General features: G+C 67.9%; 40 protein-coding genes (1 of these 40 running past the window's edge). 17 read left to right on the top strand and 23 right to left on the bottom strand.

What is annotated here, in order from left to right; genetic code table 11:
* Window positions 1-487 carry the 3' portion of a 16S rRNA (uracil(1498)-N(3))-methyltransferase gene (locus LLH23_22740; protein MCE5241293.1) on the top strand. 266 nt of this gene lie to the left of the window's left edge, so only the last 487 of its 753 coding nucleotides appear in the window; the start codon falls outside the window, past its left edge; the stop codon is at window positions 485-487.
* A 227-nt stretch (window positions 488-714) separates the two neighbouring features.
* Here LLH23_22740 and LLH23_22735 read toward each other — a convergent pair whose 3' ends face one another.
* Both LLH23_22735 and queA read right to left on the bottom strand, forming a co-directional pair.
* A complete protein-coding gene (locus LLH23_22735; protein MCE5241292.1) occupies window positions 715-3,657 on the bottom strand; it encodes a DUF4838 domain-containing protein in 2,943 nt (980 codons plus the stop codon).
* 67 nt (window positions 3,658-3,724) lie between these two features.
* Complete coding sequence (gene queA, locus LLH23_22730) at window positions 3,725-4,771, bottom strand: tRNA preQ1(34) S-adenosylmethionine ribosyltransferase-isomerase QueA (protein MCE5241291.1); 1,047 nt, start codon at window positions 4,769-4,771, stop codon at window positions 3,725-3,727.
* Between the two features lie 84 nt (window positions 4,772-4,855).
* Here queA and LLH23_22725 point away from each other — a divergent pair, with 84 nt between their 5' ends.
* The 8 genes from LLH23_22725 to LLH23_22690 all read left to right on the top strand — a co-directional run bounded on the left by LLH23_22725 (window position 4,856) and on the right by LLH23_22690 (window position 16,037).
* Window positions 4,856-5,785, top strand: a complete 930-nt coding sequence (locus tag LLH23_22725; GenBank protein MCE5241290.1) for a hypothetical protein — start codon at window positions 4,856-4,858, stop codon at window positions 5,783-5,785.
* Window positions 5,786-6,745 (top strand): hypothetical protein, encoded by a 960-nt coding sequence (locus tag LLH23_22720; protein MCE5241289.1) that lies wholly within the window; start codon window positions 5,786-5,788, stop codon window positions 6,743-6,745.
* Window positions 6,742-7,563 (top strand): hypothetical protein, encoded by an 822-nt coding sequence (locus LLH23_22715; protein MCE5241288.1) that lies wholly within the window; start codon window positions 6,742-6,744, stop codon window positions 7,561-7,563. The genes LLH23_22720 and LLH23_22715 overlap by 4 nt, the downstream gene beginning before the upstream one ends.
* A 65-nt stretch (window positions 7,564-7,628) precedes the next feature.
* Window positions 7,629-9,950: a DUF3160 domain-containing protein gene (locus LLH23_22710; GenBank protein ID MCE5241287.1), complete on the top strand. Its 2,322-nt coding sequence runs from the start codon at window positions 7,629-7,631 to the stop codon at window positions 9,948-9,950.
* Window positions 9,944-10,966: a CapA family protein gene (locus tag LLH23_22705; GenBank protein ID MCE5241286.1), complete on the top strand. Its 1,023-nt coding sequence runs from the start codon at window positions 9,944-9,946 to the stop codon at window positions 10,964-10,966. Before LLH23_22710 ends, LLH23_22705 begins: the two co-directional genes overlap by 7 nt.
* A gap of 13 nt (window positions 10,967-10,979) precedes the next feature.
* A complete protein-coding gene (locus LLH23_22700; GenBank protein MCE5241285.1) occupies window positions 10,980-12,059 on the top strand; it encodes a hypothetical protein in 1,080 nt (359 codons plus the stop codon).
* Between the two features lie 46 nt (window positions 12,060-12,105).
* Entirely contained in the window at window positions 12,106-14,349 is a 2,244-nt protein-coding gene (locus tag LLH23_22695; GenBank protein ID MCE5241284.1) for a DUF4091 domain-containing protein, read from the top strand.
* A 17-nt stretch (window positions 14,350-14,366) separates the two neighbouring features.
* A complete protein-coding gene (locus LLH23_22690; GenBank protein MCE5241283.1) occupies window positions 14,367-16,037 on the top strand; it encodes a glycosyl hydrolase family 32 in 1,671 nt (556 codons plus the stop codon).
* Window positions 16,038-16,151: 114 nt separating this feature from the next.
* On the opposite strand, the gene LLH23_22685 is transcribed toward LLH23_22690, so the two are convergent.
* From LLH23_22685 to LLH23_22620, 14 genes are all read right to left on the bottom strand, one after another.
* Complete coding sequence (locus LLH23_22685) at window positions 16,152-18,446, bottom strand: sodium-translocating pyrophosphatase (GenBank protein ID MCE5241282.1); 2,295 nt, start codon at window positions 18,444-18,446, stop codon at window positions 16,152-16,154.
* 200 nt (window positions 18,447-18,646) lie between these two features.
* Entirely contained in the window at window positions 18,647-19,429 is a 783-nt protein-coding gene (locus tag LLH23_22680; protein MCE5241281.1) for an undecaprenyl-diphosphate phosphatase, read from the bottom strand.
* A 30-nt stretch (window positions 19,430-19,459) separates the two neighbouring features.
* On the bottom strand, window positions 19,460-20,611 hold the full coding sequence (gene wecB / locus LLH23_22675; protein MCE5241280.1) for a UDP-N-acetylglucosamine 2-epimerase (non-hydrolyzing): 1,152 nt from the start codon (window positions 20,609-20,611) through the stop codon (window positions 19,460-19,462).
* A complete protein-coding gene (locus LLH23_22670; GenBank protein MCE5241279.1) occupies window positions 20,611-21,564 on the bottom strand; it encodes an undecaprenyl/decaprenyl-phosphate alpha-N-acetylglucosaminyl 1-phosphate transferase in 954 nt (317 codons plus the stop codon). Before LLH23_22670 ends, wecB begins: the two co-directional genes overlap by 1 nt.
* Window positions 21,561-22,085 (bottom strand): cytidine/deoxycytidylate deaminase family protein, encoded by a 525-nt coding sequence (locus LLH23_22665; GenBank protein ID MCE5241278.1) that lies wholly within the window; start codon window positions 22,083-22,085, stop codon window positions 21,561-21,563. Before LLH23_22665 ends, LLH23_22670 begins: the two co-directional genes overlap by 4 nt.
* 46 nt (window positions 22,086-22,131) lie before the next feature.
* Window positions 22,132-22,575 carry a ribose 5-phosphate isomerase B gene (gene rpiB / locus LLH23_22660; protein ID MCE5241277.1) on the bottom strand — a complete coding sequence of 148 codons (444 nt, stop codon included), beginning with the start codon at window positions 22,573-22,575 and terminating at the stop codon, window positions 22,132-22,134.
* 126 nt (window positions 22,576-22,701) lie between these two features.
* A complete protein-coding gene (locus LLH23_22655) occupies window positions 22,702-24,423 on the bottom strand; it encodes a GAF domain-containing protein (GenBank protein MCE5241276.1) in 1,722 nt (573 codons plus the stop codon).
* A gap of 205 nt (window positions 24,424-24,628) precedes the next feature.
* Complete coding sequence (locus LLH23_22650; protein MCE5241275.1) at window positions 24,629-25,054, bottom strand: S1 RNA-binding domain-containing protein; 426 nt, start codon at window positions 25,052-25,054, stop codon at window positions 24,629-24,631.
* A 188-nt stretch (window positions 25,055-25,242) separates the two neighbouring features.
* Window positions 25,243-25,980, bottom strand: a complete 738-nt coding sequence (locus LLH23_22645) for an SIS domain-containing protein (protein MCE5241274.1) — start codon at window positions 25,978-25,980, stop codon at window positions 25,243-25,245.
* Between the two features lie 117 nt (window positions 25,981-26,097).
* Window positions 26,098-26,838: a sugar isomerase domain-containing protein gene (locus LLH23_22640; GenBank protein MCE5241273.1), complete on the bottom strand. Its 741-nt coding sequence runs from the start codon at window positions 26,836-26,838 to the stop codon at window positions 26,098-26,100.
* A gap of 119 nt (window positions 26,839-26,957) precedes the next feature.
* Window positions 26,958-27,914: a hypothetical protein gene (locus LLH23_22635; protein MCE5241272.1), complete on the bottom strand. Its 957-nt coding sequence runs from the start codon at window positions 27,912-27,914 to the stop codon at window positions 26,958-26,960.
* 33 nt (window positions 27,915-27,947) lie between these two features.
* Window positions 27,948-30,926, bottom strand: coding sequence for a glycoside hydrolase family 99-like domain-containing protein (locus tag LLH23_22630; GenBank protein ID MCE5241271.1), 2,979 nt, complete (start codon window positions 30,924-30,926; stop codon window positions 27,948-27,950).
* A gap of 454 nt (window positions 30,927-31,380) precedes the next feature.
* Window positions 31,381-32,682, bottom strand: coding sequence for an aminotransferase class III-fold pyridoxal phosphate-dependent enzyme (locus tag LLH23_22625; GenBank protein MCE5241270.1), 1,302 nt, complete (start codon window positions 32,680-32,682; stop codon window positions 31,381-31,383).
* 124 nt (window positions 32,683-32,806) lie between these two features.
* Complete coding sequence (locus tag LLH23_22620; GenBank protein MCE5241269.1) at window positions 32,807-33,010, bottom strand: hypothetical protein; 204 nt, start codon at window positions 33,008-33,010, stop codon at window positions 32,807-32,809.
* A 249-nt stretch (window positions 33,011-33,259) separates the two neighbouring features.
* Here LLH23_22620 and LLH23_22615 point away from each other — a divergent pair, with 249 nt between their 5' ends.
* The 3 genes from LLH23_22615 to LLH23_22605 all read left to right on the top strand — a co-directional run bounded on the left by LLH23_22615 (window position 33,260) and on the right by LLH23_22605 (window position 38,210).
* The gene (locus tag LLH23_22615; GenBank protein MCE5241268.1) at window positions 33,260-35,740 is read left to right on the top strand and encodes a polysaccharide biosynthesis tyrosine autokinase; all 2,481 of its coding nucleotides are present in this window, start codon (window positions 33,260-33,262) and stop codon (window positions 35,738-35,740) included.
* 128 nt (window positions 35,741-35,868) lie between these two features.
* A complete protein-coding gene (locus LLH23_22610; protein ID MCE5241267.1) occupies window positions 35,869-37,494 on the top strand; it encodes a restriction endonuclease in 1,626 nt (541 codons plus the stop codon).
* Window positions 37,495-37,721: 227 nt separating this feature from the next.
* Entirely contained in the window at window positions 37,722-38,210 is a 489-nt protein-coding gene (locus tag LLH23_22605; GenBank protein MCE5241266.1) for a transposase, read from the top strand.
* A 156-nt stretch (window positions 38,211-38,366) separates the two neighbouring features.
* On the opposite strand, the gene LLH23_22600 is transcribed toward LLH23_22605, so the two are convergent.
* The 6 genes from LLH23_22600 to LLH23_22575 all read right to left on the bottom strand — a co-directional run bounded on the left by LLH23_22600 (window position 38,367) and on the right by LLH23_22575 (window position 46,507).
* Window positions 38,367-41,432: a hypothetical protein gene (locus tag LLH23_22600; GenBank protein ID MCE5241265.1), complete on the bottom strand. Its 3,066-nt coding sequence runs from the start codon at window positions 41,430-41,432 to the stop codon at window positions 38,367-38,369.
* Between the two features lie 102 nt (window positions 41,433-41,534).
* Window positions 41,535-42,197, bottom strand: coding sequence for a DUF1559 domain-containing protein (locus tag LLH23_22595; protein MCE5241264.1), 663 nt, complete (start codon window positions 42,195-42,197; stop codon window positions 41,535-41,537).
* Between the two features lie 100 nt (window positions 42,198-42,297).
* A complete protein-coding gene (locus LLH23_22590) occupies window positions 42,298-44,202 on the bottom strand; it encodes an ABC transporter ATP-binding protein/permease (protein ID MCE5241263.1) in 1,905 nt (634 codons plus the stop codon).
* Between the two features lie 94 nt (window positions 44,203-44,296).
* On the bottom strand, window positions 44,297-44,656 hold the full coding sequence (locus LLH23_22585) for a four helix bundle protein (GenBank protein MCE5241262.1): 360 nt from the start codon (window positions 44,654-44,656) through the stop codon (window positions 44,297-44,299).
* 72 nt (window positions 44,657-44,728) lie between these two features.
* A complete protein-coding gene (locus LLH23_22580; protein MCE5241261.1) occupies window positions 44,729-45,409 on the bottom strand; it encodes a TIGR00266 family protein in 681 nt (226 codons plus the stop codon).
* Between the two features lie 78 nt (window positions 45,410-45,487).
* The gene (locus tag LLH23_22575; GenBank protein ID MCE5241260.1) at window positions 45,488-46,507 is read right to left on the bottom strand and encodes a Gfo/Idh/MocA family oxidoreductase; all 1,020 of its coding nucleotides are present in this window, start codon (window positions 46,505-46,507) and stop codon (window positions 45,488-45,490) included.
* A gap of 164 nt (window positions 46,508-46,671) precedes the next feature.
* On the opposite strand from LLH23_22575, the gene LLH23_22570 reads away from it, so the two are divergent.
* The 4 genes from LLH23_22570 (at window position 46,672) to LLH23_22555 (ending at window position 54,449) form a co-directional block, all read left to right on the top strand.
* On the top strand, window positions 46,672-47,406 hold the full coding sequence (locus LLH23_22570) for a polysaccharide deacetylase family protein (GenBank protein MCE5241259.1): 735 nt from the start codon (window positions 46,672-46,674) through the stop codon (window positions 47,404-47,406).
* 285 nt (window positions 47,407-47,691) lie between these two features.
* Window positions 47,692-52,125 (top strand): DUF4962 domain-containing protein, encoded by a 4,434-nt coding sequence (locus LLH23_22565; protein MCE5241258.1) that lies wholly within the window; start codon window positions 47,692-47,694, stop codon window positions 52,123-52,125.
* Window positions 52,126-52,473: 348 nt separating this feature from the next.
* Window positions 52,474-53,709, top strand: coding sequence for a M20/M25/M40 family metallo-hydrolase (locus tag LLH23_22560; protein MCE5241257.1), 1,236 nt, complete (start codon window positions 52,474-52,476; stop codon window positions 53,707-53,709).
* 47 nt (window positions 53,710-53,756) lie between these two features.
* The gene (locus LLH23_22555) at window positions 53,757-54,449 is read left to right on the top strand and encodes a prepilin-type N-terminal cleavage/methylation domain-containing protein (GenBank protein MCE5241256.1); all 693 of its coding nucleotides are present in this window, start codon (window positions 53,757-53,759) and stop codon (window positions 54,447-54,449) included.
* Window positions 54,450-54,495: 46 nt separating this feature from the next.
* Here LLH23_22555 and mutL read toward each other — a convergent pair whose 3' ends face one another.
* Window positions 54,496-56,301, bottom strand: a complete 1,806-nt coding sequence (mutL, locus tag LLH23_22550) for a DNA mismatch repair endonuclease MutL (GenBank protein MCE5241255.1) — start codon at window positions 56,299-56,301, stop codon at window positions 54,496-54,498.
* A 265-nt stretch (window positions 56,302-56,566) separates the two neighbouring features.
* On the opposite strand from mutL, the gene LLH23_22545 reads away from it, so the two are divergent.
* Window positions 56,567-57,595, top strand: a complete 1,029-nt coding sequence (locus LLH23_22545; protein MCE5241254.1) for a GHMP kinase — start codon at window positions 56,567-56,569, stop codon at window positions 57,593-57,595.
* The last annotated feature ends 76 nt before the right edge of the window (window positions 57,596-57,671 follow it).

Below are 57,671 nucleotides of genomic sequence, written 5' to 3'. Positions count from 1 at the left end.
GCTCCCGCTCATCATCCAGAAGATCACCGAACTGGGGGCGGCGCGGCTCGTCCCGGTGCAGACGGCCCGGGCGACGGTGCGCCTGGAGGGTCGGGAGGCCGAGGCCAAGCGCTGGCGGTGGCAGAAGATCGCCGCCGAGGCCGCTGAGCAGAGCCACGGCCTGCGGCCGCTCGAAGTCGCCCCGGTCATGACGTGGGAACAAGCGCTGGCCGACTGGCGACAATCGGGCCGGCCGGGGCTGATGCCGGATGAGGCGCTGGCCGGAGAGTCGGGGCACGGGCTGCGCGACGCCCTGGCGGATCTGGGCCACCCGGATGAGCTGGCTGTCTTCATAGGCCCGGAAGGGGGTCTGGCGCCGGCCGAGGCTGCCGCCGGACGCGAAGCCGGGCTGCTGCCGATCTCCCTCGGGCCGCGCATCCTCCGCACCGAAACCGCCGCAGTCGTCGTCTGCGCGCTCCTGCTGTATGAGGCGGGGGATCTGGGGTAGGCTACAGCGTCGCCGCAGCGCAACGGCGTGTCGGGCTGCGCCCGACGGCCTGACGGCACCCGCTTGCTCCTCACCCCTCCCCTCTCCCTCGCTTCGCTCCGGAGAGGGGAGGGAGGATGTCGCTCTGTGGCTTCGAAGCCACAAAGTGGGCGAGCACCTCCCCTCTCCGGAGCGCTCGGCCCTATCGAGCGCGAGGGAGAGGGGCAGGGGTGAGGACGCCGTTGTCCTCACTCCACCAGCACCGCACACTCCGCCAGCATGAACCACCCCTGGTCGAAGGCCTTCGAGGGCTGGGTCGTGACGATGCGGATCTCGTTGTCCCCCGCTTTCAGCACCCCTGCCGGAACCGCGATCTCCTGCGCCGACCAGTTGTGCTCCGCGCACGTGTTGGGCCCCTCGAACACCGTCTGCCCGTTCACCGTCACGCGGATCGCCACGGTCCCCGGCTTGTCGTCATCCTGGGCGGTCAGCACCAGCCGCGCCGGCTTCTGGGGCGCGGCGTCCAGGTGCAGCACCGTCCACATGGCCGGGTTGGCGCTACCGACGCCATAGATCCAGATGGCACGGCGCGAAGGGCACTCCTGCGCGTAGTCCTGCGGGCCCACCGGACCCCGGAAGCCCTCCAACTCCAGCCGCCAGCCGCCCTGGATGGCCGTCTGGGCGTACTTCTGCTGCTCCCTGGCGAGCGTCCCCGCCGGGTCCCTGATGAGGCGCTCCATGACCGGGTCGGCGTACCAGGGGGAGCGCGTCACGCGGAGGCGCGCGATCTTGTACAGCCACTCCTCGCCGGTTACGCGCCGGATGAACTGCGAGAGGCGCTGGCTACGCCCGATGGCGGCGAACTCCGCCAGCCGCTGTGCGAACGCCGCCTCGCCGATCGCCAGCTTGCCGTTGACCGGATTCCGGGCGTTGAGGTCGCCGAACAGAACGCAGAGCTTCTCGGCCTGGACGCGGTAGAGGCAGGCGCGGTCATTGCGCACGACGTCCTCGGCCTGTGTCAGCATCGCCAGAGCCTTGTCGGCATACTCGGCGGTCACCGTGTGCGGGCTGGCTGCCTCGCACTGTTGATGGATGGGCCGCTCGTCCACTTCCTTCGACAGGAAGTCGAAGTACTGGCGCACGGACGGCGCCGCCGCTCCGTAGTAGGCCTGCATGAAGTCCGCGATCAGCGGCTCGACGGGCGTGTTCGGGTGCCACAGCAGCTCGCTCTGCACGTAGATGAACAGGTTGCGGAAGTTCTGCGGCGTGCCGCAGTAGAAGATCCCCTGTACGCCATTCCTGGCGTACAGATCCAGCTTGCGCTTCATCGCCCAGAAGCTGCCGAACGGCTCATACCAGTTCTGGTAGCCGGTCGGGTAGTCGAAGATGTAGATGTTCCTGGGGCACTTGGCGAACCAGGCCATGACATCGGCTTGGCCCTGCTTGTTCTTCTCGCAGGTCAGGTCGTGGCTGCTGCAGTCGGTGCGGTGAGGGTATGGGCAGTACTGCACCATGACGTTCGGTTCGGGCATGACCCGCGTTGGCGGCGGGGAGGTGGCGTCGGTGTAGGCCAGGGTCAGGATCCGCTTGTCCGGGTACTTCTTGGCCACCTCGCGGGCAATGTAGTTCACGTAGTCGAGGAGCCGGTCAGTCATCTCCACTCCGGGGATGGCGTCCAGCGCCTTGCACTGGTCGCACTGGCACCAGGCGAAGCCGTCGCCCTGGGAGACGCCGAAGAACCTGCGGTCCGACTGCTTGTCCATGAGCGCCAGCATCCGCTCGGCGCTGATGCGGCGGACCTCCGGGTTGGAGAGGCACAGGTGGACATTGAGGTCCGGGCCGTGGAACTCGCGGCTGAGCCGCCGCCCGTCCTTCTGCAGCGCGAAGTACTCCGGGTGCTCCTGGTGGTACTTGTCGTAGGGCAGCAGGTAGGCGGAGGAGTGGACGATGTTCCCCTCCTCGCCCAACTCGGCGGGAGACATCATGTCGTCCTTCGGCGTGTTGCCCAGCTTCACGTTCGCCGCGAGGTTGCGGAACTCATAGAAGGGCTTGTCCGACAGGGAGCAGTCGGGGATGGTCAGGGCCGTAACGTGGGGCACGACCTCACACGAGGGGGCGTAGAACTTGCAGCCCAGCTTGCGCAGCAGGGCATAGGCCCCGTAGATGGTCCCCACGTCGCGCGCTCCGCAGATGCCGACGCGTCCGCCCTTCACCTTGACCACGTAGCCGTCCGGGGCGACCTTGTCCAGCTCAGACTGCTTGATGAGCCCCGTGGCCAGCGCCTGTGGCCCGATGACAATCGCGCCTGCCGGCGCCGTCTTGCCGGAGGCTTCGGTGCGCTCCAGGCGCTTGCCGGCCATGGTCTCCAGGTAGTTCGCCAACTCATCGGCGGCGAGGGTCTCGCGCTTGGTTGCGCCGGGGGCCAGGAGGATCCCTGAGGCCGGCGTGCTCTTCCCGATGGTGATCTTGCCCGGGACGCGCGGAGGCGTGGGCGGCTCCATGCGCACGGTGTACACGCTGACCGTCTCCTCTCCGGCGCGCATGGCCGGCCCGGCGAAAGCCCAGATGCCCTGACGCGAGCCGTACTTGTCGTGCCGCCCATCAAAGGGGTAGACCGTGCCGAAGTCAGGCGCTTCGAAGATGAGGTTATGCTTGGGGGTCTTGAAGGCCATCACTGGCCCGCCGGGCGCCAGCCCGCCATTGGCGGGCTCCGTCGGGAGAGCGAGGCTCGCCGTGACGCTGCCGGCCACGTTGGCCATCTCGATGACGGCACCGGTGAGGAACTCGGCGGGGACCTGGGCGACGGAGTACTCCACCGGCCCAACCTCCGCCCCCGCCGCGGGCGTGACGCGCAGCGTGATGCGCACACCGGCGTCCTCGAGCGCGGCCTCGTAGACGAGGCGTCCGCCCGGCAGGTCGGCGGTCAGCGTCACCGTCTTCCCATCTGCCGACGCCCGCGCCGTGCCCGGCTTCCAGGCCCCGGCCGTGCCGATCACCGTGCCCTTGTAGCCGGGCGTGAAGACATTCACATAGGAGCCCTTGGAGACCACCTCACCGGCGTAGGATAGCGCCAGGCCACCCGGGCCCATGGTGGCGCTCCAGTCGCCCCGCGTCACCGTCACCGGCGCCTCGGCGGCATACGCCGCCAGCACCATCAGCAGCCCTCCGACACAGCCCAACCATTGTCTCATCAGCCCAGCCTCCTGCTCCGATTCCCGAATCCCGATTCCCGGATCCCGGCTCCCGATTCCCGCCGTCCTACACCATCAGCGTCGCATCGCCATAGCTATAGAAGCGATAGCCCTGCCGGACGGCCTCGACATAGGCCGCCAGGACGCGCTCCCGCCCGGCAAAGGCCGACACCATCACCAGCAGGCTGCTGCGCGGCAGGTGGAAGTTCGTCAACATGCCGTCCACCGCTCGGAACTGGTAGCCGGGGGAGATGAACAGCTCCGTCATGCCGGAGCCGGCGTGGATGACGCCCGTCTCGTCCGCAACCGTCTCCAGCGTGCGCACGACGGTCGTGCCCGCGGCGATGACCCGGCCGCCGCCCTGCCGGGCCGCGTTGATCGTCGCGGCAGCCCCGGGCGACACCTCGTACCACTCGGCGTGCATCCGGTGGTCTTCCAGGCGCTGGACCTGGATGGGGCGGAAGGTGCCCAGTCCGACATGCAGCGTCAGCCGCGCGAGCCGCACGCCGATGGCCTCGATCTGCCGCAGCAGCCCCTTCGTGAAGTGCAGGCCGGCGGTGGGCGCAGCCGCTGCCCCCGGGACGGCGGCGTAGACCGTCTGGTAGCGTGACTTGTCCTCGCTCTCGGGCGCCTCGCGGTGGATGTACGGCGGCAGCGGCATCTGGCCGAGACGGTCGAGGACTTCGAGGAGGGGGCCGTCGTGCTGCAGGCGGACGGTGCGGAGCCCCTCCTCTCCGGCAGCGATGATCTCGGCGGCCAGGTCCGGGCCGAAGGTGACGCACTCGCCGACACGTAGTCGCCGCGCGGGTTTGCCCAGCGCCTCCCAGTCCCTCTCCCCCACCTGGCGCAGGAGCAGCAGCTCTACTTGTCCCCCCGTTGCCCGTCGCCCGACCAGGCGCCCCGGGATGACCCGCGTATCATTGAGCACCAGGCAGTCACCGGCGCGCAGGTACTCCGGCAGGTCGGCGAACACGCGGTGCTGCAGGAGGGGCCGGCCATCCGCCGGCCCGCCGTCCCGGCGGATCACCAGCAGCCGCGACTGCCCACGCTCTGCGGGGGGGTGCTGCGCGATCAGCTCAGGGGGGAGTTCATAATCGAAGTCGGACAACAGCATGTCCGCCAATTCCCCACTCACCTCCGCATTGCCTGCCGCAGGTTGGCCCGCTGCGTGCAGGGAAATGCGTGGCGGAGGCTGACCATGATGCCACGCACTTTCGCCATTGTGCTGCTTCTGCTGCCCCAGCTTGCCTTCTCACAGGAGTCCACCATGCCCCGCAAGCCCAACGTGATCTCCCTGCCCTGGCACCTCTACCGCCACTTCCCCGCTGACTTCTCACGCTGGCGTGAGGCCGCCGTGGGCTTCCGGGGGTGGGACAGTGAGGTGCGGAAGCTGGACCTGTCGAAGACGTGCCTGGCGCTGATGCACTTCCCCGACACGGGCCTGACGCCGGACACCGAGTTCGGCCCGGACTGCCCCAACCCCAACGCGCTGGGCACGATCGAGTGGATCCCGCGCACCATGGATGTCGTGACCTTCCGCATGCCGCCGCTGGTCCAGGCGGCACGGGCGGCGGGGCTGCAGGTGGCGCACGTCGGCGTCGGCGGGGGCATCTACATGCAGGGGCCGATCTGGGAGCAGTGCGTCAAGGAGGCGGGCGACCCGCCGCCCGAAGATCAGGACCGCATCACCAAGGACCCCAAGGTGGCGGCCCAACACATGCGTGATGTCTTCGACCTCCCCCGTCCGCAGCCTGACAAGGTCCCACCGCACGACTTCGCTCTCCCCAGGGAACTGTGGCCGCAGGGGAACGACATCATCGCCCAGTACCCATGGCAACTGCACCGACTGCTCCAGAGCCGGGGCATCACCCACATCATCTACTCGGGCTGGGCCCTGAACTGGTGCCTGTGGTTCTCACCGTGTGGGATGTGCGACATGGACCGCAAGGGCTACCTGTGCTCGGCCGTGCGCGGCGGCTGCGTGGCCATCGAGAACGCCGAGTCGGCCGTGGGCGAGGGGAACCTGGAGTATGCCTACTGGAAGACCTCGACCATGTTCGGCTACATCTTCGACCTGCAGGAGCTGACCCACGCGCTGCGTGAGCAGGCCGCGAAGAAGGCGAAGTAGATGAGGTGGGTTCTCCTCGCCCTGCCGGCCCTGATCCTGCCGCTGTGCGCTGTCGCCCAGGAGGCTGCCATGCCCGTCCGCAGGTCCGCCGCCATCCAGGTGCCATGGCACTGGTACCGCTTCTATCCGTGGGACTACTCGCAGTGGCACAACGCGGCCCGGAGCGTGCAGGGCTGGACGTCCGAGGTGCGACCATTGGACCTGAGCACGACCTGCCTGGCGCTGATGCACCTGCCTGAGCGGGGCCTGACCGCGCAGACGGAGTTCCGGCCCGACTTGCCGAACCCCAACGTCCTCGGGACCGTCGAGGATGTCCCACGCACGATGGACCTGGTGGCCTTCCGGCTGCCGCGGCTGGTGGCGGCGGCGCGAGCGGTGGGGCTGCAGGTAGCGACCATCGGCGTGGGCGAGAGTATGATGAAGAGCGACTTCGGCCGTAGGTACCTCGCAGAGGCGGGGAAGCCGCCGGCCGATGACGAGGCTTCCATCCCCCGCGACATGCAGCGTTGGGCCAAGCACGACAAGGACCTCTACAACCTGCCGCTGCCGGTGGATGACAGGGCGACGGCGGCGGTCGCCCCGACAGGGCAGGAGACGTGGCTACGTGGCATGCCCGAGGTCCTGCGGCCGCAGGGCAACGACCTCGTCGCACAGCACTCGTGGCAACTGGCGCGACTGTTGCGCAACCGGAAGGTTGACCATATCATCTACTGCGGCTACGCCCTGGACGAGTGCCTGTGGTTCGAGCCCTGTGGGATGAGCGACATGAAGCGCCGGGGGTTCATGTGCAGCGCCGTGCGCGGCGGTTGCGTCGCCATCGAGACCCGCGAGTCCTGCGAGGGCGAGAAGAACCTGGAGTACGCGCTGTGGAAGACGAGTAGCGTGTTCGGCTACGTGTTCGAGCTGCACGAGTTGACCAGCGCGCTGCGGGCAGCCGCCCGGCCGTCAGGACAGCGATGACCACGCCCCTGGGTCGTCTCATCTCCTCCCGTGTGCTCGTCAGGCTGCTGGCCCTGCTCGTCATCGGCGGCCTCCTCGTCTGGCGCTTCCTGCCGATGACGCCGACCATCGTGCGGCCGCCGGTTCACGACGGCTGGCAGCGGGATCTCATCATTGACGGCCGCAACCTTGAGACGGTAGGCGCCTTCGGCACATGGCACAGCGAGTACGCGATCCTCCGTGTGGTGAACGCACGACACCCGCGGCGGGGTGTCTCGCTCCTCGCTCTGACGGCCGAGGACCCGCGCCCCCCTCAGCCCCGGCGCAGTCACCTGTACCTGATGCCGTGGGGGAACATCAGCGACGTGCGCCCGTTGTCGCCCGAGCCGGAGTACAACTTCTGGGACGTGAGTGTTGGGGATGTGGACGGCGACGGGACGGAGGAAGTGGCACTGTGCACCTACAGCCAGACCGCTCGCGACCCCAGCTATGCCCGCCGCTTCTTCATCTACGGCTGGGACAAGCAGGGCGACCTGTACCCCATGTGGCGGGGCAGCCAGCTCTGCCGGCCATACGTGACTGCCGCGCTGGCCGACGTCACCGGCGACGACGCGGCGGAGCTGGTGTCGGTGGAGCGAGCGCTCTCCGGCAAGCTCATCGTGGTGGTCTACCGCTGGAACCAGTTCGGCTTCTGGGGCCTGGGGCGGACGGCGGAGTACGACGCCATCGGCACCGTCACGCCGCTACGCACCGAGAGCGGCAGCAAGGGGCTGCGCATCGAGTGCCGCCGCAGCGTCCGCAAGCTCCAGGTGCTCTGGCAGCCACAAGCACAGGAATAGGGCATGTTCGTGTCGAACAGTAGGGCTGTGTCAGCTTCAGTCACGACACCAAAGGGGACTGCGCCATGAGGAACTACCTCCTGCTGCTGTTGGTTGCCGCGCTGTTGACTCTGCTGGTCGGTTGCCGTCAGCAGGCCACGACCTCCGCCGTCCAGACACAGGCGGCGGCAGGCGCTACGCCGGCGGCGGCCGCTGAAGGGACCGGCGGCTACCAGTTCACGAGCGCCAACAGCTTCAGCGTGCCCCTGGGCGACCAGCCTGCCTTCGCCCCGCGGGTGCAGCCCTACACCGTCGAGCCCGGCCTCAAGAACGTCGCCAACCTCGCGCACTTCAAGAGCGACCTGGCGCCGGAGCACATGCAGATGATCGCCAAGAACGGCTTCGTGGTGCTGCCCGCCAACTGGAAGCAGATGGAGTTCGTCTACGAGCTCAACAACTACCCCAAGGAACACCGCCCCAGCTTCGTCACCACCGACTCCGTGCTGCACACCATGCACGTCTTCTATGACTACATGCTGCGCACGATGGAGGTCACGAAGCTGTATGAGCGGGCCGAGAAGCTGTCCGTGGGGCTGCTGCAGGCGACCACCAAGAAACTGTCTGAGAACCTGCCCCCCGAGCTGAAAGAGGCCGCCCGGCTCAATGTCGCCTTCGCGCTCGTGCCGGTGAAGCTCCTGGGCGTCCCGCAGAACCAGTGGGGCGTGACCGTGCCGGAGGACATCGCGCGGATCGCCGAGGGCGAGATGGTGTTGATGGCCCAGCACGAGGGCTTCAAGCGCTCGCCCGTCACGGACTTTGATGTGGACTACTCCCAGTTCGTGCCGCGGGGTCACTACACCCGCAGCGACAAGCTCAAACGCTACTTCAAGGCCCTCATGTGGTACGGCCTCGTCGCTCTCCCGCTATACGACCTGCAGAAGACGCCGAACCTGCAGCCCCGTCAGGCGCGCCAGGCGTACCTGCTGGCCCAGCACATCGTGTACGGCAGCTACGACGGCGAGCCGCTGGGGAAGATCTGGGAGGACATCTACGAGCCCACGGCCTTCATGGTCGGCTTCGCGGATGACAACACCCCTGAGGACTTCATCAAGGCCGGCCAGGGCCTCTGGAGCGACGCCAAGGATGCGGCCAAGCTCATCCCGGAGCAGAACATCGTCGCCCTCGCCCAGAAGCTGCTGGCCCTGCGCCCGGCGGAGATCATTGCCGTCAGTATCACGGGCCTTACGAAGCTCCCGGGTAATCCACAACTGCGCCTGATGGGCCAGCGCTACATCCTCGACTCCTACCTCTTCCAGCAGATGGTGTACCCCTACGTTGGCAAGTCAGACGACCCCAACCACCCGGGGACCCACAACATGCGCACCTTCCCCATGGGCCTGGACGTGATGTCCATTCTCGGGTCGGAGCGGGCCTACGCCATCGCCGACACCGTCTACGGCCAGACCAAGTTCGTGAACTACGACAAGCAGACCAAGGTGCTGCGCGGGAAGGTCGCCGCCTACCAGGACGCGGACTGGAGCAAGACGGTCTACAACGGGTGGCTGCACACGCTCAAGCTGCTGCTTGAGCCCAAGACCGAGGGCTACCCCGCCTTCATGGGCAAGGAGGCGTGGCTGGACAAGCAGCTCAACTGCGCGCTGGCCAGTTGGTCCGAGCTGCGGCATGACACGATCCTGTACGCCAAGCAGTCGGTCGTCGCCGAATGCGGCGGCGAGGGCGGGGAACGCAAGCCGCCGCCGAAGCCCAAGGGCTACGTCGAGCCCGAGGTGCTCACCTACTGGCGCGCGGGGCTGCTGCTCACGCAACTGCGCGACGGCCTCAAGGCCCGCAAGCTGCTGGGCACAGACGAGGATGATACGCTGAGCAACAAGTTCGATGACTTCATCGCCTTGCTCAATAGCCTCCAGGGCATCTCGGTCAAGGAGCTGCAGAACCAGCCGCTGACCCAGGAGGAGTTCAACCTCATCGAGTTCTACGGCGACAACATCGCCCACCTGAACCTGTTCACCACCTTCAGCGAGGAGAGCAGCGAGATCACCTCCTCGGCTGACCAGGACATGGCCGTCGTCGCCGACGTCCACACCGGCCCCATCGGCGCTGAGAGCTATGCGCTGGAGGAAGGCGTGGGGCGCGCGGCGGAGATCTACGTCGTCTACCCGATGCAGGGCAAGCTCATGATCGGTCGTGGCGCTGTCTTCTCTTACTATGAGTTCACAGTGCCCGTCGCGAACCGCATGACCGACGAGGACTGGCAGAAGAAGCTGGACTCCTCGGACAGGCCGAAGGTCCCCGCCTGGGTCAAGAGCTTCCGCAGCAGCCTGGGAGCCAAGGGCAAGCGCGACGTGGAAGAGAAGGGCGTGCCGACCTTCAGCACGGGCGGATGCTGAGGCGGACGGCGGAGATCGGGAAGCGGGAACCGGCCACCGTGCCGTGTCGCGCCGTGCCGTGCCGTAGGAGCGCCAGCTTCCAGCTGGCAGCCATTGTCTTCGTCTTGCTCCTACTGTCCGGCTGCGCCCCCCGCCCCGCGCCGACGGTGACCCTCGCCCTCGCCGGCGATGTGATGCTCGGGCGCGATGTGCGCCGCGTGTGCGCGACGCAGGGCAATGACTACCCCTTCGCGAACGTGGCCCCGGTCTTCCGCCAGGCCGATCTGGGCTTCTGCAATCTCGAGTCCCCCCTGACCGACCGCCCGATCCGCTTCCCTCGCGTCAACGCGCTCGTGGGCACGGGAGGCATGGTAGACGCTCTGGGACAGGCCTGCATCAGCGTCGTCAACCTCGCCAACAACCACGCCGTGGACGCCGAGCGGGTGGGGCTGGCGGACACCTGCCGGCGGCTGGAGGGGCGCGGGTTCGCCGTCTGCGGGGCGGGCCAGACGCTGCAGCAGGCCGAGGCGGGGACGGTCGTGACCCGCCCCGGCGTGCGCGTCGGCTTCATCGGCTACAGCAACTTCCCCTACCTCAACTTCGTGCCCGACCCACAGAGCTGGAGCATCCTGATGCTCAGCGAGGAGAACCTGCGGCGCACGGTCCCCCCGCTGGCGCGGCGGTGTGATGTCGTGGTCGTGTCGTTCCACTGGGGCCAGGAGGGCGTGCGGGAGCCCAGCGACTGGGAGCGGCACATGGCGCACCTGGCCGTGGACCTCGGCGCCACGATCGTCGTCGGCCACCATGCCCACGTACGCGGGCCTATCGACCGCTACGGCAAGGGCCTGATCGCCTACTGCCTGGGCAACCTGATCTTTGATGACAAGAGCTACGGCGGCAACGAGGGATACATACTGACGTGCAGGGCGAGCCGTGGCGGCGTCGAAGACTACGCCCTGACGCCGACCGTCGTGCGTCGATGCCAGGCGATCCAGGGCGGGGTGTCGGCGCAGCCGACAGGGACCCCGCCCCCATGATAGGAGCCCGCCCATGACCTCCCGCGAACGCTTCCACGAGACCTTCCGCTTCGGCAAGCCCGACCGGGTGTTCATGCACCCGCAGTGGACCTTCGGCGAGACGCGCCAGCGCTGGCTGCGCGAGGGGATGCCGCACGACCAGCACTTCAACACCTACTTCGGCTTTGACCGGCTCGAGACCGTCCCCCTCAACGCCGCGCCGTGGCCGCCCTTCGAGAGCAAGGTCGTTGAGCAGGCCGAGCACTGGAGCATCGTCGAGGACGAACTCGGGGGCCGCCTGAAGCGCTGGAGCGACCGCGAGATTGGCATGTCCCAGTGGCTCACCTACCCCATTCGCGGGCGCGAGCAGTGGGAGGCCTTCAAGGAGCGCCTCGACCCCAACGCCGCGGTGCGCTACCCCGAGTACTGGAGCGACCTCAAGCGCGTGTACCGCGACCGCGACTACCCCCTGGGCATCCATGCCGGGTCGTACTATGGCTGGATCCGCAACTGGGTGGGCATGGAGCATTTGGCCCTGTGGTATGCCGACTGCCCCGATCTCATCCACGAGATGACCGAGTACATCGCCGACTTCATGCTCAAGCTCCTGGACCGCGCGCTGGATGAGATCCCCGACTTCGACTACGCCTTGATGTGGGAGGACATGTGCTATAAGGCCGGCCCGCTCATCAGCCCGCGGGCCTTCCGCGACTTCATGCTCGACCCCATGAAGCGCGTCACCACGCGCCTGCACGAGGCCGGCATTGATATCATCATGGTGGACTGCGACGGCAAGATTGACGACCTCCTGCCCCTGTGGCTGGAAGCGGGGGTGAACCTGCACTACCCGCTGGAGGTGGCGTCGGACTGCGACCCGCTCAAGTACCGCCAGCTCTACGGCCGGGACCTCCTGCTCATCGGGGCGATAGACAAGCGCGCCCTGCGCGACTGCTGCACGAAGGCGGACGTGGAACGCGAGGTCATGTCCAAGGTCCCCGAGCTATGGCGACAGGGCGGGTATGCACCCTTCGTGGACCATGCGGTCCCGCCGGACGTGAGCTTCGAGAACTTCAAGTACTACGTGGACCTGGTGAACGAGATCTGCAGGAACTGAACGGCGGGGTTCGGGATCCGGGAACCGGCCGATGGAGAGGTGCGGGATGCGATGTTCGGTGTTGCTGGCCCTGCTCACGATCCTGCCGATGCCGGTCTGGCCCCAGGAGTTGCCCAATCTGCTGACCAACCCCGGCTTCGAGGCCGTGGGTGAGGCAGGCTGGGCCCAGGGCTGGACGGTCTGGCCCACCAAGCTGCCTGAAGCCGAAGCCGTGAGCGTGGACGGCGCCGTGGCGCACGGCGGCCAGCGCTCCCTGCGGTTGCGCCACGCCAGCCTCGGCAGCTACACCCGCGCCCAGCAGGTTCTCACCCTCGAGCCTCACCAGCGCTACGCCTTGACCGTGTGGGTGAAGGCGGAGAACGTCGTGGGCGGTGGGGGGAGCATGGGCGCGCGGCTGTACGTCGAGGGCCTCGGCGGGCGCGACCGGGCTACCGAGGCCGTGTTCGGCACTGCGGACTGGCAACAGCTCCTGGTCGGCCCCTACGACTCCGGCAACGGCGGCCGCATCACGGTCATGTGCTACCTGCACCTGGCCTCCGGCACGGTGTGGTTTGACGACCTCCAGGCCTTCAAGGTGACGCCGGAGTGGGAGCAGCAGATGGAGCAGAGGCGCCTGCAGGCTGGACTGGAGGCGCAAGTGCGGCTGGCCGAGGATACCGCGCGCCGGGCAGCCGACCAGACGGCACTGGCGGAACTGGCCGCACTCCGCGCGAAGGCCGGCGGCGTGAAGCTCGCGGTTCCCACGGACGTCCGCCACGGCCCGCCATACAATGAGTACGACGCCGAGGTCTATGCGATCATGGCGCGCCTCAACGCCCGGCGGCTGGAGCAGCGAGGGGGCGTCGTGGCGTGGGCGGCCGATCCCTTCGCCCCGGTGCCAGCGCTAGGCCTTGTGCCCGAGCGTCGGCAGCTCGCAATCTCGCTCACAGCCGCGGTGGGCGACCGCGAACAGGCAGCACTGAACCTGTGCAACCTGGGCAGCCAGCCGGTGCGGGTGCGTGTCTCCTGTGACGGCCCCGGCGCGACCGGCCCGAAGGTGACGCTGCGCGAGGCCGTGCACGTCGAGACCCAGGGCGGGCGGCTGATTGCCGATCCGTTGCCCCGGCTGCGCGAGGGCCGCATGGACCTGCCCCCAGGCGTCTTCCGCCAGCTCTGGTGCGACTTCTCCACGACCGACTGCCAGGCTGGGACATACCGGTCCCGCGTGCAGGTCAGCATAGCCGGCCAGCCGCCGCTGACCTGCCCGATCACCGTCCGCGTCCTCCGCACACAGCTCCCGGCGACAGCGCCGATCGCTACCTGGAACTACTCCTACCAGAACTGGCCGATCCTGAGGGACCGCTGGGGGCAGGTCCGCGAGGACCTCGTTGCCCACCGCATCAACTCGTACTGCTGGCCTTCGGACACGCTGCCGTGGCCGCAGTTCAACGCGGACGGCACGCTGCAGCCGCTCGACTGGACCAACTTCGACCAGGCGGTCGCCAGCCATGGCCCGATCCAATGGCTGCTGCTATGGCCAGGGTTCGAGTGGCCGAAGAACGTGGCCCTGCGGCAGGAGGGCCTGGAGCCGGGGACGCCGCTCTGGGAGGAGCGGTTCACCACGTGGTTCCGCGCGGTCATCGCCGGCCTGAAGGAGCGCGGGTTCGGCCACGATCGCGTGGCGTGGTACCTGCGTGATGAGCCGACCACGGCCGCATCGGCCCAGATTGTGGCCCTGACGGGGGCCGCCGTACACCAGGCTGATCCCCGGGCACTCGTCGTCGAGAACCCCTACCATGCCGCGACGCAGCCGGTGCTGGACACGATGGCCCCGATCGTGGACATCTGGTGCCCCATGCTGTCGTGGCCGAAGGGCGAGTTGCTGCAGTGGTTCCAGGACCAGTCGCGCAAGTCCGGCCTCCTGTGGACGTACCAAGTGCTCAGCAAGGATGCTGACGCCTTCGCGGCCTATCGTCTCTCGTTCTGGGACTGCTGGCGCAAGGGCATGAGCGGGCAGGGCTTCTGGGACTATGCCGACACGGGCGGCACGACAGACAACTGGACGCCGTACCCGGAGGGGCGCACGTTCTACTCGGTTGTCTACAATGGTGACCCCGAGGAACTGATCCCCAGTCGCCGCTGGGAGGCCTGGCGGGAGGGGACGGAGGACTACACGCTCCTGTGGCTGCTCAAACAGAGCCGGCCACAGAGCCCGCTGCTGGCCGACGAAGTCGAGAAGCTCATGGCCGCACCGTCACCGGAGGCGCTGGCGGCTCTCCGCTCGCGCGTACTCGAGGAACTCGGACGGTAGGAACAGGGAGCGTCCACATGAAGCTCGCACTCGTCCTGATGGGAGTCCTGCCGATGGTCGCCACCGCCCATGCCGGCGAGACGCTCTACAACGGCATCGTGCTGCCAGACCAGTGGCCGCCGAGGGTGCCGCCGCTGACGCTGGAGCCGCTGCCGCCGCCCCCCTATCTCGTCACGCCCCCGGCCGTCATCCCGATTGAGGTCGGCCGCCAGCTCCTCGTGGATGACTTCCTCGTCGAGAGCACCACCCTCACGCGCACCCACCACCTGACCGCCTGGCACCCGGCGACGCCCGTCATCAGCCCCGACCGCGAGTGGGAGAAGGCCACCGGGAAGGGGGAGTGCGAGATCTACAGCGATGGTATCTGGTGGGACCCGCAGGCCCAGCACTTCAAGGCCTGGTACCGGACGCACCACGGGGCGCATTCGCACTTCCAGACGTGCATGGCGATCAGCGAGGATGGTGTGCATTGGGAAAAGCCCAAGTTCGACGTCGTCCCGGGCACCAATGTCGTGCTCGTGGACCAGGAGGACGCCTTCCGCGACTCGTGCACGGTGTGGCTCGACCTGCTCGAGCAGGACCCGGCGCGCCGCTTCAAGATCTTCCGCGTGATGGTCAAGGAGTGGATGGAGGGAGACGTCCGCAGGAGCAACAAGTGGATGCAGCTGCACTGCTCGCCCGATGGCATCCACTGGACCCTCGCCGGCGAGAGCGACCGGTGCGGCGACCGCAGCACCGTCTCGTACAACCCCTTCCGGGCCAAGTGGGTGTACGGCCTGCGCTCGGGCACGCAGGCGGCAGGCCGCACGCGCGACTATTTCGAGCACAGCGATGTCGTACAGGGCCTGCGGTGGGAGCCGGAGGGGCGGAACCTGTTCACGCCGTGGATCGCCGCCGACACCCTCGATCCGCAGCGCCACGACCTGAACCTTGAGGATCCCGTCAAGTCCTGGGACCTCCCCCCGGTGCAGCTCTACAACCTCGACTGCGTCGCGTACGAGAGTCTCACGCTCGGGCTGTTCGCCATCTGGCGGGGCCAGCCGCGCGACCGGGGCAAGCCCAACTCGCTGTGTGTCGGCTACAGCCGCGACGGCTTCCATTGGTCACGCCCGGACCGGCGGCCCTTCATCCCGGTGTCCGAGCACCAGGGCGACTGGAACTGGTGCAACGTGCAGTCGGTCGGCGGCTGCTGCGCCATCGTCGGCGACCAGCTCTACTTCTACTGCAAGGGCTCCGAGGGCGTGCCCGGCACTAAGGCCACGGGGCGGGCCCATGTGGGGTTGGCCGTCCTGCGGCGCGACGGCTTCACCAGCATGGACGCCGGCGCGGAGGCCGGGACGCTGACCACCCGCCCCGTCACCTTCAAGGGCAAGTTCCTCTTCGTGAACGCGAACTGCCCGCAGGGCGAACTGCGCGCCGAGGTGCTCGACGAGGCGGGCCAGCCGATCAAGCCCTTTACGCGTGAGAAGTGCCGGCCGCTCAGGCTCGACAGCACGAAGCAGATGGTCCAGTGGCAGGGCGGCAGCGACCTGGGCAAGCTGGCCGGCAGGCCCGTCCGCTTCCGCTTCCACCTGCGCCAGGGCGAGTTGTACGCCTTCTGGGTCAGCCCGAGCGAGCGGGGCGCCAGCCACGGATACGTGGCTGCCGGGGGCCCGGGGTTCACAGGGCCGGCGGACACGGCGGACTGACCGAAGCGACGGACGGAGCCCACCGGGCGGGAGCCTGTCACGATGGGCGCCACAAACAACAGGGGCGGCCGATCTCTCGGCCGCCCCTGGTCTCGTCTGTGCTACGCGACGGGATTACGCCACGTCGCTCTTGCCCTCGGCGTCGGCGAGGCGCTGCTGTACGGCCAGCGACTCGGCGCTCTCCTTCTTCGACATCATCAGCGCGATCGCCACGATGATGGCCAGCACGACACCGGCAATGGCCAGACCAGGCGTGGGGTTCACGTTCTTGATGCCGGAGGAGTACTTGACGATGACCGGCGCAACCAGCAGACCCACCATGTTCATGACCTTGATGAGCGGGTTGAGGGCCGGACCGGCGGTGTCCTTGAAGGGGTCGCCGACGGTGTCGCCGACGACAGCGGCCTTGTGGGCCTCAGAGCCCTTACCGCCATACAGGCCGTCCTCGATGGACTTCTTGGCATTGTCCCAGGCGCCGCCCGCGTTGCACATGAGCACCGCCATGAGCTGCCCGGTGACGATGATGCCGGCCAGGAAGCCACCCAGGCCTTCCCAGCCGAGCCAGCAACCGACGATGATCGGGGCCAGGACGGACAGGATCCCCGGAGCGATCAGCTCGCGGATGGCCGAGCCGGTGCAGATGTCCACGACCTTGCCGGACTCGGGCATGACGCCCTCTTTGCCTTCCATCAGGCCGGGGATCTCGTGGAACTGCCGGCGCACTTCGTTGATGATGTAGAAGGCGGCGCGGCTGACGGCACGGATCGTCATGGCGGAGAACAGGAACGGCATGGCGCCGCCGATGAGCAGGCCGATGAACACGGCCGGCTTGTCCACCTGGATCCAGTACTCGCGCAGGGCCGCTTCGCTGATGCCCTCACCGGCGTGGCCGCCCGCGATGCCCGCGGCGACCTTCGACAGGTACGAGCCGTACAGCGAGATGGCCGCGATGACGGCGGAGGCGATGGCAATGCCCTTGGTGGCCGCCTTGGTGGTGTTGCCGACGGCGTCCAGGATCTCCACGTTGGGGCCGCCCTCGGCGCCGGACATCTCGGTGATGCCCTGGGCGTTGTCGGCGACCGGGCCGTAGGTGTCCATCGAGATGATGACACCGGTGGTGGTCAGCATCCCCAGACCGCACAGCGACACGCCGTAGAGGATCTCAATGGCGCTGGCTTCACGGCCGAAGACGAGGATCGAGAAGAAGACCGCCGCACAGATCACGAGCACGGCGTACACGGAGCTCTCCAGACCCTCGGCGAAGCCGGTCAGGATCGTGGTCGCGCTACCCGTCTGTGCGGACCGGGCGACGGACTTGACGGGACCGAACTGCGTGGACGTGAAGTACTCGGTGAGCTTGTACATGGCCAGGGCCAGTACCAGACCGGAGATCGTGGCCAGGAACAGCTTGGTCCAGTTCTCGGGGTCGTTGGCGCCCACATAGAACTTCGCGATGATGAAGAAGCCGATGGCCGAGAGGATGGCCGACCAGACGAAGCCGCGAGTGATCGGCTTCATCGGGTGCTCATCATCGGTGCGGGACTTGACCATCGAGATGCCGATCATCGAGGTGATGACACCGATGCCACGGATGAGCAGCGGGAAGATGATCCAGGTGAGGGCCACCTTCTTGTCGGTGTGGGCCAGCGCCAGGATCATGCTGGCCACCAGTGTGACCTCATAGGACTCGAAGATGTCGGCAGCCATCCCGGCGCAGTCACCGACGTTGTCGCCGACCTGGTCGGCGATGACGGCAGCGTTGCGCGGGTCGTCCTCGGGAATGCCCGCCTCGACCTTGCCCACCAGGTCCGCGCCCACGTCAGCGGCCTTGGTGTAGATGCCGCCACCGACCCGCATGAACAGGGCCAGCAGGCTGCCGCCGAAGCCGAAGCCCAGCAAGACTTCCGTCGCGGCTTCCTTGTAATACCAGAAGATGAGGACTGCACCCACGAGACCCATCGTCACGGTGAACATCCCCGCGACCGCGCCCGAGCGGAAAGCCACCCGCATCGAGTCGGCGAGGCTCGTGCGCGCCGCCGCGGCGCAGCGCACATTGCCCTGCACCGCCAGCGTCATCCCCATGTAGCCGGTGAAACCGGAGGCGAAGCAGCCCAGCACGAAGGCAATGGCACGCCCGATGGCGATGCTCCAGTTGCCCCACGCGCTCAGCAGCAGCGCGAAGAACAGCAGGACGATCACGAGGGCAATCGTCCTGAACTGCCGATTCAGGTAGGCGTAAGCGCCCTCCTGGATCTGTGCGGCGATCTGCCGCATCTTGTCCGTCCCCTGGTCCATGCCGAGGGTCTGTTTGCGCAAGTACAGCGCGTAGATCAGACCGATCAGGCCGCAGACCAGGACCGCATAGATCGAGAAGTTCTCGAACGATCCGAACGGCAACGTCGTTGGCATGTTCTACCTCCCTGGCGGAACGATCAAACCCCGGCGGACACCCGCCGGGTCCATCATGGGCCGGATGACAGTCGCAACCCAGATATCCTGTAGCACAGCCCGCGCTGTCCCCCGATGGGTCCAGCGCAGGCGAAAGGGACTTCTTCGCGCCTACGGCTCCGCTAACCTGCCCGCCACGCAACAATCCAGGAAAACGTTCTTCAGGCGCCGCGGACGAACACCCAGACCAGCACCGCCGCGGCGACTACGAGCCGGTAGATCACAAACGGCATGAAACTATGGCGCTGCAGGAAGCGCAGCAGCCAGTGAATGCAGGCGAACCCGGTGACCGCCGCGGCCAGCCACCCGATGCCGAAGACCAGGCCGTCCACCGGCGCCTCGCCCGACACGACATGCCGAGCGCTCCACAGCGTGGCGCCCAGCAGGATCGGCGTCGCCAGCAGGAATGAGAACCGCGCCGCCGCTTCGCGCGTCAGGCCGCGGAACAGGCCCGTCGTCATGGTGATGCCGGCCCGCGACACGCCCGGCATGATCGCCAGGGCCTGCAACATACCAACCCACAGCGTGTCCGCCCAGCCCATCTGCTCGAGCGGACGCTCTCGCCGGCCCCATCGCTCCCCCGCCGCCAGTACGAGCCCCATGGCCGCCAGCAACGCCGCGATCTGGAGCGGGTCGCGGAAGATCGTAGCCGCCTTGTCCTCCAGCACGGCGCCGGCGACTGCGCCGGGCAGGCAGCCCACGACGACATAGGCGACCATCCGGTCGCGCCGCTGCAGGAAGCGCACCCAGTCGCGCCCGAAGTAGGCGAGAATGGCGACCAGCGTGCCAAAGTGCACGGCCACATCGAACATCAGGTCTTCGGCCGGCGTGCTGGTCCACCCGAAGGCCCAGTGAATCAGGGCCAAGTGCGCCGAGCTACTGACCGGCAGGAACTCCGTCAGGCCCTGCACGATTCCCAGAATGAGCGCGGCCAAGGGCGTCAAAACAAGCGTCTCCTGCCTGCCCTACAGCACCTACGCGGGCCAATCAAAGTCAGCGGGCCGGTCGGCGCGGCGGCCCAGGAAGTGGTCCAGAGCGTCACAGATGCGCGCGGCCGCCTGGCCGTCACCATAGGGACAGCCCACTTCGGTCATGCGCGTGTACTCGGCCGGGCTACTCAGCACCCGGTCGGCCTCGGCCACGATGACATCGGTCTCGGTGCCGACCAGCTTCGCCACGCCGGCGTCAATGCCCTCGGGCCGCTCGGTCGTGTCGCGGGTCACCAGCGCGGGCACCCCGAGCGCCGGCGCCTCCTCCTGCACACCGCCGGAGTCGGTGATGACCAGGTCGGCATGGGCCATCAGCGGCACGAAAGACAGGTAGTCCAGCGGCTCAGTCAGCACGACGCGCTCGACGCCGTCAAGCAGCTCGTGGGCAGACTTGGTGACCAGCGGGTTGGGATGCAGCGGCCAGACGACCGTGACGTCCCGGTGGCGCTCCACAATCTCCTGGAGGGCCTGACAGATGCGGCTGAAGGGCACGCCAAGGTTCTCACGACGGTGGGCCGTCACCAGGATCAGGCGCCCCTCGAGCGCCTCGATCCAGCCCAGTTGCTCGGGCAGGGCCGGGTTGCGCTCCACGACCGTGCGCAGGGCATCCACCACCGGGTTGCCGGTCACATAGACCGCTGACGGCGGGACGCCCTCCCCCAGCAGGTTGTGCCGGGCGCGCCGCGTGGCCGCGAAGTACACGTCGCTGATGACGTCCGTCAGGCGGCGGTTGATCTCCTCGGGGAAGGGCGACAGCTTGTCCTGGGTGCGCAGCCCGGCCTCGACATGGGCCACGGGGATGCGCTCGTAGAAAGCCGCCAGGGCTCCGCCGAGGACCGTGGTGGTGTCCCCCTGGACCATCACGATGTCGGGCCGCAGCCGGGCGAAGGTCTCCTGCAGGCCGGTCAGGGCGCGCGAGGTGATCTGCGCCAGCGTCTGGCCCTCCTGCATGATGTTCAGGTCCACGTCGGCAGTCATCTCGAAGACGGCAAGCATCTGGTCCAGCAGGCCACGATGCTGCGCCGTGACGATCACCTGCACCGGGCGGTTGCGGCGTTTGAGCTCCTGGTAGATCGGCGCCAGTTTGATTGCTTCGGGCCGGGTCCCAAAGACCAGGGCCACCGTCGGCTCGGACATTACGCGCCAACCCTCCAACGCCACAAGATCAGTGCGGCCAGACAGAGCATGGCTGTCATGAGATAGATGAACAGGACCGCCTGCCGCACGGTCAGCCCGCGGTCAATCAGGCGGTGATGAATGTGCCCGCGGTCCGGGGCCATGGGTGACTTGCCCGCTGCCAGGCGCCGGATGATCCCCGTCACGGTGTCGAAGATCGGCACGCCCAGCACCAGGAGCGGCACCAGCACCGCGACGGTCGTCGCCATCTTGAAGGGCCCGATGACCGCGATGCAGGCCAGCATGTAGCCCAGGAACATCGCGCCCGTGTCGCCCATGAAGATCTTGGCGGGGTTGAAGTTGTAGGGCAGGAAGCCTAGGCAGCCGCCGGCCAGTGCGCCGGCGGCCACTGCCACCACCGGGATGCCGGTGGTCCCGGCCCCGACCATGATCGTCAGGCCGGCCAGGGCCGCGACGCCCGCTACCAGGCCGTCCAGGCCATCCAGCCAGTTCATGGCATTGGTGATGGCCATGACCCAGATGATGGTCAGCGGCGCCGACCACCACCCCAGCGAGATGTAATGATAGGTGCCCAGGGCGCTCAGCGGGTTGGTCACCCCGTGGACAGCCACGCCGCCGTAGAAGGCGATGGCGGCCACCACAAACTGCCCGACCAGCCGCAACCAGGGCGACAGGTTCTTGATGTCGTCGGCCAGACACATCACCAGCAGCAGTGCCGAACCGATGAGCATGCCCAGATAAGGCGCCTGCAGCGGCCAGTTGAAGACCAGCAACGCAACCCATACGCCGGCGTAGATCGCCAGGCCCCCCGCCTGGGCAGTCGGCTTCTGGTGGATCCGCCGCCCCCCCGGTTGCGCCACGGCCCCGATCCTGAAGGCCAGGCTACGCACCGGCAAGGTCAGCGCCAGTGCCACCACCGCCGCGATCAGCAACGCCAGCAACGCGTGACTCACGAGCCGGTCCGCTCCCCCGGGGCCTGCCAGTGCACCAGCGCCACGCCCGCTTCGGTCAGCATCTCGTGCGCCAACTCATCGGGGTAAGGGTCCCGGTAGACGATTCGCCGCACATTGGCGTTGATGAGCATCTTGGCACACGTGACGCACGGCAGGCCAATGGTATAGCAGGTGACGTCGCCCTGCAGCGCCACGCCATGGACGGCGGCCTGCAAGATGGCGTTCTGCTCGGCGTGGCAGGCGCGGCAGATCTCATGGCGCTGCCCCCGCGGAATGCCCATGCGCGCCCGCAGGCAACCACCGAGGTCCTCGCAGTGCGCCAGGCCCTGGGGCGGCCCGTTGTACCCGGTGGTCAGGATGCGCCGGTCGCGCACCAGCACACAACCCACCTGCCGCGAGAGACAGGTCGAGCGTTTGGCCACCACGTGCGCGATCTCCATGAAGTAGTCATCCCAGGAGGGGCGCTCCGTCTGCTGCAGCACGTCGTGGCGCGGCCGGTTCGCTGGTGGGTGTTCGCTCATGGTGGGGAATCCGTCGGTCTTCTGCGGCGCTGTTGGGAACGGGTGTCTAGCGGCCCTCGAGCGCCCGGATCTGTGCACGCCGCCGCGCGTGGCGCTCTTCGGGGGAGGGCTCGGTCGTCAGGAACGTCCGCACGGCCTCCTTGGCCAACTCCGGGCCGGTCGTGCGGGCCCCGACACACAGAATGTTCGCGCCATTGTGCAGCCGTGCCATGCGCGCGCTGTAGCATTCCTCCGCGCGCGCGGCGTACGCGCCCGGCACCTTGTTCGCCGCGATGCTCATGCCGATGCCGGTGCCGCAGATGAGCACGCCCAGATCGGCCTCGCCGCCGGCCACTGCCCGCGCCACGCCCGCCGCGAAGTCCACGTAGTCTACCGGGTCTTCGCTGCAGGTGCCCACGTCAAGCGTTTCGTGGCCCAGTGCCTCGATGACGCCCCGGATCCCGGGCTTGAGCACGAAGCCACCGTGATCGCAACCGATGGCGATTCTCATCTGTGTGACCGTCCCTGGGAGCGCAAAACGGAACAACAGAAGAACCAGTCCGGGAGTGCCGGCGAAGGTGCCCGCCTCGTCCCTGCCGTTCTTCTGTCTCCCTGTGCTTGTGCGCTTCGGTCTCGTCTAGCCGCCGCCGATGGCGTTGGCTGCCTTCTCATCCACTTTCGGTTGTTTGGGCAGTCGTACGCTGAAGGTCGAGCCCTTGCCGACGTCGGACCGTGCTAGCCACACGTCGCCGCCGTGGGCCTGAGCCAGGTGCTTGACCAGGTACAGGCCGATGCCCGTGCCCTTGACGGCCTTGTGGTCCACGTCGTCGTCCACCATGTGGAAGCGTTGGAAGATCTTGTCGCGGTGGTGCTCGGGCACCCCCAGACCTTCGTCGCTGATGTCTATGCGCACCGTGGTCCCCTCGTCCTCAGCGGCCACAACCACGTTGCCGCCGTCGGGCGAATACTTGACCGCGTTGCCCACGAGATTGTCCAGGATCTGGGTGACCTTGTCCGAGTCAGCGGTGATGTGGGGGAAGTCTTCCGGAATGGTCGTGAAGACCTTGTGCCGGTCTGTGTAGGTCTGCTGGGACCTGGTGACCTGGGTCGCCAACTCGTTCAGGCTCACTTCGGACAGGATGATGTCAATGCCCCGCCCGGACTCGATCCGCGAGATGTTGAGCAGATCGGTGATCAGACGGGTCAGGCGGTCGCACTCCGTGTCAATGATGTTGTAGAACTCCATCCGCGTCTCATCGTCGTAGATGCCGTCGGTGTCGTCAATGAGGGTCGCGATGAAGCCCTTGATGGAGGTCAACGGGGTGCGCAGCTCGTGGGAAACGGTGGAGACGAACGCGGTCTTCATGCGCTCGACTTGCCGGATCTCGGTGATGTCGTTGAAGATGGCCACCACGCTGTGGGTGTCGCCGTTCTCATCGCCCATCATCGACGTCTCGGCCTGGTAGATGTGGCGCCCGCCATCCAGCCCGATCTCGCGGGTCAGTTCCTTGTTACCCCGGAACGTCTCCTGGAACAGCTCCAGGACCGCCTTCTCGGTGACGACGTCCTTGATGTTCTGGCCGGCGTAGGTGCCGTTGTGCAGGCTCAGCATGCTGCACGCGGCCGGGTTGATGAGGCGCACCACCCCACGGGGACTCACCACGATGACACCGGAGTGGATGCTCTCGAAGGTGTCCTCGAGTTCCTGCTTCTTCTCCGTCAGCTCGATGTAGAGTTGAGCGTTGGAGATGACGGCTGCGGCCTGGTCGGCCAGCATCTCCAGCAGGCGCACATCGTCGTCGTTGAAATCCTGCTCATAGCGCTTGTTGAACACATGCATGACGCCAATGACGCGCTCGTCAATGACGCGCTCTTCCTCGTCGCGCTGCTGGATCGCCAGCGGGACGGCAATGCCGTTGCGCACGCGCAGCAGCGAGACTCCATCCTTGTCGGTGCGGGGGTCGGACAGGGCGTCGTTGTAGACGAGGGGCTTGTTGCTGCCGAAGACGATGCCGGTCACGCCTTGGTCAGGGCGCAGAGAGAGACGGGTTGCCTGGTCCTCGGTGATCCCGAGAGCGGGCTGGAGCACTCCCAACTCGCCAATCTCGGCATTGTAGAGCATGAGCACGACTTTCTCGGCCTGCACGATCATCGCGACTTTCTTGATCAGGCGCGAGAGCGTCTGGCGCAGCTCGGGCTGCGTGACGACGACGGCAGGAACCTCCGCCATGGTGGCGGCGGCGCTCAGCTCTTCCTCCAGCTTGCCGATCTTGGACTGCAGGTCCGTGACAACGAGGCGGTACCGCTCCAGCTCCTTGCGGAGCTGGTCGGCATCCTCGGGTGGCGCGACGTCGGGCATGAAGATGCTCCCTCAGACTTGCGGTAGACGGACCGCGGGCGGCAGGTGCTCTTGCCGGGGCCGGTGGCGGCTCGGGAAGCCCGCAGTGGGCTGCCGTCGGGCCGGCGCGCCACACAGCACGCCTCTCGACCAGGTCATCGCGATCGGTTGTCCGTGACCGGCGGCAGGAGGGCCTGTCGCCGGCCGGGGCCGGGCCAACTGGCCACTAGCGGCGCCCACGGCGCCGACCGTCACGATCTCGCTTCAGTTCGTTCTGCTTGCGATTGCTTTCCTTCAGGAAATCGGTCAGGCGCTCCTCAAAGGACTGGTGGCCACCCCCGGAGCGCTCACCCCGGTCGTCCCCAAAGCCGCGGCTGGGGCCGGACGGCCGCTGAGGTGCGCCCTCCAGGGGCTTGCGGGCCTCGGCCTGCTTGGCCGAAAGCTCGTACCGCCCCTCGTCGCGCTTCCCCAGCACCTTGACCTTGACCACGTCATTCTCACGGAAGAAGTCGCTGACGTCGTGCACGTACTGGTCAGCGATCTCGGAGATGTGGATCAGCCCCGACTGATTGTCCGGTAGCGAGACAATCACGCCGTATTTCAGCAGCTTCACTACGGTGCCATCAAGGACAGCCCCGGTCTCTACAGCCATTTGGCAAACCGCCTTGCGATGAGAATTCGTCGAGGAATGCTTGCAGGTACAAGGGGGGCAACCCGGAGGCTGCCCCTGCGGAGATTATAGCCTATCGCGCAGAACGGAGTCAAGCTGACCACCAGTCCCGCTGCAGGCCCCCAGACTGCCCCAGGAGCCGTCTGCGCCACCGGCTACGTCCGCCCCACTCACAGGTAGAACACGCGATCCCGGTTGCGCGCCAGCAGTGCGGCGTTCTGCTCATCCCCACCCGGCAGGTTGGCGCTGACGAACACCGGCGGCGTCTCGCCCCGGGCCACCAGACGCGCCACCACCTCACAAGTCAGCGCATTGACGATCGTGCAACCCAGTACGCTCGACAGCGGGCCGGTCTTCTGGACCAGCCCCGGCACCTCGACCGCGGCATCGCCGTACGGGGCGCACTGGTCAATCACCAGGTCGCATAGCTCGGGCAGCAGCTTGCCCGACGAATGGCGGCTGGTGGACCGGCTGGCATACTCCACCGCCACCAGGCCAATGACGGTCATCCCCCGCTCCCGCGCCGCCAGCGCCATGTCCACCACAATCGGGTTGCGCCCCGACGCCGAGGCGATGATCAGCACATCGCCAGCGCCCGCCGGGGTGGCCTCCAGGAGCTGTCGCCCGACGCCCTCCACCCGCTCGATCTGCGAGGTGAGCGTCAGCGGTCGCACCGATAGGTCCATCCCGTGTGGGTAGATGGGGTTCACCAGCATCAGGCCGCCCGTGCGGTAGATCATCTCCATCGGCAGGATGAAGCTGTGCGTCGCCCCGAAGGCGAAGAGCTTGCGGTCCGAGACAATGGCCTCCACCAGCACATCGGCCGCTTGCTCGATGACCTGAAGCTGCGTCTCTCGCAGCCGCTTCAGGCCGACCTCCACAGCATCGAAGTATGCTTGCGCTGACATGACTCGCTCCCATGGAGGGGCCGGATATCATCCGGCCCGCCGTTCCTGACGGATGCCGCGTTGGGGCTGGAGCAGCCTACAACGGGCCGGGTAATATCCGGCCCCTCCAACGGCCGCTCAGTACCCCACCTTGTTGTACTGCTCCTCAAGCTTCTTGTTGTACTCCGGCCCGCCCTCGCGGTTGGCGCTCATGTAGACCGCCGGGGTGAGGCCTTTGGCCAGCATCTGGTCAATCACCGCGCCGCAGACCATCCAGCAGATCGTGGCCTGCGATATCCCCGACAGGGGCAGCGCCGGAGCCTCCAGGCCCTCCACGTCCAGGGAACCGTCGCCGAACGGCACGCGCATGTCAACGACCAGGTCGGCGACCTCGTTGAGCAGCTTGCCGGAGGGATGGGCGGACGTGACCTGGGCCGCGTAGTCCAGCGCCACTAGGGCGATGACAGTGGCGCCGCACTGCTTGAGCGCCAGGGACAGCGCCACGGCCGACGAGGTGCGCCCCGATACCGAGCCCACCAGCACGCAGTCGCCGGGCCGCAACTCCGACGACTTCACCGCCGCCAGCATCATCTCGTCCTGCAGCACGACCTCCTCCTCGCGCGGGCGGCCCCGGTGGCAGGCGGCCACGTCCTGGGGCACGCTCCAGCTCGGGTTGAAGCCCCGCAGGCACATGAGGCCCCCGCCGCGGTGCAGCAGCTCGGGCATGGTGCCGTGGCCGATAGGGGTGATGAAGAAGGCCCCACCATTGGCCAGGCTGTCGGCGATCATCTGCCCGGCCTGCTCGATCTTGTCGAGTTGTGTCTGCTCGATCTCGTCGAGCATCTGGCGGATGCGGTTGAGGTAGCGTTGGGAAAGCATGCTCATCATCCTTCGCTATTGTAGACAGTTGGGATCGCGTGCGGGCGCTCGTGGGAGCGGTCACCGACCGCGACCCTCCGTAGGGCCGCCTGTACGAGCGGTCACCGACCGCGACGGCCCTACCCCAGCTTCGCCAGGAACGGTCTCTGCGTCTCCACGATCCGCGCCACCAGCTCGGGCGTCCAGCCAATCCCCAGGCGCTTCATCCCCAGCAGCGCCGCGCCGATGACGGGGCGGACCGGGGGGATGATCGGCTCAGCGTGCGGCGCAACGGCCAGCACTCGCTCGCACAGGCGCTCCCACCACAGGCGCGACTTCTGCGCCACGCTCCCGATGGCGATCATCGGGAAGGTCAACTCCTGCATGTGCAACTCGCCGATGACATCGAGGGCCAGGGCGGCCAGTTCGTCCGCCGCGGTGCGCAGACAGCCGACGGCCACCCGGTCTCCCGCCTCCGCCTGCTCATCCACCGTACGGGCAGCCGCGGCAATCTCCCGCCGCGACAGGCCGTCGCCGTACACCCGGTGGAAGACTGCCCGCAGGTCGGACAGCCCGTACACCTTCGGCACTTCCGTCTCCAGCGAGGTGCGACGGGCCTCGGTCCACCGCGAGGAGAACGCCGCTCGCAGGCCGTAGAGACCGATCTGGTAGGCGCTGCCGTAGTCGCCCAGGACCGGACCGACGCCCCCGAAGTGCCGCACTTCGCCGCCCGGCGTACGGCCGTAGACGAACGAACCGGTGCCCGACAGGGTCACCATGCCCCACTCGCGCTGCACGGAGGCAAAAGCGGTGTCCACTTCGTTGCACACCAGGTGCTCGACACGTCTGGCCTGGCGGGCGACGGCGTCCATGGCCGGGCCGTGCGGCGGGCCGCCGGCCACCATGACCTCGCCCACCCGGCGGTCGCCCAGGGCCTGCGTCATGGCCTGCAGGTAGGAGGTGGCGACCTCCTGGGGTGTGCTGTAGAACCCATGCACGGGTCCGCCTCGCCCCCACCCCAGCACGGTTCCGGTCTCATCGAGCAGTACGGCATCTGTCTTCGAGCCGCCGCCGTCAACGGCGAGAATGTGTCTCATCCTGTGAACCCACGAATCTGGTCATTGCGTGCCCTACTCCAACACGATGCTCTTGATCTCCACCACTGCCCCCGCCACGCTCGTCGGGTCGAACCGCAGGCTGGTGATGCACCCGCCCCAGGCCTCGTTCTGGCCGACCTCGAAGACGAGACGGTGGAACTGGCCGTCGGCGGGGGCCTGGGCATGGGCGCTGGCGTGCTCAACCGCGTGAGGGACCGTCGCATTGGTCCAGAAGACCTGCGCGCCGCTCGCCTGGCTCACCCGCATCTCTACGACCAGGCGGGAGAACCTGCTCCCCCGCAGCCGCAGTGCCGGCGATGACAGGGCTGGATCGCTCGTGGCGGCCGTGAACTTCAGCACCCCGTCGGTGACGCTGAAGTCCTTGGTGCCCATCATCCCGGGCCATTGCCGCAGGTCCGCGCCAGTCCAGGAGGACTGCTGCGAGACCTGCTGCGTCACGGCCTGCCGCGCCTCGCGGTACCAGGAGTCGTACGGCCCCAGCCCGACATCTTCGGGCGCCAGGTCGGTGTGCTTCGTCGGGGCCTGCGTGAATACCTCGCGGATCACATCCACGTAGCCAAAGCCATAGCCGCGCGTCGGCTCGATGTAGTGCCCCTCGCCGAACTCATTCCAGCAGCAGAAGATGATGGCGTTGCGGTCGGGGCCGTTGCCCGGGCGGCTGTCCATGACGGCCTTGGCCCGCCGGCACAGGTCGCGGAACTTCTCGGCGGTGTTGTCGGCCCAGTAGAAGCTCGACGAATGCCATGGCCGGGAGTCCCAGCCCATCATGGCGGCGGTGATGTCGGGCAGGGCCCCGATCTCCTGCTTGGCCTTCCAGATGGCCTCCTGCTGCACGGCGAAGCCCTCGGCCGGGGCGTACGACAGGTCACCCGCGCGCACCGTGTCCTTGGGGTACGTCCAGCCGTTGCCGTAGGCCGAGGTGGCGTCCCAGCCCTCGGCCTTCATGCGCGCCAGAGACGCCTTGTCCGCCCCGCCGCAGCAGCCCACGAGATAGAGGCCCTTCAGCCCCCGCTCGCGACACTTCTGCCGCATCACGTCGAACGTCTCGCGCACCTTGTCGCTGCCCCCCAGGTGCTTGGTGACATTCCCCGGCACCCAGATGTACAGCACCGGCTTGCCGTCAATCTTGACGTACTGGGGATGGGTGAAGTAGTGGTCGAGCCAGTACGGGAAGAGGTTGTTCAGCAGGTCATCGGCGTTCTTGACCCCCGCACCACAGCCGTTTTCCCACATGATCCCATAGTGGATCATGCTCAGATAGCGGGCGTGGAGCAGCCCGTCGTTGAGCGCGTGGCCGATGTGCTCCTGGATCTGGGGTTCGAGGTTGGCGCGATACCAGCAGTAGATGACGGCGGATATGCCGTGCTCCAGCCAATACTTGATGTGCCAGTCCGCCACTTCGGGTGTGCCCTCGTTGTACCAACCCAGCACGGGCTTGCGGTTGGGCCACGGCTCGATCATCTTCCACCCGTAGTGCGTTCCCTGCTTCCACAGCGGGCAGTAGTGGGTCCAGAGCTGGTACGGCCCGGTGTCCACGGGCTTGGGCACGGGCGCGTAGCTCGCCTTGGGCAGCTTCAGCGCCGGCAGGAAGGCGATGGCGTTCGTCAGCGCCGCCCGGTTCGTCTGCGCCCCGGCGGCGGCGACGGTGAAGCCCATGCTGCCGGCCTGCTTGGCTCGCACGGGCCAGACCAACTCCCGTTCTTGCAGGTACGCCAGCTTCGGCACAACCTGCGTGGCCGGGGCGAGCAGTTCCACGCCCTTGGGCGCCTGCAGCGTCACCTTAATCCCCTCGGCCGGTCCGCCGTTGTTGCTGAGCTTGACGGCCACCTTCTCGGTGCGGCCCGTGCGGGGCAGCGTGGCGTCGGCCGTCAGGCCCTGCAGGCCCAGCTCGCCCTCCCCCTCGGGCTCGGCGGTGGCGCGGATGTACCGCACCGTCGCCGTGGCCCCCACCTGCTCGGATGGAACTAGCCCCAGCAGCATGAGCTTCCCGCCCCAGCCGGCCCGCTCCCAGGGCTCCAGCAGGTACGTGTGGGGCTGCCCGTCGCCCTGGATGGCGAACGGGGCGCGCCCCGCGCCCTGGCTCGTCACGAAGATGAGCGTAGCCGTGCTGCCCTTGTCCACCGCCATCCGCACGGTCAGGTAGTCCAGCTTGCTGACATCCACGTCGAGGTTGTCGTGCATGATCCCGGCAAAGGGGCTGGCGCAGGTGACCGCCAGGCCGTCCGCGCCGGGCTTGACCGTCGCGCCCTCACGGGCCTGCCAGCCTGCCGGGCCCTGGGTGAAGTCGAAGCGGCCCTGGGTCGTCTGCGGGGACAGGGGCTTGCCGTCGGCGCCGTAGGCAGCCTTGATGATCTCCGCGGTGCTCAGGGCCCGGCTGTAGACCTTCGCGTACTCCAGGTCGCCCACCAGCCCCCGGCCGAAGCCGGAGTTCGAGCAGATCAGGAGCGGGTTGCTGGTGGCGGGGGGCGGATCGCCCTGGCGCGATCGCGTGTAGGGCAGGCCATTGACCCACAGCGTGAGTTGCATCCCGTCCCACACCGCCGCGAGGTGGTACCACTCGCTCAGGGCAGGCTTGAAGGCGCTGGCCCGGGGCTCCCACCCCGTCCCCAGGTTCACGAACCACGAGAGCTGCTGGCTCTCCACCGGCCAGTCCACGCGCAGCAGGTACTCGTTGTCCTTGAAGGCTAGCAACCGCCCGTCGGCGAGGTCGGCGATCCGCACGCGCATCTCGATGGTGAAGCCCCGCCGCAGGCACAGATCGGGCGCGGAGGGCACTTCCAGGCGCGTGTTGCCATCCATGTGCAGAAAGCGCTTCTGCCCCTCAGTGGCGATCTGCCCGCCGGTGAGGGTAGCGGCATGGCCCCTGCCGGACAGATCGGCGACCTGCGGCCCGGCGCCGTCAAAGCGCCAGTGCCCGACGAGGCCGCTCTCGGCGGCGAAGGCGATGGTGGTAGTGACCGGCAGGAGGAGCAAGACAAGCATTCGCTGCATGATGGACCTCCACGATGGTCAGGGCCTAGGGCCGAGCGTCCTGCGGACGCGGAACGGCACGACCGTGAGAAGAAGGGGGGCCGCACGGTCACGGGCGCTGAAGCGCCCGGCTGAGGTGCGGCGCTTCGCGCCGCCAAGCGTCCTGCGGACGCTCACGGCAAGCCCGAACGGCACTTGTTCGCCCGAAGGATGACCGGACACTTCGCACAGCCAGGGCCGTCCGTCCGAAGGACGACTGGCACTTCACAGGGCCGGGGCCGTTCGTCCGAAGGACGATTGGCACTTCACAGGGCCGGGGCCGTTCGTCCGAAGGACGATTGGCGCTCCGCAGGAGCGCACCCCAGCCGGGGACTTCAGTCCCCGGTCGCCGGCCCGCCCCCCCATCCTCCCTCCGGCGGCGCCGTTGCCGTCACCGTCCGCAGGACGGTCGGCCGCAGGCCCACCTGCCCGCCGCTCAGAACCTCCGGAAGCTCTGCTGCACCTCACCTGTCTGCAAGTACTTCGCGACGTCGCCCCCGTCCACGGCTTCGCGGATGACGGCCAGAGACTCGTCCAGCGCCGCCAGCGTCGCCGCCACGGCCGCCTCATCATGGCTGAAGGTGACGAACAGCAGCCCACCGCGCCGAATCAGGACGCCGCGCTTGGCCATCTCCTGCAGCAGCAGCGTCCAGCAGTCGTTGTTGAGCGCGGCGTCGTCATAGGCGAACCGCTGGGCGCTCATCATGACCGGCCCGGAGGCGCTGAAGGGCACGCCGTGCTTGGCGCCCAGGGCGTTGAAGCCATCCACGAGCGCCTGCCCCGTGGCCCGGATGGTCTCGTGCACGGGCTTGGCCCGGTATTCCTTCATGCAGGCTACGGCGGCCGCCAGCGACAGCGCCTCGCCGCCGTAGGTGATGCTGATGAGCAGGTCCTTGGCGAGCTGCATGACCTCCTTCTTCCCACACACCGCCGCCAGGGGCATGCCGTTGGCGATGCCCTTGGCGAAGCACGCCAGGTCGGGCGTCACGCCGTAGTACTCCTGCGCCCCGCCGGGGGCCATGCGGAAGCCGGAGACGATCTCATCGTACACGAGCAGCACGCCGTACTTGTCGCACAGCGCGCGGCGCCCCTGCACGACTTCACGCGGCGCTTCGCTGCCGCCGGCCTCATCCACAAACACCGCCGCCACCTTGTTGCCGTAGCGCTTCAGCAAGTCTTCCAGGACGTTGAGGTCATCGCGCGGGAAGCTCTTGACCATGCTGCGGAGGCATTCGGGGATGCCGCGGCCGATGGGCGGCTCATGCGCCGCCGACCACGTGTCGGCCCAGCCGCGGTAGCCGCTGTTGAGGATCATCTCTCGGCCGGTGTAGGCGCGGACGATGCGCGCGGCGGCGCTGGTGACCTCAGAGCCGCCCTTCAGGTACCGCACCATCTCGCAGCAGGGCACCATCTCGCACAGCAGTTCGGCACACTCGACCTCCAGCGGCGTCAGGAGGCCCCACACGATGCCCTTGCTCAGTTGCTCGCGGATGGCTTCATCCACGGCCGGATAGCAGTACCCCAGGGTGATCGGCCCCAGGCCCAGCACGTAGTCTATGTACTCATTGCCATCCACATCCCAGACGCGGCAGCCCTGCGACCGGTCGGCGTAGACGGGGTATGCCCCTGGCGCGTAGGCGCTGGGGCGCTTGGAGTTCGTCTGCGTGCCCCCCGCGATCAGCGCCTCGGCGCGCGACCAGGTCTCCAGGGAACGGCTCAAGTTCAGTGCCTTCGGCATCTGCGGTCCTCCGTGGCGAAGCTTGCCGGGCTAGCGGTTCGACCCGCACCGGGCGTTTCCTTCCCGTGCCAACGCAAACGCCCGGCACCTTTGAGGCGCCGGGCGCGCAGGACGTGCTCCGGGGTCAGACAACCGGGGGAGGAGGCGGGCCGCCATCGTCGCTGCCGCCGCCGCCATCGTCTCCGCCGCCGTCGTCTCCGCCGCCACTACCACCACCGTCGTCACCGCCATCGTCGCTGCCGTCGTCTGAGTTGCTGCCGGCGCACGAGCCGAGGAGCAACATGACCAACACGAGCACCATGGCAAGCGCCAGGATCCGCCAGCACATACCGCACCTCCGAGACGAGGCTGATAGCGCAATTGTACTGCGGCGCCCCGCCCCTGGCAAGCTCAGTGCCACCATTGCCCGTCCCTGGGCTCCAGGTGACACGAAGCGGAAAACACTGGTGCGGACGTTGACACTTGCCTCCAAACCACTCTATAATTCACACTATTCGCCATGGCTGTGGTCGCGGCACTTTCGCCTCATCCGTGTCGGGTTTTTGGGCGCATCCGATACGACTCGCAGAATTAGATCATGGAAACAGTCCTCAGGCGTTTCGATGCCCGCGACTACCTGCGCATCCTAACCAAGCGCAAGTGGTTCGTCATCATGGTCGCCCTGGCGGCCATGGTCATTGGCGGCCTCTATACCGTCTCCTACCCCAAGACCTACAAAGCCTCTGCCGTCGTCATCATCCGCCGCCAGGGCCAGCCGATCATCTGGGTCGGCGACCCCAACGTGCAGGGCCCCCAGCGCGAGGACCTCGCCCTTCAGACCCAGGCCCGCATCGCCGCCAGCATTGACTGCGCCGACGCCGCCGCCAAAGAGCTGGCCAACCGCACCGCCGGCGACGACATCCACGTGAGCGGGCAGGAAATCGCCGCCAGCATCAACGCCTCCCCCAACGAGCCCGACTTGCTGCGCATCGAGGCGGTTCACCGCGACAACCGGTACGCCATCGAGTTCGCCAACGAGGTCGCCAAGGCATTCGTGCGCAAGAGCCTGCAGTTGCGCCAGGTGGAGTCCACCGCCGCCAAGCAGTTCCTGGACGAGGCCATGCGGCGGGCGCGCGATATGTTGGACGAAGCCCAAGGCGCGGCGGCCGCCTACCAGGAGCAGATCGGGATCGTCATGCCGGAGGACGAGCCCCGGGGCGCCGTGGAGCAACTCCGCACGTACGAGGCCCAACTCGAGGAAGCGCAGACCTCACTGGCGGCGGTCCAGTCGGATATCGCCGTGCTCCAGGGGCAGCTAGCCCACACGCCCGGCTTCCGCACGGTCAAGCACGAAGCCCCCAACCCCGAACGCCAGGGCAAGCTGGAGCAACTGCAGCAGGCGCAGATGCAGCTCGTGCAGCTCCGCGCCCGCTATACCGACAACTGGCCGGCGGTGCAGCAGCTCAAGGACCAGATCGAGGCGCTACAGGCAGAGATCGCTCGCCTGCCGGAGACCATTACCCAGACCAGCGTTGAGCCCGAGACCGAGCAGGCGAACCTGCGGCATGAGCTGGTCTCCGCCCAGCGCCAGTTGGCGACAGGACAGGCGCGCGTCCGCAACCTGACGGCCACGGTCGCTCGCCTGAAGGCCCAGAAGCACATGATGCCCGCTAAGCTGGCACACCTGCGCCGCCTGCTCGACCGGGTGGAGCTGGCCAAGATCAGCTACCAGAACGTGCAGGCCCAACTGGAGAACGCGCGGCTCAACGAGGCCATGAAGCAGGCCGACGCCGAGGTGATTGACCACGCCGCGGTGGCCGCGGAAGTCAGCCCGAAGCTCGGCCGCATGTTGATCTTCTCACTGATGCTCGGCCTGGCCGCCGGGGTCGCTCTGGCGCTGTTCCTGGAGGCCCTCGACGACACGCTGCACAGCCCCGAGGACATCGCGGCCTACACCGAGGTCACCTTCCTGGGCATGGTGCCGCTGCTGGAAGACCCCAGCCAGGGCCTGATCACCGTCGTGTCGCCCAAGAGCCCACCGGCCGAGGCCTACCGTACGCTGCGCTCCAACATCCACTTTGCGCAGGTGGACCATCCGGCCCGTACCTTCCTGGTGACCAGCGCCGGGGCCGGTGAGGGTAAGACCATGACTACCGCCAACCTGGCGGCGGTCTTCGCGCAGGCGGGGCAGGAGGTGCTGCTGATTGACACCGACTTGCGGCGTCCCAGCCTGCACCGCATCTTCAACATCTCCTCCGACCGTGGCTTGACCAACGTGCTGGTGGGTGAAGCGGTCCTGTCGGATGTCGCCTTCGAGACGGACGTGCCGGGCCTGAGCATCGTCCCGACCGGGCCGCTACCGCCCAACCCGGCCGAGTTGCTGGAGTCCGAGCAGATGACCCGCGTCATCGAGCGGTCGCAGGAACTGGCAGACGTGGTCTTCTTCGACTCGCCCCCGGCCATCGTTCTGACCGATGCGGTCATCATGGCCTCGAAGGTCGAGCGCACGATCCTCGTGGCCGAGGCGGGGCAAGTCACGCGCGACGCGTTCAACGAGATGTGCCGCCTGATCAGCAACGCCCGCGGCACGATCCTGGGCGTGGTGCTCAACAAGCTGCGCCTCAGCGCCGCCGACTACTACTACTATTACTACTACTACGACTACTCGCACTACTCGCCGCGGCGGACCACCCCGGAAGTGCCGCTCGTCGCGGCCGACGGCCAGCCGCAGGCCGGCTTCGCCCACCCGGATGCGCCGACCGTGCTCGAGGAGATCTTCGGGTACGAGAACGCGCTCCCGCCGCTGGTGCCGCAGCAGCCGAACCTCTTCCCGGCCCCCCACCCGCCGGACCAGCCGCCGCTGTTCGAGGACGACGCGTCGGCGATCCCGGAGGCATACACGCCCCCGCCGGTCACCGAGCCACTGCCGCCCGACCAACCGGGCCAGCCCTCGCTCGAGTCGCCGCCCATGCCCCAGATCCAGCAGCAGCCCGAGCAGCCCGGCGAGCAGCCGCCTGAGACCAACGGCTCCTCCCCCCTCCAGGACCTCTTCGGGCAGGACAACGGGAACCAGCAGTAGGCGGGGGGCCCCGCGCGTTGGCACTTCCTACTTCTCTGTGTCCGCCTCCCACAAACACACCCGGATGGGCCGGTGCGGGGCGGGAGGTCGGTCGCCGCGCTGTACCGAACGACTTCGGGGGTGACACCATGACGAACACGCTGTACTTCGGCGACAACCTCGACATCCTGCGGCGGTACATCAGGGACGAGACGGTGGACCTGATCTACCTCGACCCGCCGTTCAACTCCAACGCCTCCTACAATGTGCTCTTCAAGGAAGAGGACGGCACGCAGGCTGCCTCGCAGATCCAGGCCTTCGAGGACACCTGGCACTGGGCGGACGCGGCCGAGCTGTTCCACGAGACCGTGCACCAGGGCGGACCGGTCGCGGACGCGCTGATGGCCTTCCAGCGGCTCCTGGGCACCAACCCCATGCTGGCGTACCTGACGATGATGGCCCCGCGCCTGGTGGAGCTACGCCGCGTGCTCAAGCCCACCGGCAGCCTCTACCTGCACTGCGACCCCACCGCGAGCCACTACCTGAAGGTGCTGCTGGATGCGGTGTTTGGGCCAGAGCGCATGGCGAATGAGATCGTGTGGCAGCGGACGAGCGCTCACTCCAAGGTGAGACGATGCGGACCGGTACATGACACCATCTTCCTGTATACGAAGTCGGCATCTTGGACGTGGAACGACCAGTTCATGCCGTACGACCAGGACTACGTGCAGTCGTTCTACAGGCACATCGAGCCTGGGTCCGGACGTCGCTACCGCCTCTCGGATGTCACCTCCAACAACCCCGGCGGCTCGTTTCTCTGGAAGGGCAAACCGCCGCCGAGGAACCGTTACTGGGGCTATAGCGAGGAGACGATGCAACGCCTGGAGGGCGAAGGTCGCCTCGTGTACTCCAGGAACGGTGTTCCGTCCTACAAGCGCTATCTTGACGAGATGCCGGGGCGGAAGCTCCAGGACGTATGGACGGACGTCCCCCCCATATCGCCCCAGGCCGCCGAGCGCCTCGGCTACCCCACCCAGAAGCCGGAGGCCCTGCTGGAACGCATCATCAACGCCTCCTCCAACCCCGGCGAGGTCGTGCTCGACCCGTTTTGCGGCTGCGGCACCACCGTCGCCGCCGCCGAGAAGCTGGGCCGCCGCTGGATCGGCATTGACGTGACCCACCTGGCCATCACGCTGATGAAGCAGCGGCTGGGCGACGGGCCGGAGTACGACGTGATCGGCGAGCCGCAGTCGGTGGCCGACGCCGAGGCCCTGGCCCACCAGGACCGCCACCAGTTCCAGCTCTGGGCGCTGGGGCTGGTCAAGGCGCGGCCGATCGAGGTGAAGAAGGGGGCGGACAAGGGCGTGGACGGCCGCATCCCGTTCAACCAGGGGGCGGTCAAGGGCAAGGACCAGTACACCCATGCGGTCATCCAGGTGAAGAGCGGGCATGTGAACTCGGGCACGATCCGCGACTTGGTGGGCACGGTGGACCGCGAGCACGCGGCCCTGGGGGTGCTCGTCACGCTCCAGCCGCCCACGCGCGACATGCGCGACGAGGCCGCCACGGCTGGCTTCTATGTCCTGCCCTACGATGAGACGAAGAAGTACCCCCGCATCCAGATCCTGACCATCGAGGACCTGCTGGTGCACAAGCGGCAGATCGAGTGCGCGCCGCTGCACTACACCTCCCGCAGCTACGCCCAGGCCGCCCCGCTGCAGCGCCAGAGCCAGGACACGGCCCTGGACTTCGACCAGGGGGAGACAGAGGGGTAAGGCGGCGGGTGTCGCGCCGTGTGCGACGGGCCCCGCCGCCGGGGTGTCGCCAGCCATGGGGCCCGCCGCACACGTGAGACCGCAAGCGGTCTCGGCGGCGCCCACGGCCTGTTTGTCGGCTGCCTATCGCCGACCCGCCGCCGGGAGAGCCACCAGCCGTGGGGCCCGCCGCACACGACGCGGCACCCACGGCTTCACCCGTGACACTCAGCGTCTGGACTGCTGACATGAACCGCGAGGCCTTCTTGTCGTCGTTCCATCCGCACCGCCCACCCCGGGAGGCCTACGCTGGCGTGGGCACGGTCTTCTTCACCTTCTGTGTTGAGAACCGCCGTCCCGTGCTTGGGGGCGAGGTCGCCCACGAGTGCGTAGCGGTCCTGCGCAGTGTACTCCCGAGGCATGCGAGTCGAGGCGACGTCTTCTGCTTCATGCCGGACCACGCCCATGTCCTGGCTTCAGGCATGCTCGAGTCCGCCGATGTGTGGCAGGCCATCGTCGAGCTGAAGCAGATCACTGGTCGTTGGTTCTGGGAGCGGAAGCTGGGGATCCGGTGGCAACGCGGCTTCGATGCACGGATCATGAAGCCACACCAGTCACTTGACGCGGTGATTGCCTACATCCGGGGCAACCCGGTACGAAGGGGGCTGGTGCGGGACTGCCGAGACTACGCGTACTCCGGCAGCGTGCCCTGGCAGTCGTGGCGCTACCACGTCTAGGGCGGGCGGCGACCCATCATGGTAGGCGGCGGGTGTCGCGCCGTGTGCGACGGGCCCCGCCGCCGGGAGAGCCACCAGCCATGGGACCCGCCGCACACGTGAGACCGCTTGCGGTCTCGGCGGCACCCACGGCCTGTTCGCCTGTCTGTAGGCCCGCTACCGCTGCCCCGTCTTCCCCAACGCCTCGAAGTACTTGCGCGTCAGGTCCTCATAGCCCAGGGGTAGCTCGCGGGGGCCGCCGGAGGCGCGTAGGGGGAGGGGCTGCAGCGTCGTGGGGCGCAGGGCCGGGGGGCTGGCGGGGGGACGGTACGGCCGGGGGGCCTCGGCGATCCGCTCGCGGCTCTCCCGCTCCTTGTTGTACAGCGAGCGCTGGGCATCCAGCATCTTGTGCAGAATCTGCTCCTGCTGGCGGTACGTGCGCTGGGTGACCTGCCCGCCCCGCAGGTCCTCCTCGACCTCGTCCATCTGCGCCGGCAGGCCCCCCAGTTGCTCCCCGAGCCCCGACATGGGCTGCCCGGCGCCGGGCAGTTGCCCCAGCATCTGCTGGAGCCCCTCGCGGATGCCGGCCTGCTGCCCGGCCAACTGGCCGCCGGCCTGCGGCTCGCCGGTGGCGCCCTCACGGGTCGCCTGGTTGAGGCCCTGCTGCTGCTGGGCCAGTTGCTGCAGCCGCCGCATGAGTTCCTGCAGCGCCATCTGGGCCGAGGCCTGCTGGAAGCCCTGCTGGGACTGCACAAGCTGGGCTGCCAGGCGGTTGAGCGTGGTCATGGTCTGCTCCTGGCCCGCCTGGGCCTCGGCCATCGCGCCCCCGGACAGGTCGCGCTGGGCCTGGACGGATGTGGCGGCAGCCTCTCCGGCCTGCTGCACCAGCCCCGGGTCCACCAGCGGCGACTTGCCAGCCAGCTCCTGCAGCCGCTGCGTCAGGCGCTGGGTGCCCTGGCTGATGAGTTCCTGCCGCCGGGCCAGGCGCTCCAGCGCGGGCTTGGAGTTGATGAGCTGCTCGGGGTAGCGCTCGACCAGGGGCGCGATGTCCCGCCGCAGCCGCTCCTGGCGCTCGGACAGAGCCAGGGCGCGCTCGGCCAGCTCCAGAGCGGCCCCCGTCAACTCCTGGCGCATCTGCTGGTAGACGCTCGCCTGCAGCCCGGATAGGCCGCCGCTCAGCTCCTGCAGGGCCTGGAGGGCCTGCTGCTGGGGCGGCGCGGCCTGGGCAGGCTGGGCCTGCTTGAGCGCCCCGGCGGCCTGGCGCATCAACCCCGCCACCTCGCGGGTCTTCATCTGCTCGGCCAGGGCCTGCAGCTTCTGCCCGATCTGTTCGTCCTGGTCTGCCGCCTGCCGGGCGGCCTCCTGCATCTTCGCCTCTGTCTCGTCGGCCTGGCGGGCCAGATCCTGCTGATCACGCCCCTGCTCTCTCAGGGCAGTCGTGGCGTCGCGCCCCGTGCGTTCGGCCTGCTCGCGGCGCTCGATGAGTGCCTGCTGCTGCCGTGCGAGAAGGTCAATCCGCTGGCGCAGCTCGCCCAGCAACCCCTCCATCTGTGCCTGCTTGAGCAGCGCCAGGAGCTGATCGAGCCGCTGCAGCAGCTCCTCCTGAGCCTGGCGGGCCTGTTCGAGCGCCGGCGCGGCCTGCTGCCGGGCGGCGGCGGCCTGCTGGAGCTGGCGCAGGGCCTCTTGCAGCTTCGTGTCGAGCACCTCGCGCAGCAGGCGGTTGGCCTCAGCCAGCCGGCGGCTCAGCTCGGGCAGGGCGTCCCCGTGCCGCTGCACCTCCTGCTCGGACTGCGCCAGGGCCTGCCGCAGCTCCTCGGCCTGCTTCTGCAGCCGCTGGGCGGCCTGTTGTAGCTCGCCCATGGCCTGGGCGCTCTCCGGCCCGCTGCGCTGCTGCAGCTCCTCAATCTGCTTGCGGATCGCCTCCGCCTCGTCGCGCAGGCGCTCGACGGCCTGGCGTTGGTCCTCGGCTGCCTGCTGGAGCCGTGCCACGGCCTCCTGCGGAAGGCGCTCCGCCAGCGTCACCTTATACGTGCGGGAGCTGCCAGGAGCCGACAGGGGGCTGTCGTCGTGGGCGACAAGGCGGTAGCTGACCGACTGGCCCGGTTGCAGCTTCAGGGGCAGCAGGTCCCATTCGTACTGAATGTGCTGCACGACGCCGCTTGCGGGCAGCCACACCCGCCGCCACCGCTTCTCCCCCGGCAGGCGGTACTCAAACGCGATCTCTCGCAGCCCGTAGTCATCCACCGCCACGGCGTCCAGCTTCAGCGGCCGGGCTTCCTTGAGCACCAGGTCGCGACCGGGGGCGCGGATGCGGACCGTCGGGGGATTGTCGGCGATCAGCCGCAGCGTGCCCTGGCACAGGCGGACGCGGCGGCCGTCGGTGGCGGTCAGTTCCCATCGCGCAGGCCCGCTGAGCGTGAACTCGTGCGCCAGCCGCCCCCCGTCTTGCGGCCGCAGGACGCGGCCACGGTCGTTGATCTGCAGCTTCAGGTCAGCCTGGGGCGGGTCCAGCGCGCTCAGCGTGACCCGGGTGCCCGGCAGGGCCGCGAGCTTGCCCAGATGGGCGGTGACGGTCTTCGGTGGCAACTGAGAGTATTCCGGGGGTTGCAGCGTGATCTGCAGGCCGAGGATGGCCAGCGGGGGTTCGGCGGGACGTTGTACGGCGGGGGCTTGTATCTCGCCGACAATGGGGCGGGGTACAGGCCCCCGCCCTACAGACATTGCCGCCAGGGCGTCGCGCGAAGCGACGGTCAGGCCACCGGCCACGAGAGTGGCGACGAGTGTGGCGATCAGCAGGGGTCGCAGACGGTGCAGATCGAGCACAGAGCGACGGGGGATGAGTGCGAGGGCTTCCTCGGCCTGCCGGATGGCAGCCCGGACCAACTGCGGCGAGCCAGCTCCGGGCCGGCTGGTGGCCGCCCCTTCCGACGGCAGCCCCTCCAGCAACTCCACGGCGGTCAGCAGCGCCTCGCGCAGGGCCGGGTAGTGGCGCTCCACGACCCGCGCGACCCGGCGGTCGCGCAGCCGCCGCGCCAGCACCGCGACCACCACGCCGGCCAAAGCCAGGGCCACCGTGGCTGCGAGGACAGGCCACGGGTCGCAGGACAGACCGAGGTGGGCCATCGCGACGATGGAGAGGAGCAGCAGGGCGGCCAGGAGCAGCCAGCACAGCAACAGGAGCGCCAGCAGGCGCAGGCGCAACAGGCGCCGCAGACAGCGGAGTTGATGCTTCAGGTCCGTCATGACGTATGCGCTACTTCGTTAGGCGTCTGGCCGGCTCCTGCGGACGGAGCAGGGGCCTCGCCAGAGGCGGGCGGGGACGGAGAGACAGGCGCGGCGGGTGCTTCAGTTGAACTTCAGGCTCGTGTCGCCGTAGCGCCTGTACCACTTCGCATGGCCATCGCCGAGGACGATGTTGCGCCCCTCGTTGTGGGGGAAGGCGTTGTAGTAGGGGTTCCCGCCCGACAGCCAGGTACTCATGGAGCAGCGGGCGCTCCCCAGGTCGGTGCGGCCCAGGCCAGGCGTCGGAGGCCAGTCGTCGGCACACGTCTCGGCCATCAGCACCGTCTCGGCGGGCCTGTCCCACGTCGAGATCTTGTGCCCATTCCAGTTGGGGCAACTGCCGGAGGCCGTGCCGCGCGTGGCCTGGCAGATCAGGCACGAGTAGCCGTAATGCGGGTACGCGCCCATCACGTAGGCCGAGCCGGAATACGTGCCACCGGCACGGCTGGGACAGGTCCACACCTGAGCGTTCTTGATGTAGGGGTCATAGAAGCGGGGGTAGTAGAGCGTGGTCCCCAGCGCGGCATAGAACCACGGCGCCAGGCCTTCGTCGTAGTCCTGTGCATACTGCAGACACGCGATGGCCATCTGCTTGGTGTTGTTGAGGCAACTGCTCTGGCGCGCCTTCTCCCGGGCTTTGGCGAACACCGGGAAGAGAATGGCGGCCAGTATGGCGATGATCGCGATGACAACCAGCAGTTCAATGAGTGTGAAGCCACGTCGCATAAGGATGACCTCCTTGAGCGCCGCGCCGGAGGGCGGCGGCATGGCAACAACCATTGCACGTCTTCGACGCCGCCATGGCCGCACCTGCCGCAGTGGCCCACTACCCCCCGGGCCCGATCATCCCCTCGCCGGCCTGCAGACCCCAGTCCTCAGCGATGCGGAACTGCCGCTCGACCATCTCGGCGTACAGGCCCTGCCGCTGCATGAGGGTCTCGTGGTCGGCCTCCTCCACCACCGCGCCGTCGTCAATGACGATGATCTTGTCGGCCTGGCGCACCGTGGACAGGCGGTGGGCGATGACGAAGGTGGTTCGCTGCCGCATCAGGTTCTCCAGCGCCTTCTGGATGATCTGCTCGGCCTCGGTGTCCACCAGCGAGGTGGCCTCGTCGAGAATGAGAATGCGGGGGTCGGCCAGCAGGGCGCGGGCGATGGCCAGGCGCTGCTTCTGCCCGCCCGACAGCTTCACGCCGCGCTCGCCGATCTCGGTGTCGTACTTCTCGGGCAGGTCCTGGATGAACTCATCGGCATGGGCCGCCACGCAGGCCGCCTGGACCTCCTCGTCGGTCGCGTCAAGCCGCCCGTAGCGCACGTTCTCGCTGACGCTGCCGTTGAACAGGAAGGTCTCCTGCAGCACCATGGCCATGTGCGAGCGCAGTGACCCCTGGGTGACCTCGCGCACGTCTACCCCGTCCACGCGGACAATGCCTTCGAGGGGGTCGTAGAAGCGCGGGATGAGGTTGACGAGGCTGGTTTTGCCGGCGCCGCTGCGCCCTACCAGGGCGATCGTCTCTCCCGGCTTGGCGCTGACGTTGACATCCTTGAGCACGATGTCGCCGGTCTGGTAGCGGAAGGTCACACCTTCCAGGTCCACCTGCCCCCGGACTTCCTGCAGTTCGGCGGCGTCGGGCTTGTCCTCGACTTCCGGCTTCTCCTCCAGCACCTGGAAGATGCGCGCCAGGGCCGCCAGGGCGCGGTTGTACAGGTCGTAGACGCGCACCAGGCCGCCAAAGCGCCAGTAGAAGCCCTGCAGCAGATTCACGAAGGACATGATGGTGCCGGTGGTGGCGGCCTTTTCGCCGGCGCTCAGCATCAGGCCCCCGCGCCACATGACCAGCAGCATCCCGACAGACGTGATGAAGCTCAGCGCCGGGAAGAAGTTGGCCCACATGCGGATGGCGCGGACATTCGCCTCATAGTACTGGCGGCTGGCGCCCTCGAAGTTGTCGAACTCGTACCTCTCGCGCGCGAAGGCCTTGATGACCAGGATCCCCGCGATGCGCTCCTCGAGCTGGGCGTTGATCTCTCCCAGCTCTTCCCGGATCTTGCCATAGATCGGGCGCACGAACCTCGAGAAGACGTACATGGCCCCCAGGAACACCGGCAGCGGGATCAGGGACAGCAGCGCCAGGTGCCAGTTCATCGCGAACATGGTCCCGACGCTCAGCAGCACCCGGAGGCCATCGCTGATGACCTCGTCCGTACCGTGCACGACCATGTCCTCGACGGAGTTCACGTCGTTGGACAGCCGCGACATGATGTCGCCGGTCTTGTTGCGGTGGAAGTAGCTGAGGGACAGCTCGGTCAGGTGCCGGTACGTGTCCACGCGCGTCTCATACAGCAGACGCTGGCCCAGCACGTGCATCAGGTTCATGCGGATGGCGTTCATGGCGTTCGTGCCCAGGAACATCAGGCCGATCATCCCCATGGACCAGACGATCGCCGCGGGCCAACGCAGCAGGAAGCCCTTGTCTATGAGGTAGCGCAGCAGGTAGGCCTGGACCGGGGTGTCCAGGACCGCCCCGATCACCATGGCCAGCACGGCAACAGCCACGATGGGCCAGCGTGGGCCGATGATCTTGCCGAACCACGCCAGCATCCGCCGGTCGGTGATCTTCAGCGGCGGCGGGTCGTTCTCGCTCTTGTCACCGGGGTGGCGCTTGCCGTGGGGGCCGCCGCCATGCCCGCGGCCGTGTCCGTGGCCGCCCGGTCCTCGCCCAAAGCCCATGGGGTGGACTCCCCTGTCAGGTAGTGATGCCGACGAACGGCGGGATTCGGGATTCGGGATTCGGCCCCGCCGGGCCTTGTGCGCCTGGTGCCGTCTACTGCAGGGAGCGCAGCAGGCCATTCAGGAGTTGGCGACACCTGGCCAGGCTGTCATGGAGGGCCAGGCAGTCCAAACGATAGCCCAGGTCCTCGCAGAGCATGATCTGCGTTTCCAGTTCCGCAGCGGACCCCCGGGCGATGCGCAGGAAGCGGATGTATTCCTGCTTGGCACCCCGCCCGTACCCCTCGGCGATGTTGCAGGGAATGGAGACCGCAGCCCGGCGCATCTGACTGGTCAGGCCGAAGCGCTCATCTTCAGGCAGGGCGCGAGTGGCGACGTACACGTCGCTGACCAGGCTCCGCGCGACCTTCCAGGCATCCAGATCCTTGTGATCTGCAATGGATCGCGGCTCCATGCTAACCCCCTTGTCGGCACAAGACCCGATTCCCGATTCCCGATTCCCGATTCCCGCCGTTCGCCTCTGCCGTTACCCGCTCGACTGCTTCGGCAGCTTCGGGATGAGTACGCCCAGGAAGGCCTCGAAGCTGCGGCTCTGCATGTAGAGCCGCCCCGGGCCGACGAACTCGGAGACGAGCCCTTCACCCGAGAACAGCGTCTGCTTCAGGCCGCCCACGCCGCGCACGTTGTAGGTCATCGTGCTCTCGAAGGCCACGACGTGGCCGGTGTCTACCACGTACCCCGCGCCCGCCGGCAGCTCCACCATGTGGATGGCGCCGTAGCTGGAGATGAACAGGTCGCCCTGGCCCTCGCACTTGAGCAGGAACAGGCCTTCCTTGGAGAAGAAGCCCTTGGCGCCGGCCCACGAGGTGTCGGTGTTGACCGTCGGGGAACTCGCTATGAAGGACCCCGACTGCACCATCATGGTTCCCCCGGCCATGGGCACGTGGATCAGATCGCCCGGCAGGCTCGGGGCCAGCGTCAGCTCCCCCTGGCTGCCGGCGCAGGTGAAGGTGTTGATGAAGAAGCTCTCGCCACCGAGGACCGCCCGCTTGAGCCCGCCCAGGATCCCGCCGCGGGCCTGGGTCTGAACCTGGATGTTGGGGGTCATGGAGACCATGGCGCCCGACTCGGCGAGTACAGCTTCCCCGGGCTCCATCACCAGACGCAGCAGCGAGTACGACGGCCGGTACAGGACTTCGTTCTGCATGTGAGGCCTCCCTGTGTGGTTGTGGTCCGTTCCGTGCTCGTACGACCGGCAAGACGCGGGCTGGGAAGCCCGCGCACTCTACAGCGCCACGCGCTGGCCCGTCTGCGCCGACTGCCGCTCCGCCTCGATCACGCGTACCGACTCCATCGCGGACTCGGGCCGCACGCGCTCGGGCTGCTGGTTCGCCTGCAGGCACTGGACGAAGTAGGCGAATTCCCGCTGGTAGCCGGTCTCGTCGGAGACTTCCGGGTGGACCGGCTCGCCTGCGGCCGGGTAGAAGGTCAGCATGGGGCTCTTAGCGGTTGAGAAGTCCAGGCAGCCTCTCTCGCCCAGAACCTGGAAGGCCATCTCGAACGGGAAGGTGGACGGGAAGCCCCAGCCGCCCTCGGCCACACAGATGCAGCCGTCGTAGAAGTACTGAGTGAGGGCGTGGTCCACCGGCTCGCCGCTGCTGCCCCGGTTGGCCGCCTGGGCCGAGAGGCTGTCCGGCCGGCCGAGCAGCGAGATGATGAAGTCCACATCGTGGATGTGCAGGTCGGTGATGGCGCCGCCGGAGAGCGAGTTGTCCATCAGCCAGTTGTCCTGCGACCAAGTCGGCGTCGGCGACAGCCGCGTGAACTTGGCCGAGGTCAGGCGCCCCAAGGCCCCGCCCTGCACCATCTCCGTCAGCTTCTCGTACGCCGGCCAGAAGCGGATGCACTGGGCGATGAACAGGAGCTTGCCGTTGGCGTGGGCGGCGTCAATCATCCGCTGGCAGTCGGCGGCGCTCAGGGCCATCGGCTTCTCGCAGATGACGTGCTTGCCGGCCTCGAGGGCCTTGACGGTCATGTCCGCGTGCAAGTACGTCGGGGTGCAGATGTCCACGCAGTCCAGGCCGTCGGGGGCCAGCAGCTCGTCGAGGGTGGCATAGCGCGCCTGGGCGGTCAGATCGAGCGTCTGGGCCTCGCCGATGTTGCCACCTACGGCCTCCACTTGTGTCGCCCGGCGCTGGGGCTCCTTGTCACAGATGGCCACGAGCTGCAGCTCCTCCATGGCCTGATGAATGGCGAAGTGCTGCTGTCCCATGAAACCCAAACCAACAAGACCAGTGCGGATCATGATGATCCCTCCTATGGATCACGGCGCCCGTTAGGCCGGGGCGCTGTTCTGTAGTTGACGCAGAAGGTGGATAATTGGTCCCGGCCGGCGCCGATTCCTTCTGAAGAGGGAATGCCGGGCGCTGGAAAGAAATCGCCCCGAACTCCGACCGGCGGTGACCCCCGATGGCATGGCCAAACGGCAGGCGCTGGGTCTACTCCATCACCTACGACGAGGGCGTCCAGAGGCTGCTGGAGCACGCCGTGCCGCTGCACCGGCAGTATGGCGTCCCCGGCCATGTGGCGCTGGTGGCCGGCCAGGTCGGCGTGCCCCGCGACGTGCCGGGCAGCAGCTTCGACGGCTGGATGATCCTCTCGCGGGCTGAGCTTGACGGCCTGTGCGCCGAGGGGTGGGGGGTCTCCTGCCACGGCATGACCCACGCCGCCATCGGCCCGGACAACGCCGACGTCGAGGTCGCGCAGGCGCGAGCCACGCTGGAGCAGGCGCTCGGGCGGCCGGTGACGATGTTCTGCGTGCCGGGGAACAACGACAGCTATCCGGCGGCGCTGCAGGTGGCAGCGGCGGCAGGCTACCGTGCCATCATGACGATCACCGACATGGTGAACACGTCGGAGACGGACCTGATGGCCCTGGGCCGTGTGCCGATCCATACGCGCTATCCCGGCCCGTTCTTCTCGGCCTTCGACCCGTACAAGCGGCTCCACCAGGCGCGTGACCTGGGTGGCTGGGTCATTGACTACTGCCACTGCCCCCTCCCGGGCAAGCCCGCGCACGAGGCCAAGGACTGCACGCTGGAGGAGCTGGAGCAGCGCTTTGAGACCGTACGACGGGTGGGCGGAGACGAGGTGTGGCTGGCGGAGCCGAACGAGGTGGTGGAGTGGCTGACGAGGGGACGATGAGGCGGGATGGGAGCACGGCGGCCCCTGCAGGGCGCCGCCAGTGGGTGGGCGCCGACGACCGTGGGCTGCCGCCCACGGCTACGCACGTCGGGCCCTTCGGGCCGAACGGCCAACGACAGGCGAGGGGCAGTTGACGCTTGGTCGTCTCCTCCCGCAGACACAGGGGGGCCGTGCCGTCTGCCCCCGCAGGGGGCCAACGTATGTAGCCGTGGGCGGCAGCCCACGGGAACAGGGCGCCATATCGCCTCTGCGCCCCGCAGGGGCCGCCGTGAAAGGACCCAGACCATGCAACGCATCACCCCGATCCTCGTTCCTCTCTTCGCGCTGAGCCTCGCGTTCGCCCAGCAGCCCCTGGCGCTCACCAACGCCGGGCTCGAAGTGGACGCCAACAAGGACGGCCTGCCCGACGGCTGGTCCCGCTATGTATCCAACGGCACGGCCCAGACGTCCGTGGATACGGGCGTCAAGCATGCCGGCGAGGGCGCGCTGTGGGTGGACTGCGCGCCTGCCAGTCGCTGCACCGTCAGCCAGCTTGTGCCGGTGGCGGGCGCCGGCCAGTTCACCTTCGGCTGCTGGCTCAAGACCGACCTGCCTGCCGGCAGCAGCGCCCATGTCTACATCCAGTGGCGCACGGGCAACGACACCGTCCGCAACGAGAACCCGTCGCCCCTCCTGACGGGCAAGCAGGACTGGACGGAGATCTCGTGCGTGGGGACGAAGCCTGCGGAGGCCACCGGAGCGCTGCTCGTCATCGTCGTCCAGACGGCCCAGGGCAAGCCCGGCACGGCCTGGGCCGATGACGCCTGGTTCAAGGCCGGCTCCTTCCCGAAGGGCCCGGTGCCGCCACCGCCCCCGGCGGCTCCGGCCGCCGCGCCAACCGCACCTCCCGGGCAGCTTGTCAACGCCTCCTTCGAGACGGATGCCGACAGCGATGGGCAACCTGACGGCTGGAGCAAGGCCATCCACGGGCAAGGCTTCGAGCTATCCCGCGACGCGACCGTGGCCCACACCGGCCAGGCCTCGATGAAGATGCTCGGCCAGCCGGGCGCGGCGGACCGGGCGGCCATCCTGCAGGTCAGCACGCCCATCGCCACGCCGAAGGCCGTGCGCGTCCATGTGTGGTACAAGGGCTCCGGCAAGGCCGCCGGGATCCTGCGCTACCGGCCGGTGCCCGGCGTCGTGGTCGAGATGGACACCTACGGCCAGCGCGATTTCGCAATCGAGACGCCGAAGGCCGACTGGACCGAACTCACCTTCGACGCCCCGGCCACCGAAGCGGCTCTGCAGGCCCCTCAGGTGCGGCTGGAGGTCATCCTGTACCAGAAGGGCGAGGGGCCCCTGTGGTATGACGACGTGAGCCTGGAGATGCTCAAGGAGTACACACCGAAGCAGACGCAGGCGGATGATGCGCTGATGATGCCGTGGCGGCCTGCCGAGGGGCGCGTGGTGCTGCAGAACCCGCCGGACTTCAGTTGGCCCCCGCAGCCGGGCGCCAAGAGGTATGAGTTCGCGCTCAGTCGCGCCCCGCAGTTCCCCGCCGGGCAGACGGCCATAGCCCAGACGCCGTACAATGTCTACAGCCATCGCGCCACGCTGGCGAACGGGACGTGGTACTGGCGGATGCGCTACGTGGACGGGGCCGGGGCGGCTTCGGAATGGAGCGCCGCGCGCCCTTTTGCGGTGACGGCGGCGGCCACCCCGTTCCCGGTGCCGCCGCCTGAGGAACTGCTGGCCCGCATCCCCCAGGGCCACCCGCGGGTCTTCGCCACGGCGGCGACGCTCGCGGCCTTCCGGGCGGCCCTGCAGGGCCCCAAGAAGGACTGGTGGGCCCGCTTCCAGGGGCGGCTGCAGAACTGGCTGGACAAGCCCGTCGAGAAGGAGCCGCCGAGCGACTGGCTCATGGGCGCCCGGACGAGTGGCAAGCCCCTGACCGACGATGACATCCAGGCCGGCAACAAACTGCGGAGCTACGTCGGGAGCATCAACGCCCGCCTGCAGGACCTCGCCTTCGGCTATCTGCTCAGCGGCGACCGCAAGTACGCCGACAAGGCCATCGCCCAGATGATGGAGATGGCGACCTGGGACCAGCTGGGGGTCACGTCATACAAGAACCAGGACCAGGTCTTCCGCGACATCGCCTGGATGACCGCCACGGCCTATGACTGGTGTTATGGCGTGATGACACCGGAGCAGCGCCAGACCATCCGCGAGGCGATCCTCGTGCGGGCGCGGACGCTGTACAAGGACTTCACCGACGCCCGCTCCATCGTTCAATACCCCTATGACTCCCACGGCATCACAGCGTATGGCTATCTGGGGATCATCGCCATCGCCCTGGCCCACGAGACCGCGGAGGCCGACGGCTGGTTCAAGTTCGTGGCCGCCACCTACCCGGCGGTTTTCCCCCCGTGGGGCGGCGAGGAGGGCGGCTGGAGCCAGGGGGTGGGCTACTGGAAGTGGAGCCAGCACTTCGCCTGGGTGTTCTTCGATGCGCTCAAGAGCGCCACGGGCCTGAACATGTATGACAAGGCCTATTGCCGCAACAACGGCTGGTACAAGCTGACCATGCACCCGCCGTGGTGTGACCGCCACCACTTCGGCGACGGCAACCATGGCCCTCCCGACAGCACCGACCAGAGCAACCTGGCGCGCTACGCCACCGAGTACCGCAGCCCGTACTTCCAGTGGTATGCCAGGAGCTTGCCCTATACGCTCGACTTCGGGCTCTACAGCTACTTCTGGCATGACGACACGGTGCCAGTCAAGCCGCCAGCCGATGTGCCGCAGGGCTGGTTCTTCCCTGACATCGGCTGGGTGGCGATGCACTCGGACCTGTCGGACCCCAACGATGTCATGCTGATGTTCAAGAGCTCGCCCTATGGCTCGTACAACCACTCCCATGCCGATCAGAACAGCTTCGTGCTCTACGCCTATGGCGAGCCGCTGCTGATAGACAGCGGCTACTACGACTGGTATGGCAGCGACCACGACGTGGGCTACACGCGGCAGACGAAGGCCCACAACGACATTCTGGTCAATGGCGAGGGCCAGCCGATCTTCGACATGACCGCCAAGGGGCAGGTTCTGCGTCACTTCACTAGCCCGGCGGTGGACTACGCCCTCGGCGACGCTACCGTGGCCTACAAGGGGAAGCTGACGAAGTTCCAGCGCCACATTCTGTACCTGCGCCCGAGCGGCTTCCTCATCATTGACGACCTGGAGGCCCCCACGGAGAGCACCTTCACCTGGTGCCTGCACGCCGAGCAGCAGATGCAACTGCGGCCCGACAAGCAGGAGGTCGTCGTCACCCGCGGCAACGCCCGCTGCCTGGTGAAGTTCCTCGTCCCGCAGGGCCTGAAGCTCGAGCAGACCGACCAGTTCACCCCGCCCTCGGTGCGCAAGCTGGCCAACGAGTGGCACACGACGGCGACCACGACGGAGAAGGCGAAGCAGATACGCTTCATCACCTTCATCCGCCCGGCGCCGCTCAGCGAGCCGGAGGCGGACCTGGAGGTCAAGGCGCAGTTCGAGAACGACCTGCTGCTCGTGGCGTGGGGCACGACCCCGACGCCGGGGGGCGTCATGACCGCCTGGCTGGGGAAGGGCGGATTCAACGCCTCGGTCGTCGGCCCATGGACGACGGGCGCCGTCGCCAGCGTCATTGACGGCCGCTACTTCAATCTCAAGGACGCCCAGGGCGAGTTCCAGTTGCTCGGAGCCGACAAGCCGATCACGGCGACACTGGAGCTGCGCGGCAAGGACAACGCCACCGCGCAGGTCGCCAATGTCTTCTTCCAAGCGCCGACGGATACGCCGGTGGAGCTACGCGTGCGGGAGGCCGTCAAGCAGGTCACGCTGGATGGCAAGCCCCTCGCGGGCGGCAAGTACCGCTGGGCCCAGGAGAAGCTCGCCCTGACGCTGCCTGCCGGCGAGCACGTGCTGCGCGTCAACCCGGAGGCCGAGCAGGCGGCCGCGCCGCCGGTGAAGGTGACGCTCGACGGCCAGGCCCTGCCCCAGAGCCTGCAGGCCATGCACAAGTGGACGGGCGGGGCGCTCACCTGGGGCAGCTTCTCAGGTCCCGGCCAGCCGGTGCGCCTGGCGCAGGTTCAGGCGCCCGAGGGAGCGCAGGTGCTCGTGAACAACCAGTCGCCGCAGCCGGGGCGGATGGCCTGGCTGGGTGACACCAATGCCCTCGACATCCGCAGTGACAAGGCGGGGCCGATCAGCCTGTCATATGAGAAGCTGTTGCGGAGCGACCAGCCGGTCGTGACGGTCGCGGCTGAGGGCGACGTGGAGAAGCTGCCGGGGGCGATCAAGCTGGAGGCGGAGGACTACGCGCAGGCCGGGAACGGCAGCCTCAGTCGCTACACCAACCGCCCCTTCCTGTCCGGCGGCATGGGTCTGGGCAACTGGACCGCGCCGGGCCAGTGGGTACAGTGGCAGATCAAGGTCCCCCAAGACGGGCGCTATCGGCTATACTACAAGGCCGCGACCCACGAGCCGCAGGCCACCCGGCTCATCACGCTGGACGACAAGCCCCTCGGCAGCGAGTTCCGCACCTTCCGCTTCGACACGACGAAGGGCTTCGGCGCGACGCCGGAGGAATGGCGGGTCTTCCAGACGCCCGAGACGCTGGACCTGAAGGCCGGCACGCACACGCTGCAGATGATGTGCCTGGGCGGGTTGCTGAACATGGATTGGCTGGTACTGGCGCCGTAGGAGCGCGGGCTTTCCAGCCCGCGCCGTGGCGGCAGGAGGAGCGGCTCCCGAGTCCGGCGGCCCCTTCAGGGCGCCGGGGGATATGGCGTGGCCTCGTTCCGGCGGCTTCCGCCGCCGGCTACAAACGCGGGCGCCTTCGGCGCCGGACGACAACGACTGCCGGCAAGGCACGTCCGGGGTTGGCAGTAACATAGTGTGGCCTCTGGCCGTTTGCCCGCGAAGCGGGCCACCGTACGTAGCCGTGGGCGGCAGCCCACGGGGCGCGGCGCCCCTCTCCCCTCTCGCCCGTCGTTGGTAGGCGCACCCCGCAGGGGCCGCCGGGACGTTCATCCAGAAAGGCACGATTGCATGTCCGACATCACGACCTACACCCAGTCCCTCATCCCCGAGATCACGCAGGTCCTCTCCGACCTCATCGCCTTCCCCTCCACGGTCGGCCATGAGAAGCCCGTGGCGGAGTACCTGCACGCGCATATACAGGGGTTCTGTGATGAGTGCGATTTCGTACCCAATGACAACAGCCTGCGGGACGACCCGGACTACTCCTGCCCCGTCAAGGGCCTCGACTACACCGACCGGCCCAATGTCCGCGTGGCGATGCGGGGGGCCGGCGGTGGAAAGTCGCTCTTGATGAACACCCACATGGACGTCGTCCCGCCCTCCTCGATGCAGGAACAGCCCTTCGAGCCGCAACTGCGCGATGGCGTGCTGTTCGGGCGCGGGGCGTGCGACGCCAAGGGGCAGATCGCGACGATGTACTTCCTGATGAAGGCCCTGCACGACCTCAAACCCGGTCTGAAGGGGAACGTCATCGGCCACCTCGTGATCGAGGAGGAGGTCGGGGGCAACGGGACCGTGACGATGGTGCGCAAGACCGGCGACACGGCCGACGCGGCGCTCGTCTTCGAGCCCTCGGACTTCACGCTCTACCCGCAGATCCGTGGCGCGGTGTGGTTCGAGGCGACCGTGTACGGGCAGTCCGGCCACTCAGGCAAGCCCGGCGGGACCGTGAGCGCGCTGCTGAAGGCCATCCGGGCCATCGAGGTCTTCACCGCGTACCACGACCGCTGCATCGCCGAGAGCCGCGGGAAATACCCGCTGTTCGACCAGTTCGAGAACCCGGCGCCGCTGACCATCGGCCAGCTCGAGGCCGGCGACTGGCCCGCCCAGGCCCCACAGAAGTGCGTCTTCCGCGGTGTGCTGGGCATCCTGCCCGACCGGACCAAGGAGCAGGTCATGCAGGAGCTGCGGGACGCCATCCGCGACTGCGGCGATGCATGGCTGGCCGAGCACTTCGAGGTTGACTTCACCTACCGCCACGATGCCAGCGTCATCGCGCCGGACCATGCGCTGGTGGGAGCCCTGAGCGCGGCGCTGGAGGCGTCCGGGGTGGAGACGAAGGTGTCGGCCATGACGGCGTCGGCGGATGCGTGGATGTACAACAACCAACTCCGCATCCCGACGTGCTGGATCGGCCCGGGCAACCTCGCGGTCGCGCACAGCAATACGGAGCAGATCAAGGTGGCGGACGTGGCGAAGGCGGTGGAGGTGCTGTACCGGTTCGTGTGCGACTGGTGTGGGTAGACTACGAACGGCGGGGACAGGACGTAGGGGTATCCAGGAGGGGAAGGATGGACAGCGGGCAGGGGACTGTCATCATGCCCAACATGCGCCCCCGTGGCTTCACACTCATTGAGCTGCTCGTGGTCATCGCGATCATCGCGATCCTGGCCGCCATCCTCTTCCCTGTCTTCGCCAAAGCCCGAGAGAAGGCGCGGCAGTCGTCGTGCCTGAGCAACCTCAAGCAGTGGGGCTCGGCCGTCCAGATGTACGTCCAGGACTATGACGAGACGCTCCCCCCGGCCATCGGCGAGGGCAGCCCCGGCACATTGGTCACAGTCTTCGAGCTGCTCGCCCCGTACGTCAAGAACACCCAACTGCGCCTGTGTCCCTCCGACGGCAGCGGCTCCATCAACTACACGACCTACGGGCTTGGGCGCTACAGCTACGCCCCGAACCTCGGCCAGCCCCTCGGCCCGCCCAGCTACGCCTTCACACCGGCCGTGTTCGCCTACCGCGTCCCTACCTGGGCCGGTGGGGCGCCGACGATGGCCGACGTCGCCACCCTCGCCTCGATACCGTACCCCTCCGAGACGACCGCGCTCTTCGATGCCACGTCGTCCGGTAACGCCCTCGTGGCCGCGCCGCGCCACAACGATGGCTCCAACGTCGTCTTCCTCGATGGCCACGCCAAGTGGGTCGGCCGGTCGGCCGCCCTGCGCGGCTACACCTCCAGCTTGCGCTTCCACGGCATTCCGCAGTAGTCGGGGGCAGGTCAGGGGTCGCTTCCCGTGGGAATGCGAGTAGCCTCTACCGACGGAACCGCCGGTCGAGTTGCTCGCCCGTCATCGAGATGATGATCGGGTCGCCATGGGGGCAGACGGCCGGGGCGTTGGTCTGCAGCAGGTCGCGCACGAGGTTGCGCATCTCGTCGGGCGACAGGCTCGTGCCCTTCTTGATCGCCGTGTGGCAGGCGACCATGGCCAGCAGTTGCTGGCGGCGCTTCTCGACGGAGGCCGGGGTCTGCCAGTTGGCCAGGTCCTCGATCAGGTCTCGCACGGCCACCTCGTACGGCTGGCCCGTCAGCGCCGCCGGCACCGACCGTAGCAGCACCGCACTGGGGCCGAAGGGCTCCAGCTCGAACCCGAGGGCCAGCAACTCCTCCGCGTGCGTCTCCACCGCCGCCGCTTCCTGGGCCGACAACTCCAGCGTCAGCGGCACCGCCAACAGTTGCCGCGCCACGGGCCCCTCCGCCTGCTCCAGGGCATGCAGCAATACGCGCTCCGCCGCGCGGTGCTGATCCACCAGCAGCAAGTCCCGCCCCAGCCGCGCCACGAGGTACTTGTTACCCATCTGCCCGAGCACCTCGGGCTGCAGCAGCGGCGGCGGCTCGTCCATCAGGCGCTGCTGTGTGCCCGGCGGCTTGCTCTCCTCGGGCTCGGGCGGAGTGAAGACCTCCAGGCCGTCGTCTCGCTGGTCTATGGCATCGGCGAAGGGGTTCACGCGCAGGCGCTGGGCGCGGAGACGCTGCCGCTGTTCGAGATCGGCCGCGAACGGCGTCCCACCCCCTGCCCCCTCCCTGAAGGGAGGGGAAACGACACCGACCCCGGGGGTGAGGGACCGGAATCCCGCCGCGGCCAGGGCCTCAGCGCACGCCGCGCCAAAGGCCTGGTGCACCCGTGCCTGGTTGCGGAACCGTATCTCGATCTTCGTGGGGTGCACATTGGGGTCCACTTCCTCGGGCGCAAGCTGGAAGTGGACGGCGCACAGGGGGTTCTTGCCGCCCGGCAGGAGCAAGCCGTAGGCCTCGCCGAGGGCGTGGCTGAGCTGGCGGCTGCGCACGAAGCGGTGGTTGACGAAGAAGAACTGGTGGGTGCGGGTGGCGCGGGTGAGCTTCGGGCCGGAGATGTACCCCCGCAGGCGCAGGCTCTCAGTCTTCGCCTCGACCGGCAGGAACTCCCGGGCCGCCCCGCTGCCGTAGATGCCCGCCAGGACCGACAACAAGTCGCCGTGGCCGGCGCTGGTGAACAGCGTCTGGCCGTCGTGCACGACCTTGAAGGCGATGTCCGGCCGCGCCAGCGCCAGATGCTGCACCCACTCCAGGCAGTGCCCGCGCTCGGTGGCGGTGGTGGCGAGGAACTTCAGGCGCGCGGGCGTATTGTAGAAGATGTTGCTGACCTCGATGGTCGTCCCGGGCGGGCAGCCGGCCGCGCTCGGCCCATCCACCCTTCCCCCCTCGACGGTCAGCGTCGCCCCCTCGGAGGCATCATGCGGGCGACTGGTCAGGCGCAACTGCGCCACGGCGCCAATGCTGGGGAGCGCTTCCCCGCGGAAGCCCATCGTCAGGATGCGGTCGAGGTCGTCGGCTTCAGCGATCTTGCTGGTCGCGAAGCGCTGCACGGCCATCAGGAGGTCTTCAGCGGCCATGCCGCAGCCGTCATCCACGACCCGGATGAGCCGCCTCCCGCCCTCGCGCAGCTCTACCTCAATGCGGCTGGCCCCGGCGTCAATGGCGTTCTCGACGAGTTCCTTGACGACACTCGCCGGGCGTTCGACCACCTCGCCGGCGGCGATGCGGTTGGCCAGGTTCTCGGGGAGGACATGTATGGTAGGCATGGAGTTGAGAGTTGAGAGTTCGCGGTCGGTGACCGCTCGTGCAGGCCCGGTTCTTTCTGCAGGCCTGGGTGTTCGGGCGGCCTCGCCCGATCGCGGCGATGGTGTACGAGGGGTCACCGACCCCGACTGACTGCGCCTTGGCCACGACGCCCAGAGACGGCGAGACAGCGTCTCATCTTCCCCCTGCGCCGCCGGGAACCCTTCATCTCGGGCAGGTCACAGCCTCTGTGCCGTGGAACAAGCCCGGCAGAAACGAGGGCTGTCTATGCCGATCCGCAGCCGCACGCCTACCCGCGTGGACTTCGCGGGGGGGACGACTGACCTATATGCCTTCAGCAGCCGCGAAGGGGGCGCTGTCCTGAGCGCCGCCATTGACCGCCATGCGTATTGTACCCTGCATCAGGGCGGCGTCAACGGCGTGAAGATCCACTCGCAGGACTTGGAGCAGTACGTCGAGGCTGCCACCATCAAGGAACTGGAGTTCGACGGCAACCTCGACCTGCTGAAGGCCGCCGTCCGCGCGCTGGACTTGCCCTCGGGCCTGGACATCAGCGTCCGCTCGGACGCCCCGCCGGGCTCCGGCACGGGCTCCTCGGCCTCGATCGGCGTGGCCCTGCTGGGGCTGCTGGACCACATGCGGGCCAGCGACCCCGCCCGCCGCCGGTCGCGCCTGAGCCGCTTCGAGCTGGCGGAACTGGCCTGCAACCTGGAGAAAGACCTCGGCATCGTCGGCGGCAAGCAGGACCAGTACGCGGCCGCGGTCGGCGGCTTCAACTACATGGAGTTCACCGGCGAGGACCAGGTGGCCATTGAGCCGCTGGAACTGTCGCCCGCCGTCGTCTGCGACCTGGAGAAGCACCTGGTGCTGTGCTACTCGGGCCAGTCGCGCCTGTCAGGCAGCACCAACCAGAAGATGATCGCGGCCTACGAGAGCGGCGACCCGGTGGTGGGCGGCGCCATGCGCACCGTCAAGCGCGTAGCGCAGGACATGCAGCGGGCGCTGCTGGCGGCCGATCTGCAGTGGTTCGGCGAGCTGATGGACGAGGAGTGGCACGCCCGGCGGCAACTGGCCGAGGGGGTCGTCACGCCGAAGCTGCAGGAGCTGCGCGAAGTTGCCCTCGGGGCCGGGGCCATGGCCGGCAAAGTGTGCGGGGCGGGCGGCGGCGGCTGCATGCTGTTCCTGTCCCAGCCGGATCGCGAGGGCGCCGTCCGCAGGGCGCTGCAACAGTCCGGCGGCCAGGTCATTGACTTCAGCTTCGACTTTCGCGGGCTGGTGGTGTGGGAAGTGGGTTAGGAACGGGCAGGTCGCGGTCGGTGACCGCTCCCACGCCGAACGCACATGAGACAGGAACCGTTGTGGGAGCGGTCAC

The organism is bacterium, assembly GCA_021372615.1.
Taxonomy (GTDB): Bacteria; Armatimonadota; Zipacnadia; order Zipacnadales; family UBA11051; genus JAJFUB01.
This window is presented reverse-complemented; position numbering and strand designations above follow the sequence as displayed.

What these genes read in the sequence shown, in the direction of transcription:
- LLH23_22735 (MCE5241292.1), bottom strand. Translation starts at nt 3,657, where the DNA reads ATGAGACAATGGTTGGGCTGTGTCGGAGGGCTGCTGATGGTGCTGGCG.
- queA (MCE5241291.1), bottom strand. Translation starts at nt 4,771, where the DNA reads ATGCTGTTGTCCGACTTCGATTATGAACTCCCCCCTGAGCTGATCGCG.
- LLH23_22725 (MCE5241290.1), top strand. Translation starts at nt 4,856, where the DNA reads ATGATGCCACGCACTTTCGCCATTGTGCTGCTTCTGCTGCCCCAGCTT.
- LLH23_22720 (MCE5241289.1), top strand. Translation starts at nt 5,786, where the DNA reads ATGAGGTGGGTTCTCCTCGCCCTGCCGGCCCTGATCCTGCCGCTGTGC.
- LLH23_22715 (MCE5241288.1), top strand. Translation starts at nt 6,742, where the DNA reads ATGACCACGCCCCTGGGTCGTCTCATCTCCTCCCGTGTGCTCGTCAGG.
- LLH23_22710 (MCE5241287.1), top strand. Translation starts at nt 7,629, where the DNA reads ATGAGGAACTACCTCCTGCTGCTGTTGGTTGCCGCGCTGTTGACTCTG.
- LLH23_22705 (MCE5241286.1), top strand. Translation starts at nt 9,944, where the DNA reads ATGCTGAGGCGGACGGCGGAGATCGGGAAGCGGGAACCGGCCACCGTG.
- LLH23_22700 (MCE5241285.1), top strand. Translation starts at nt 10,980, where the DNA reads ATGACCTCCCGCGAACGCTTCCACGAGACCTTCCGCTTCGGCAAGCCC.
- LLH23_22695 (MCE5241284.1), top strand. Translation starts at nt 12,106, where the DNA reads ATGCGATGTTCGGTGTTGCTGGCCCTGCTCACGATCCTGCCGATGCCG.
- LLH23_22690 (MCE5241283.1), top strand. Translation starts at nt 14,367, where the DNA reads ATGAAGCTCGCACTCGTCCTGATGGGAGTCCTGCCGATGGTCGCCACC.
- LLH23_22685 (MCE5241282.1), bottom strand. Translation starts at nt 18,446, where the DNA reads ATGCCAACGACGTTGCCGTTCGGATCGTTCGAGAACTTCTCGATCTAT.
- wecB (MCE5241280.1), bottom strand. Translation starts at nt 20,611, where the DNA reads ATGTCCGAGCCGACGGTGGCCCTGGTCTTTGGGACCCGGCCCGAAGCA.
- LLH23_22665 (MCE5241278.1), bottom strand. Translation starts at nt 22,085, where the DNA reads ATGAGCGAACACCCACCAGCGAACCGGCCGCGCCACGACGTGCTGCAG.
- rpiB (MCE5241277.1), bottom strand. Translation starts at nt 22,575, where the DNA reads ATGAGAATCGCCATCGGTTGCGATCACGGTGGCTTCGTGCTCAAGCCC.
- LLH23_22655 (MCE5241276.1), bottom strand. Translation starts at nt 24,423, where the DNA reads ATGCCCGACGTCGCGCCACCCGAGGATGCCGACCAGCTCCGCAAGGAG.
- LLH23_22650 (MCE5241275.1), bottom strand. Translation starts at nt 25,054, where the DNA reads ATGGCTGTAGAGACCGGGGCTGTCCTTGATGGCACCGTAGTGAAGCTG.
- LLH23_22645 (MCE5241274.1), bottom strand. Translation starts at nt 25,980, where the DNA reads ATGTCAGCGCAAGCATACTTCGATGCTGTGGAGGTCGGCCTGAAGCGG.
- LLH23_22640 (MCE5241273.1), bottom strand. Translation starts at nt 26,838, where the DNA reads ATGCTTTCCCAACGCTACCTCAACCGCATCCGCCAGATGCTCGACGAG.
- LLH23_22635 (MCE5241272.1), bottom strand. Translation starts at nt 27,914, where the DNA reads ATGAGACACATTCTCGCCGTTGACGGCGGCGGCTCGAAGACAGATGCC.
- LLH23_22630 (MCE5241271.1), bottom strand. Translation starts at nt 30,926, where the DNA reads ATGCAGCGAATGCTTGTCTTGCTCCTCCTGCCGGTCACTACCACCATC.
- LLH23_22625 (MCE5241270.1), bottom strand. Translation starts at nt 32,682, where the DNA reads ATGCCGAAGGCACTGAACTTGAGCCGTTCCCTGGAGACCTGGTCGCGC.
- LLH23_22620 (MCE5241269.1), bottom strand. Translation starts at nt 33,010, where the DNA reads ATGTGCTGGCGGATCCTGGCGCTTGCCATGGTGCTCGTGTTGGTCATG.
- LLH23_22615 (MCE5241268.1), top strand. Translation starts at nt 33,260, where the DNA reads ATGGAAACAGTCCTCAGGCGTTTCGATGCCCGCGACTACCTGCGCATC.
- LLH23_22610 (MCE5241267.1), top strand. Translation starts at nt 35,869, where the DNA reads ATGACGAACACGCTGTACTTCGGCGACAACCTCGACATCCTGCGGCGG.
- LLH23_22605 (MCE5241266.1), top strand. Translation starts at nt 37,722, where the DNA reads ATGAACCGCGAGGCCTTCTTGTCGTCGTTCCATCCGCACCGCCCACCC.
- LLH23_22600 (MCE5241265.1), bottom strand. Translation starts at nt 41,432, where the DNA reads ATGACGGACCTGAAGCATCAACTCCGCTGTCTGCGGCGCCTGTTGCGC.
- LLH23_22595 (MCE5241264.1), bottom strand. Translation starts at nt 42,197, where the DNA reads ATGCGACGTGGCTTCACACTCATTGAACTGCTGGTTGTCATCGCGATC.
- LLH23_22590 (MCE5241263.1), bottom strand. Translation starts at nt 44,202, where the DNA reads ATGGGCTTTGGGCGAGGACCGGGCGGCCACGGACACGGCCGCGGGCAT.
- LLH23_22585 (MCE5241262.1), bottom strand. Translation starts at nt 44,656, where the DNA reads ATGGAGCCGCGATCCATTGCAGATCACAAGGATCTGGATGCCTGGAAG.
- LLH23_22580 (MCE5241261.1), bottom strand. Translation starts at nt 45,409, where the DNA reads ATGCAGAACGAAGTCCTGTACCGGCCGTCGTACTCGCTGCTGCGTCTG.
- LLH23_22575 (MCE5241260.1), bottom strand. Translation starts at nt 46,507, where the DNA reads ATGATCCGCACTGGTCTTGTTGGTTTGGGTTTCATGGGACAGCAGCAC.
- LLH23_22570 (MCE5241259.1), top strand. Translation starts at nt 46,672, where the DNA reads ATGGCATGGCCAAACGGCAGGCGCTGGGTCTACTCCATCACCTACGAC.
- LLH23_22565 (MCE5241258.1), top strand. Translation starts at nt 47,692, where the DNA reads ATGCAACGCATCACCCCGATCCTCGTTCCTCTCTTCGCGCTGAGCCTC.
- LLH23_22560 (MCE5241257.1), top strand. Translation starts at nt 52,474, where the DNA reads ATGTCCGACATCACGACCTACACCCAGTCCCTCATCCCCGAGATCACG.
- LLH23_22555 (MCE5241256.1), top strand. Translation starts at nt 53,757, where the DNA reads ATGGACAGCGGGCAGGGGACTGTCATCATGCCCAACATGCGCCCCCGT.
- mutL (MCE5241255.1), bottom strand. Translation starts at nt 56,301, where the DNA reads ATGCCTACCATACATGTCCTCCCCGAGAACCTGGCCAACCGCATCGCC.
- LLH23_22545 (MCE5241254.1), top strand. Translation starts at nt 56,567, where the DNA reads ATGCCGATCCGCAGCCGCACGCCTACCCGCGTGGACTTCGCGGGGGGG.